We start from the raw sequence: 57,671 nt of genomic DNA, 5'->3' as shown, positions 1-57,671 counted from the left end.
CTCATCCAGAACAAATGCACCATTACCAACAAACTGTTTCGGGTCGCTCCAAGGCTTAGCACTCTTTTCCACCGTCTCTCTGTGTACTGGCATCATTGAGGTATGCCCCGTCATAGCCACAAAATAAGGGACTTTGCTATCCAATTCAAAACGCAGCGTATATTTGTCTAGAGCGGTGACACCTAAATCTTCAACTGGCTTTTTCCCTTCAGAAATATCACCAATATTTTTGATGCTTGTCATCTTGAGATACCAGGCATTAGGCGAAGCCAATTGTGGATTGACTGCACGTCTCAAGGCATAAACGAAATCATCCGCCGTCACCGGATCGCCGTTGGACCATTTAGCATTGTTGCGAAGGTGGAAAATAAAGGTTTGGTTATCTTCTGTTTCCCACGATTCCGCTACGCCAGGAATGATGTTGCCGTCTCTATCCTGAATCACCAGACCTTCAAATAAATCCCGAAGTATGTGCATTTCTGGCATGCCTTCCGCTTTAGCCGGATCTAAGGTCGCAGCTTCAGCATCATTGGCTCGAACCAAATATTGCTCAGCAGCAAGTTGAATGCCGTCTGGTAGTGAATCTGCAAGCACAGTAGCAGACAAAAATGGAGTGAAAAGAGAAGAAATGAGTAATGTCGTCGAATGTTTTTTTAAATCCATATCGTTTGAGTTCTCCTAACATGTCTTTTGAAGCAAATGCCACAATTAACAATACAACCGTTGACGAAGTGAAACAGTTCGGTTTATCTAAGTAATTAAAATAATATTACTCCATCTATCAGGAGATTATGGTGAGTCTAATTCCAAGAACGGAAAGAGCTGCATTTTTAATTACGCCACAAACCTACGGAATATCGGTTCTTGGCGCACCTTTGCTTTACTTCCCAGCTCAGGTAGAAAACGAATCTCGCGGCTTAATATTAGCAGGTACACACGGAGATGAAACGGCTTCGATTATTGGTTTGTCATGCGCTCTAAGGACACTGCCCTTAAACAGTTTACGTCATGATGTAGTATTATCAATGAATCCTGATGGCAACCAACTTGGCACAAGAGCAAACGCCAACCAAGTCGATCTCAACCGCGCCTTCCCGACCCATAACTGGACTGAGCACGGCACCGTGTATCGTTGGAGCTCTCATACGCCAGTACGAGATGTCAAAGTGAAAACGGGCAAAGCAGAACAACTTGAACCAGAAGTGGCAGCACTGATAAATCTTATCGAAGAGCGACGACCTAAGTTTGTCGTCTCTTTCCACGAACCACTCGCCTTTGTTGATGACCCCCACCATTCTGAGCTGGCAAAGTGGCTAGGTAAACAATTCGATTTACCTTTGGTCGAGGATGTGGATTACGAAACCCCAGGTTCCTTTGGCACATGGTGCAGCGAACAAGAACTACCTTGTATTACTCTCGAACTGCCTGCCGTATCTTCTGATTTGACAATAGAGCAGTACCTTCCCGCTATCATTGCCTTGTTACAGCACGAACCTGTATTTTAATTTTTATAAGCGGCATCGGGAGTCGCGTTGTTTATTCAGAGTAGCGCTACTTAGTAGAAAGGAGTCGGCCAGTTTACACTGTAAAGTGAGAATTGTTGGCCTAGTTAGCCAATTGAATTCATTACTGTGTTTCTACTTGAGAGGTTAAAGATAGCAGAAACGCAGTCTCGATGACTTTGAGTATCTATCACATAGCCGGAGAACGAGTGCCGTTAAACGCTATCGTTAGCTGTTACACATTCTTCTTCAAGATTCGCAGATACTTTGATTTCATATTGGTTGAATCGGAATGAGCAAGCACCGTGAGTACGTTTAGTTGTCACCTGTTCATTATTAAATTGAACCATAACTCGCGAATAAACGCGTCCTTTCGCTTCGACAATGTTCTCCTCTAACGCAACTTCAAACGAACTCTCAGCTAACTCAAGTTTCGCTTTTACTTTTTCAAGTAATAAATTGTTTTCCTTTTTGAGGTTTTCAATTTCTATCAAAGCCGTTTCACTGCGCTCTGCTTTTGGTCGTTTTTTAAATTCAAGCTCTTTGCGAATCACGTTCATCGTTTCGTCTTGTGCACGCTTATATTGCTCTTTTAGTAGAGAGATACGTTCCTTAAACGATGCGTAACTGGTAAAAGCTGCGACCTTTGTTAACGTATCTCCCTCTACACCGAGTTGTAAGCACAAGATCTTTTTCGCTACGTTAGCATTACCACCACTTAGCGTGCCGTTCTTTTCGGTAGCATCAAGTACAGTAAGATTTCTTCCACAAACAATCTCGTTGTTCATGCTATGCACGGCCAGTTCAATATCTTCTGCCGCAAACAAATTACAATACTGCGCATAACTCGCTCTTATAGAGCCTTTGGTTTTAACCTGACAGCTTCTTGGTTGTCCATCACTTACTGTATGGCCAATAATGCCCTTTCCAACTTGAATATCGTCTTGAGCTTGAACATGAGCGGATTCAATAAAACCACCAACAATAATTGAGCCGGTAGCCTGTACAATCATTCCAGATTCAATGTTCCCGCCAATAATCACATTCCCTTTGAACCTAACGTGCCCAGTGTTCACGCCAACGTTTTTAAGATAAAGAGCATTATCGACTTCGATCGTTCGGTTCTTGATGAGTGGAGTACCGGAAGTAGATGCAATCAAAAGATTAGGGTCATTCTGACTTATTTGGGTACCTTTGCCTGGTTTGATAGGTATGTCTTTCCCTGCTTGAGCTGGAATCATACGTCCTTGAACGGTGAAGCCCGGCGTTCCTTTTGTGGCCGGCGTACGACGCATGACTTCGTCACCAACATTCACTGATATCGTTTCACCGAGGTTTCTCAAATCTATTTTGTCAGCGTTCGACTGTCCCTGCTTCGGTTTGAGAATACGCTTAGTAATATCTTTAACGAGAGGAGCAAAGACAGCGTCATGCCCTTTTATAGGTAGTTTGCCAACCGCTACTGGTTGTTTGAACATCTCACCTGACTTAAGCTGACGACTCACTAGCAGCGCTTTTTTTAATGCGAGTTTGTTAATACCTTTTGTAACTCTGGCATCGGTGAGCGCTCGGACGATTTCCTCTCCTAGCAATCCCCTTCCACCGTAAGCGCCTGTGATAATTAAACTGACAAGCATGTCGTTGTTAGACAGCTCGACCTCTAGGCTTGCATTTTTTCTATAAGCAATCGCCATGCCTTCAAATGCTTCTTCGGTACGGACTTTTACGCTGTCAATAAACCGGCTGACCTGATCTTCATCAACATACAATGAGTCAGCATTCATCAAAGTAAGCTGTTCTAACAACGCACTTTTAGTAGGCTCACCAACAAGGTCCATATTTCCCAACAGACGGGCAATTACTCTTGTGTTGTCTTCAGACCATTCAAGACACAGCTTACACATATCCATACCACTTTGCTGTCTATCAACTCAGTCAGTCTAGCGAAAAACGATTCCTCAACAAACCGCGTGATTTTGAGAATCAGCGGCATGTCACTATCGGCGAGAGTGCAGACATACTCATGTATAAACAATCACTTCGATTGCGAATTACCATACCGTCATTTCTGTCTTGGTTTGAAATGCTATCTCAATTTCGTAAAGGAAAGTAAAAAGGGAATTTACAGTGTAAACTCCCTCTTTCATATCTTGATTATTTACAGTGTAAATTTATCCCTAACTGCGTTTACAGTGTAAATTGATTCCAAAGCCGTTGTACTTCCTTCCGAATTTCTTGTTCTACTTGTTTACGTCCTGTCAGACCAAACTGTTTGGCGCAGAACTCCCAGTCTTGATTTAGAAACAGTTTGCAGATGATCAAGTCTGAAACCGATGCTAACCCGTTATTCAGAAGCCACTGCTGTAGACAAACAAAAACCGATTCATAGCTCCCTCCTCCCAATGCATAATTTTGAATTAGAGTGGATTGGCTCGAGTGAAGCGGCGTACTCGATACGTGAGCTGCCATAACACACCTATATAACGCTGGCTCAAGTTTCGAGTAAATCTGAGAAGCACTCAAAAGAAGAAATTCTCGGCAAAGAATTTCCGCGTCCTCAATCCATGATTGCGGTTTATCTGCTAACTGCCTAGCCATCAACAAGGAGTAACATCCGCTTGCCGCGTCGCGCTTTGTTCCGAGACGAATCGGCTGATAACCTAAACTTTGCCAAAAATGGAAAAGCTCCTCAGTCAAACCAAAGCTGGTGGATAGATAAGAAACGTGGGCTGGTATCGACTGCTCAAGTTGATTCAGCATTTTCTGACCTACGCCTTTACGTTGTAACTCTGGATGAACAGCTATACGCATTATTCGAAGTGTAGCAAGCTTACCTACACCGGACATTCCCAATTGGTTAATGATAGTGACGGGTACCAAATGGCCAGGCGGACGACGTTTACCAAGTTGGATATCGGAGATCATGTTCTCGTCCAAACATCCCTCTGCGACGGTAAGCAATACTCCGACGAGGTGATTGTTTGACGTTGCGACATGGATAGAACTGCTTTCGTCTTTTAACAGGTGCAACAAGTCATTCGGTGATGTTTGATAATGGGCATTAACTAATAACGCAAAACACTCGCGTAGCAAGCCAGGATTAGACAACAGTGCTTGCTTGTCGACATGGTTTAATTGAACACTCTCAACCGAAACAGTAGGTGGATTATCAAGTTCAGCGTCTAACAAAAAGGCGTCATACAGCCATGACTCCAGCAAATCACTCTCACTCCAGCGTATTGGTTGCCGTAAATGACAGGTTTTCATTCCGGGTCTTTGCTCTTGTAGCCAGTCAACGAACTTAAGCGTAAACCCTCTTCCACAGCCTTCATAACCGTGAATCGTGCTGGAAAACACAAGGCGGTGATAATGCTCGGTTATCTGCTTCAACATTGGAACCGGAATTGCCGCCGCCTCATCGATTAACAGTAAGTCACACTCCGGAGTTGATGCCAGAAGTTCATCCGTTGCAATAAATTGGATGCTGCCCTGTCCTGCTTCAAATCTGTCCTTACTTGTCCTTGTACCACTGTTCAATACGCGCTGCGCGTGCTGAAAAACAGGCTCTACAGCTTTTAGTGAAGGTGCAGTAACTAATACTCGAAGCGCTTTTTGGGCTAATAAATTTGCGCATGCAATGCCAAGTGCACTACTTTTCCCTCGGCCTCGGTCTGCAGTTAAAACTAAAGGTCGCTTACGATGGCCTGTCACCACTTTTTCAACGGCAGCAACAGCCTGCTCTTGCTGAGTATACCGGAAAGTTTTTATGGCGGGATTTAGTTTGGGTAGCTCCGGTAATGCGCAATTCTGCTGGATAACAAGCAACTTTTTCCACTGAGACCTCATCCACTGTTCGGCATAGTTTGCAGACTCTTTCTCTCCTACAACGACAATAAGAATGCCGCCACCAACTAATGCACCCAGTGCAGCGGTAAAGCTATTGGCATCGAAGCTTTTACGCGCATCAAAAAGAAGGACATCACATTCTCGGCCAAGCAGCATATTTCCTTGCTTCGCAGAAACACAATAGGCATTTTCTAATGACCATTCACCAACACAAAACCAACGCAGGTCTTTCTGAGTTTGATAATACTCGGCAATAAGCGCATCTTGCCAAACGGAGTCGCCTTGTATAACAACGCCGATACGCTGAAAAGATTGATGCGCTTTATGTTGAAGTAGAGAAAGATACTCTGATTGCGTGTGCATGCTGTAGACCCAAGGTTAAACTCGCACCATGTTATCACAACTTGTTTTGAGTACTCTTCAGATACGAAAACATAGGTATAAAAAAACCGCCCGGAGGCGGTTCTTAATTCAATTTTCGTTACTGCAATTTGCTTTGTACGAAAGACAGAATTTCATCAATCAAGATATCATCGACCTTTTTCAGGTTAAGTGCCAAATTACTGCCTTTACGGCTGTAACTCACACGACCTTTTATTAAGTCGATTTTTTCAGTTTTCTGGGCCGGTTTTACCGGAACCAACTCAGTAATCCAGTGTTCCAGACTTTCAGTTACTTCTTTTGTAAGACGAGCAACACCCTGCGCAGTGCTGCGCTGCCACAAATAGCCTTCACTCGTACGGCATTTATCTAGCAAACCTTGCTGTTGATCTGGCGTTAAGTTGGAGAACTGCTTATGCAATTTCACAATCGTCGGACGACCCAAATCCCCAACATTTGGATAAGCTTGTAGCAATTCGAGTGGTAACGCAGCCGCTTTTAGCGCGCCACTCACTAGAGCTTCACTGCACTGGAACATTTTAGCCAGCGCTTTCTGATCTTCTACTTCACCATTGTCTAACTTTGCCTGCATCTCTTTACCTTTCTCGTAAAGTGATAGCGGTTTGTGGGCATTTGCTACGTCAGACAAAAACTTCGCATGGTTAGAATTGATGTCGTCGCCCACATAAACCAAGAAATCTTTTTCTGCTAGGATACAAGACTTACGGCGACGGCTACCATCTAATACCTCAATCTTGCCATCTTGCGTGCGACGACCCACTGCCGGGTATTGTTGACCACGCTCCTTTAACGTGACCAAAACATCCGATAGCGCATGCTCATTCAGGAAAGATTGTTCACGAGCGTTATCAGCAAAAACGGTCGTCTCAGATTCAACCTTATCGGCTGGTATACGAACTAATTCAAATTGAACCGTGCTCTCACCTGCTACCGCTAACTCAATGGTCTGTGCTTTTTCTTTTGCAGCCGTTTGCGCTTCCTGAGGGGTAGCGACACGGCGCTTATTCGTTTTACCAAATAATTTTGCGTTTAATTCAGATGTTTTCAAAGCCATTTACTTATTACCCCTGATTCAATGACGGCCAATTAGAGTGCAATACGCGCTCTAGTTCCAGTGCACTCTTATGAACTGCATCTTGAGCGGTTGCGAGTGTTTTCTTGCCCCCCTCAAAGTCACTAACAGTTAGGTCGAACACCGTACTATAGGTATCCGCACAGGTCTCAAATGCTCGACTGCGCGGAATTGTTGCCATCATAACTTGGTCACCAAGAAGATAGTTCATTTCAGTTAATACAGACACTTGCTTCTTGTTGTCATCTTCAAACATGGTAGGCATCAAGCGAACAAATTCCAGACCATTCCAATCTTCGGGGAACATTTCGTATACCGTCGGCAAATGCTGGAAGAAGTTTACTGTTGAAGCCCAGTCAAGACGTTTTGCCGCACATGGGATCAACAATGCATTAGAGGCATACATTGCGTTCCAAACCAACGGGTCAACGTGTGGACCAGTATCAATCATGATGACATCAAAGTCGTTAGCGATTTTGTCGATAAGCTGCTCTTTCAACAGACGAACGATGTCTAAAGATGGGTCTTCAGATAATGTTTGCCATGCTTCAGCGTTAAACATCGCGTCTTCTGGGAACGCAGAAATCGATTTCAAATTAGGATATTGAGTCGGCAGTAACACATTCTTGTGCAAAAATTGGCGGTCAATCTCTACCCCATCAGGTACGTTGCCTAACATAATATCGACAGCAGAATAGATGTTGTCATGTTCAGCAACGCTGATTTGTGGATTTAGGAACAGGCGTAGTGAGCCTTGTGGGTCCAAGTCAATCAAACAGATACGATAGCGTTTATCTAAGTTAAGCGCTAAACATGCCGCCAAATGAACGGCCGTCATCGATTTACCTGTGCCGCCCTTCTGGTTTTGTACGTTAATAATCCAAGGCTTATTGCCTGTATTTTTTTTACGCTCATGGAATTTAGGCACCTCTGCCGCGTCCATAAGCATATGCGCTTCTTCTAACGTAATGGAATAATGATTGGCATTATTCTTAGTGAACTGATGGCCAGCGGTTTCCATTTTACCAATAGCATCATCGAGTTTACGGCGCGTCAGCCCCGAGCGGGTCTCCATCATTGCCTTAGACATTGGAGGGAAGTAGTTATCACTTCTCTCTTCTAAAACAATCTCAATACGGTCAGCTTGAACCTGCTGTGTCAGCTCCGCTAACTCTTGAAGGTTTTCAATCGTTTTTTCTCTTTTCATGCCAAATTCCGTTGGAAGGATATCTGATTGCAATTGTACAGCAGTAGATACCAAAAACAACAAAAAGGTGCACAAACATTTTGAATAACAATCACATAAAAAAACATTAAAATCGACAGTTTCATGATTAATGGTAAAAAAACATATCAAATTTTAATCAAATATACTTAGAGAAAGGTGTTTCAACTCCATCACATTTGAAATGTTACATGGTCACTTATTTACATTGTAAATTGAAATTTATACGGAACGATTATATTAGCGGACTAAATTACGGATTATGTAAAATCAATTATCAACTAAAGGATGCGGTAAAAAATTTTATCTTTCACAGCACCTTGATCATGTATCCGAGTAAATTAATACGGATATCGAATAAACCAGCTGGAAGAATGATCAAGGAGATATCTTGATCATTCTTCCATGACAAAACTGAGATATGAAAGCATGATCAAGGAATAAAAGGGATAGGGCATGAGAAACAAAGTGTAATGGCAGTAGATCAATCTTTCGGAAATATGATCAAGCAATGCAGTTGCTCGGAAGCATGTAAAATTACTGCTACTTTACGGTTGAATGCAGATAGACTGGGACATCCGGGAAAGAAAGAGCGACAAAACGTCGGAACGATAAATTTGATACGATAGCATCGGTGGCTTATACCATCATGATCATGCTTCCACAATTTTCTTCTTAAGCTATATTTACCCATTGATAAACGGAATTTGGTGCCATTTTAACCACATGAATGATTTGCCACCAGAATTTAGCTTGTAACATACATTTCTATTTATCTTGATCATTGATCCGAAGGGAAATGACAAGGTAAAGTTTGATCAGCTAACACGATAATTTACACACCAGCCTCTGACTTCTGTGGATAACCTGTATAAACGTCATGATCATCGTTTCAATATCATTTTGATCATCTTTTCAGGAACTTAATGATCATGCTTGCGAAAGAATATGATCATGCTTTCACTAATATGTTGATCATAGTTTCGTTAACCACATGATCATAGTTCCAAAGGCACTAAAAAAAACATCTTTAATAACATGAACTTATGTCACACCTAGTGTCCAGATCATTAGATCATATAATCAATTAAGATCAGAATAATCAAAAAGATCAGTTATTTAAAAAACAAGATTTTTTCTTTATTTATGATCTGTTTTTCTTTATTCTGCGGAACAATAGCACAACTACGGCTAGTGTGATCTGGATCTAAAATGACGGCTGATGAAAAAATTCTGATTAAAGCACCAAGAAGCCATAAGGATGGCCATCTTTTTGAGGTACATGAATCTTCTGCAGATTGGGTAGAGCAGTACCAGCATTTCAAAGGGGTGACCAAAAGCATCTTAGAGTTGCTTAATCTGATCTCATTAAGAGGTTTCAGCAGCAAAGATGGACTCGTATCCACAACTGAAATTGTTGAAGCGACAGATGGTCAATTGACCCGTGCCGCGCTTCAGCAACGCTTGCGAGCAGCAGTAAACATCGGATTATTTACTCAAACCCCAGTTCGCTTTGAAGAAGGACTGGCTGGTAAAACCATGTTACACAAGTTCGTAAACCCAAATAAGCTCATTTCTGTTTTGGGTGCGACCAGCTTAGTCACTGAAAAAGTTCGCCAAAATGAAAAGCAAAAGCGTTCAAAAGCATTAGCGCAAACTCAGGTTAATAAGCGGTTGTTAAATGAACATGGCTTAAATACGCCACCGACAATGAAAGATGAAGCTGATCAGTTTGTCGTATCTCCGACGAACTGGGCAGGGATCATTGACCAAGCGCTTGCTCCACCTCGTACGCGAAAAAGTTATCAGAAATCTATGGTTTCGATCTCTGGCACCAAAGCAGTCATTGAAACTCGATCGTCTAAAAATATTATGACTGTGGATGATCTGATGACCTTGTTTGCACTGTTTACTTTAACCGTGCAATACCACGATCATCATAAAGATCAGTACCAACTCGATGCTGCACATGTACCAAACAAAACCCCGCTGTACATTACCGATATCCTATCGTTGCGTGGCAAAAAGGACAGTGGTCCGGCTCGTGATTCAATTCGTGACAGCATTGACCGAATCGAATTCACGGATTTCCAGTTGCACGAACTCACTGGTCGCTGGTTAAGCGAAAACATGCCTGAAGGTTTTAAAAGTGATCGATTCCGCTTCCTGGCGAGAACGATAACTGCTTCGGAAGAAGCGCCTGTAGAAGGCATTGATGGCGAAATTCGTATCAAGCCCAATTTGTATATTTTGGTTTGGGAACCATCATTTTACGAAGAGTTACTCACGCGGGACTATTTCTTCTTGTTCCCGCCTGAGATTCTTAAACAACATACTTTGGTATTCCAGCTGTATTCGTTCTTCCGTAGCCGGATGGTACGTCGTCATACCGATTGCATGTTGTTGAGCGAATTGAACCAAAAGTTAGCACGCAATATAGAATGGCGCCGTTTCTCTATGGATCTCATCCGTGAATTGAGACGATTATCTGATGGTAAAGGAACGGACGATCTTTTTGTGGTTAACTTGTGGGGTTATCATCTGACGATCGAAACAATGATCGAGAATGATAAAGCCACAGATTACCAGATAGACATCAAGTGCGATGTTGAAGAAGTCTTACGATACTCAAGAGCACGTACAACAAACGCAGGAAAGCGTAATATGGCTCCTACGCTGCCAAACCCACTTCGTAATGAGATGGTATCAAAACAACAGCTAGAAGAGCTCTCAGGCATCATTGACGGCGAATTTGAGCCTATTCAGCGTAAAGCACCGTCGCCTCGTGGTAATTTGGGGCGTCGGGTGAAGCAGAGGAAGCATCTGGTCGAGATCAACGCGGATGAAATCACCATTACTCTATCCAAGTACACGTCTCCAGAGGCTCTGGAACGCAGCATAGCCGCGCTATCCGCAATGACTGGCCATTCTTATGCTTCCATTAAGGAAGAATGCTCTGAGTACATTGACAAGCTTGATTGGCTGAGAGTAGAGGATGATCCTGTGCCTTACGAGACGCTGAGTAAAACTGTTGAGCTGTTTAATACTCAAAATGATATTAAGCATCTCACCATTGAACGTCTGATTGCTGGCCTGGCGGTTCGCCGTAAAGTCTGCAGACAAATCTTTGATGGGCATATGGACGAGATGGTATACCGAGCGCTTGACGAGATGGCGATTTAATAGCGCTCAGCAGGACGAGCTAGACCAGAACCATGTGACTCATTGATTTCAAATGTAATAATTTATTTCAATGATAGAAAACAGACTTAACTCTTACAAAGTGATGACATTAGGTGCTGATGTGAAGACTAAGCTCTATCTCGAATAGACAACCTTTTGTCCTTTCTGATGATTAATAGATAGGCTCATATATTGTTACATTCATTCTGAATAGACTTCGCGAGTTTCTCCTAAGGAAACTCGCTTTTTTTTGTCCAAATTTCAGCACCACTCTACCTACCTTGATCATCTTTCCGTTTCAATGAAGAGTCCCTTGATCATCTTTCCTATATTCATTCCAATGAAGTACATGCATTAAAGCAATGTGAGACTCGATCAAGCTCGTTGCCTGTTGCTGCCATTCGTTTTGATCGCGTTGCTGATTGCAGAATTCTAAAGCCAGTACGGTTAGATGTTGAAGTCGCTTCAAGCACCAATCTCTGATGAGTAAATCGGTCTCTGAACTGGTAGCCGCTTTTTCGAGTTTTTCGCTTGCGTAGAGTAGGGTGTGAAAGGCTCTTTGCCGGTTTGTATTCCTTGTGGACTGAAACACCCTAAGGCAACCATCAAGCCAGCATGCAATAGCCTTGCTTTGTTGATCCGTTAGCTTGGGACCAAATATCTCATCGGGTGCCAGATACAAGATCGTTTCTAATTGCTCTACTTGATCATGCTTTCCGTTCTCATACCAAATCGACATTTGATCTTGCCAGTTACTCAATTTCACTAGTTGACCTCATACCACCGATAATAAAGTGACCTTTCCTCTGCTTAAACTTAAAAATGCAGATCCGTTCGCGCATTACTTCCATGCTTAGAAAGAGTCTGGTTCATTTTTGACTTATTTAAAACATCGCGAAAATTTGAATAGCAGGTCACAACTTAGGGAAGAATAACAGCGCTAAGCTATACGATAAGCTTCGATTGTTGGAAGAAAATAGGGATTTGAGGGGGATTAAAATTTTCTGTAAAGAAGCAAAAATGAGAGCTGGATCAGCGTACTTTTCTTAGGGGTAATCATTCAAATTTAATCTTAAATTATGCCTTTGGCAAAGTTTAAGTGATGAATCTATTAATGAGTTAACGAAAGGTCGGGAAGGGTCACATTTCCCTATAGTTTTTCTTACCACGCCCCTTGGGGTTTGCTATAGATTACTCATCGAAAACATGGTGTGTTCGGAGGAAATATGTCCATTAATTCTATCGACCATGAAGAGATGAGTAACATCGCTCACAAATGGGAATTACCTGAAGAAGAAACCGTTGTGCAGCCAGAGAAAACAATGAAATCAGCTGAAGCCAGAAGACGCATTGAAGCACTACGTGAAATCCGTGAAAGCGGTTTGACGATTGAAGAAGCTAAAGAACTGGGTTTGATTCACTGATTTGTTGCTTTAGGTATCGCAATGAACCAATAGGGTAGTCAAAAGGCTACCCTTTTCATTATTGCTTAGTGTCGGTTTCGTTTCCTTCTAACTTCTAGTAGAAGTGCTCAAGAGCTTCTCAAATTCGCTATTCATCTACATCAATCCTTTGACAACCTCATCTTGCGTTACTAAAAGATATATCAATAACGATATGCTTTTTGTTGATTATGGATTCCACGGAACAGGAGCGCATGTATGGTTGAGCAGATTCTTTTTTACGAACCGGATGAACCCCATGGATTTTTATCTAACTTCTGCTGGGCACCGATAACTGTATTTGATCAAGCTTGGGCCACCAGCGAGCATTATTATCAAGCACAGAAATTCTCTGATATTGCGATACAGCGTCAAATTCAGCGCGCTACGACTCCGGATGAAGCGTTCTTACTCAGCCGTAAATATGCGCATTTGGTCCGCAACGATTGGGATGAAATAAAGCTATCCGTCATGGCTTTTGTCGTGCGGGAAAAATTCCTACAAAATCCCAAGTTGGCAAACCAGTTAATCAAAACTGGTGATGCAAGCCTTACGGAACATTCCCACAAAGATGAATTCTGGGGCGATGGGGGAGACGGAAAAGGTCAGAATCATCTGGGGGCCATCTTGATGCAGGTACGTGAAGAGCTAAAGATTAATGAGCCTGATAATCTTTAGTTCTCGATAAAGATCCCAGGCACTGCCATCGTCAAAGAGTTTGCAGGCCAGATTTAAGTGGATAAATAGTACTAGAGATATTTTTTGATGATTTTATCAATTTCTCCTGATGTTTTTAGATCTGAGAGTCGTTTATTGATAAAGGCTTGCACATCCGGGTTCATCTTAGACGAGAAAGCGAGGTAGATGGGGTAGTCCGGAATGACTGTGTTGAAAGACTGGATTTGGTATTCCTCTAATGGCAAGTCCAGGCGCTTCAAGTTGTACATAACGCGCGATTCCATTTCAACAAATGCGGTATCTTTAGGTGTTCTTTGCACGACTCGGTAAGCCGCACCGTAATCTTTAACGCGCATCTCGTTCACCGTGCCATTTTCAAAATACGGTATTAAATCAGGGTAATCAAAACCGAGTAACAGTACGATCGAACGACCGCGAATGTCCTGGATGTTACTGAACATAAAAGGTGCTTTGTTACTGGATACCAATACATGTTTTACAGTGTAAATGGGTTCATTAGATAAATTTTCTGATTGGACTCTTCCCCAATTAGGGCTGCCATAAGTGATCCAGTTTGGAGCTCCGCCTGCTTCTAACACAGAAATCATGCGCTTAAATGGGTAGGTATGGTAGTTCACGATGTAATCTGAGCTGGCAAAAATAGTGCTGACAATATCCGTGACAATGCCTGAGTGCTTTTGTCCATTTTGCTCTATTTGAAATGGCCTGGCTTGGTCTGCGATGACGTAGTAATTCACCTCTTCAGCGGACGAAAATGCGCTTAACGCCATGAAACTAAAAACCAATCCACGCAACAGTACGTTCATTTTACCCTCGATTAATGTTTGCTCGTGACTATATTTAGAGTAGCGCAAGTTTATTGGAGCGAATCCAGATGGAGACAGAAGAGAAGACTCAACGTCGGTTCAGTATCGGAAAACAGCTTATGTTGGCCGTACTAATGCTGAGTTTAATCTTTACGATGATTATCTCCTCCATAAGCTTATATCGTGGATTCAACGAAGATCTGGCGCATCTGGACACTGACCTGATGCAGGTTGAATCGAGTTACCTTTCTAGCTTTTCCGCCAGCTTATGGGTGGAAGACAGAGAGTTATTACTCACTCAGGCTCATGGTGCAATGAGATTACCTTCGGTTGATTATCTGCGCATCGCGACAAAGGACGAAGTCATTGTCGAACTCGGAAAAAAGCTTTCAGAGAGAGTTGTCGAACGCAGTTGGCCAATGCAATATCAAGTCGGAGGGAAGACCTATGATCTCGCTGAGCTTGTTGTACAGGCTGACATGAGAGTTATCTATCAGAATTTATGGCAAGAGTTTTTTTTCCTCGTTACAACAGAAGCGATCAAGATCTTAGTGTTAATTATAGGGGTATTGTTGGTTGCGTTTCGTTTGTTGGTTAGTCCATTGCAACTTTTATCGGGAGCGGTAAGTGATTTTCGTGGTGGTAATGCCCCAAGCCTAGTGAGCTTACCTAAACGTTGGTGTTTTGATGAAATCAGTGTCTTAGCAGAGAAATACAATCGAAGCGTAAAAAGAATACGTGATCACCAAGTCGAACTCGAAACCGAGCGTGATAAAGCGGAAGTTGCCAATCGTAAGAAAAGTGAATTTCTTGCCACGATGAGCCATGAAATACGAACGCCAATGAATGGTATAGTCGGAGCCACATCGTTGTTGAGAGACACCAGTCTGGATAAGTCGCAAAATGAGTTTGTAGAGATCATCGATAGTTCATCCCACTCGCTTATGACGATCATTGACGACATACTCGACTTCTCCAAAATTGAAGCGGGAAAAATTGAACTTGAATCGACCCCCTTCAATTTACGTCACCTGCTGGATAATGTGCTCTGCATGCATTCGATGAAAGCACAGCAAAAACATCTTCGGTTATTGAGCGAAATAGACCCTCAATTACCAATAGAAGTGAAAGGGGATGCTGGACGTTTAAAGCAAGTACTGAATAATTTGCTAAGCAATGCTACGAAGTTCACTGAGCATGGCTACATCAAGTTACAGGTTTCACTCGCGTATCAGGAAAATGATCTGGCGTACGCTTATTTCTCGGTCGTGGATACTGGCATTGGCATCGCTAAAGAAAACCACAAAACGGTGTTTGAGCGCTTTCAACAAGCGGATGGCAGTACTACACGAAAATATGGTGGAACGGGGTTAGGGCTCGCGATAGTAGCGCAGTTAGTCACTATAATGGGTGGCGAAGTCAGCTTAACCAGTGAGCTTGGCTTGGGGAGTCGTTTTGAATTCACCATTCCTCTTCGGGTGGTAAAAGAATCGGTATCCGCTAAACCTCAAAATGTTTTTGATTTTCCACAACTGGAAGGCATTGACGCGGAAGCAACATCAGAAGATATCCCACGAGTCCTTGTTGTTGAAGACACGAAGGTGAACCAGAAAGTCCTGCGAATCATGTTGGAAAAACTGGATGTACGAGTGAGTGTGGCGAGCAATGGAGAAGAGGCGGTTAGACTGTGTCATGAGCAGAGTTTTGACTTAATCTTTATGGACTGCCAAATGCCGGTAATGGATGGTTTCATTGCAACTCAGCTAATCCGTCAGATGACCGAGTGGGGGGGAAGTGTTCCAATCGTGGCGTTGAGTGCAAATGTGATGGAAGAAGACCAGCAACATTGTTTCGATGCTGGGATGGATAGTTTTGTTTCTAAGCCGGTAACTCAGGAACGATTGAAACAAATATTTGAACAATACCTGCCAAAAGCGTTGAAAATTGATGTTAGCCCGAAATCAGTAACTTGAAATTGATCAAGTTAAGTGCGTTTCTATTCTGCAATTTCAAGTCGGTATGCTATAGTGCGCGGCTAGTATTAAAAGTACCTTGAGGCTGTGAATGTCGTTTAATCTATCCCTATTGCCGCCTGACGAAAAAAACAAAATCGAGCTGGATAAGCAAGCATCGTTTTTGGTTTGGAAACTCAGGGAGGCCAAGTCTGGTCCTGAAGCAATAGAAGAGCAACTGTCTAAGATTAACGATGCTGATGAAAAAGCATTTTTCCAGCAATCGGTTGAAAAGTACAAGCGAGTAATGGGTGTCGCGTAACGCGAATCGTGGCTCTGGTGTAAATCATAGCGGCGAATGAAGTAACTTCCCCATTCCTCGGCAAAGCGAAAATTGAAAAGGTTTCGCTTTTTGCTAAAATCCTTCGCATTAAATTTGAATTTAGAGAGACATCCCGATGGGAAGAAGTTTTGAAGTGCGCAAAGCCTCTATGGCGAAAACTGCAGGCGCAAAAATTAAAGTTTATTCCAAATACGGTAAAGAAATTTACATGTGCGCGAAAAATGGTGGTACCGACCCAGACATGAACTTGTCTCTTCGCCACCTAATCGCGAAAGCGAAAAAAGATCAGGTGCCTGCGCACGTTATCGAAAAAGCACTAGACAAAGCGAGTGGCGGCGGCGGTGAAGATTACCAACCAGCACGTTACGAAGGCTTTGGTCCTGGTGGTACAAGCGTTATCGTTGACTGTCTGACAGATAACGGCAACCGTACTTTCCAAGATGTACGCCAATGCTTTGTTAAAGTAGGTGCGAAAATTGGTGTTGAAGGTTCTGTTTCTCACATGTTTGATCACCAAGCGGTATTCCAGTTCAAAGGCGATGATGATGAAGTCATTCTGGAAACGCTGATGATGGACGATGTCGACGTGACTGACGTTGAGCTAGAAGATGGTGTGATCACTGTATTCGCTCCTCATACAGAGTTCTTCAAAACTAAAACCGCTCTGAACAACGCATTCCCGGATCTTACTGTTGATGTGGAAGAAATCACTTTCGTTCCTCAAACTCCAACACCAGTAACGGGTGAAGATGCTGAGAAATTCCAGAAGTTCTTAGACCTTCTAGATGACTGTGACGACGTTCAACAGGTTTACCACAACGCAGAGCTATAATTTATAGCATTCGCAGTTGTATGAAAGGCTTCCCTCAGGAAGCCTTTTTTGATCGTGGTGATTTTTCAGTGTCACTGATTGAGAAACTAATGAGTCAGTAACTCACATGGAATGACTTAACTACCTAAAATTATCCACTGATGTGTGTCCTATCAGCCAACCAAGCATTGAGTTTCTGGGCTGAATCGATTAGAGCCATTTATCCGCGTTAAATCCCATTCATTCCGCAAAAAGACCATTGGTCGCATATCTTAGCAGGGGAGGGGGCCTTTGCTTAACCTGAAACCATCTAATCACGTTTTAATAAGGACAGCTACCATGATGGTTTTCAACTCGCACTTAGCGACAGGCTTCAAATTAGTCTTTACCTTATTTTCCGCTTTCGCACTGAGTAGTAGTTTAGCATTTGCCAACCCAACGGAATCATTACTGAATCGATTTAACCAAGCAGAGCAAGGCAATTCAGGTTTGGTAGATAGCGTTCATGACGAGCTATCTGAACTTCTTGAGGAACAAGGGGCTACGCCACTGACTCTGGTATACCTCGGTGTCACCGAAACGCTGCAAGGTCGTGAAGCGTTTATGCCGTGGAATAAGATGAAGTTCACAGAGCACGGCCTGACGACTATTCAAAAAGGGTTGGATTTAATGACCAACCAGCCAATACCTGTTCACGAGCAACAGCGATTACAAGGCCTGCCAGAATATCACTTAGCGACCGCGATGGCGGCGACAACTTACACCGCACTGCCAGATATGTTTAACCACTTCGAGCGTGGCTATGAGATGTACCTTTTTCTTCTGGATGAGCCGAGCTTTAGCCAACAACCGTTCGCAGCAACCGCATGGGTTTATCGTTATGCGATTGAAGCAGCGCTGCGTGCAGAAGATGTTGAACAAGCCAAAAAATGGTTCATGCAGATGGAGCAGCTTGGCGACAACAACCTAGAAACGCAAACGGCAAAAGCCTTGCTGGCGAAGCATTAAGGAGCCGCTATGATTATTTTCAATCAACTCAGCCGTGATTATCTCTTAGGCAACCAGACAGTTCATGCGCTGAGAGAGGTGTCTGGGAAAGTATTTGCCGGAGAGATGGTGGCGTTGTGTGGTCCTTCTGGTTCGGGTAAAAGCACGCTGCTGAATATTCTTGGCATGCTTGATACCTTGTACGGTGGGGAAGTGACATTTGAGGGAAACGCTTATCCTACCGGACAAATGCAGGCCGCTAAAATGCGCCGTGAAAAGCTCGGTTTTGTATTCCAGAAGTTCAATTTAGTGCCAGTGATGACAGCGTTGGAAAACGTTGCCTATCCGCTGCATCTCAACGGTTATTCCAAAGCTGAACAAACCAAACTTGCCAGCGAAATGCTTGAACACGTTGGTCTGGGCGAGTTCATTCACCATATGCCAGATAACTTGTCGGGTGGTCAGCAGCAACGTGTTGCTATCGCGCGTGCTTTGGTTCACAAACCGTCATTGGTGATTGCTGATGAACCAACCGCCAGTCTGGATAGCCAAACTGCCAATAAGGTGATCGACATTATGAAAGGACTAGGGCACGAAATGGGCACCACTTTCATTATCGCGACTCACGACCCGCGAATGGCATCACGCTGCGATCGTACCATTGAGTTGGTGGACGGAAAAATTACTCACGCGCATCTTGGTGCTGAGGAGGTTTCATGGGCAAGTTAATCCCAGCTTCGGTTCGTCTTGCGTGGCTGAACCTTCAACGTAACCGCCGCCGCAGCCTGCTTTCGATGCTGATTATCGCGATTGCTGTATTTGCGCTTACCAGTGCGGGCGGCTTTGGTCTCTACACTTATGACAGCTTGAAAGAGTCCACAGCGCGCGATACCGGGCATTTAACTCTTACAACGCCAGGTTATTTTACTAAAGAGGAAGAGATGCCCCTCAGTAACGGTCTGAGTCACTCTGACGATATTACTAAACAATTGATCGGGCTAAATGAAGTCAGAGGTGTGCAACCGCGTGTGGAGTTCAGTGGATTGATTTCCAATGGCACCAAGTCAGCCATTTTTATCGGTATCGGAGTGAATGAACGCGAGTTCGATATGAAAGGGCCGTTCCTGGATGTACGGGAAGGGCAGACATTGTCAAATATCCATTCTGCGCGGTATGACCCTATGGAGCCTGAAGTGATGCTGGGTCTGGATCTTGCCAATAACCTGAACCTAACTGTGGGCGACTGGATCACCTTACTGGCGACGACGACAGACGGGGCGCTAAACGCTTATGACTTTAAGGTTCGCGGCATCTACTCAACGGGTGTTCCAGAGTTAGATAAACGCCAACTGTATGTGAACATCGATAGTGCGCAGTCTTTGCTTGGATCAGACAAAGTCAGCACGTTATCGGTCTTTCTGTTCGATACCAATTTGACAGCCAAAGTAGAGATGCAAGTGGCGATGATCCTTGCAAATCAAAAGCAGCACTTCGGTAACCAAAACGTTGAAATCACGCCATGGCAGGAACGCGCATTCTTTTATCTCAAAGTGAAGGGCTTGTATGACCGTATCTTCGGCATCATGGGGGCGGTAATGGCTCTAGTGGTCTTTGTCGCGCTGTTTAACACCATGACTATGTCCGTCACTGAGCGCACGCGTGAAATAGGCACTTTATCTGCGTTAGGTAGTTACCCGCATGAAATCATTGCCAGTTTTTTAAGAGAGGCGGGGCTGCTTGCTGTGATTGGAAGTGTAATTGGTGCGTTATTTACCGCCTTGGTTACGGTTTTGCTCATGGTGGTTGACGTGCAGATGCCGCCACCGCCCGGACGTACGGACGGATATCCGCTCACGATTTACTTTTCTTGGGAGCTGGTTGTAGTTGCAGGGGGCGTAGTACTGATTATTTGTCTGGTTGCGGCGCTTTTCTCAGCACGCAAAGGGGTGAACAAGCCTATTACGGAGGCACTGATTTATGTTTAACTTCAAACAGATATTGCTACTGGCTCTTTTGGTCATGAGCGGTGCCGCCATGGCGAATGGTCAAGCGTTGGATAGACAGCAAGTGGAACAATTAATAGAAAAAGCTGACGGTTACCGCTTGCAGGATCAATCTTCCAAAGTGGTCTCTTTGGTTCGCTTGTACCAAGATCAAGCGTTGGATAAGACCCGCCTATACCACGTTTACACTCGTCCAAACCGAGAGTCTCTGGTGGTGTTTAAATCGGCCGTCGAAGCGGGGCAAAAAATGTTGATGATGGGCGATAACTACTGGCTGCAAATGCCCAAAAGTCGCCGCCCGATCCGTATTACACCAATGCAAAAGTTACTGGGTGAAGCTTCAATTGGGGATATCTCAACGCTCACCTGGAGCCAGGATTATCAAGGTGAGTGGAAATCGACCGAAACCCTCTCTGTGAACGGTAAGAGCATTCCAGCTTACCATGTCGTCCTGAACGCAAAAACGGCAGGCGCGAGTTATCAGAAAATTGATTTATGGTTAGCAAAGCACGATGCGTTTCCAATCCAAGCTGATCTTTATTTACGTTCAGGCAAACTCGCTAAGCAAGCTCGATACAGCCGAGCGAAGAAAAATGGAAGAGATTATGTCAGCGAGATGACCTTGCTAGATAGTATTCAACCAAGCAAAAAAACCGTGATTGAGTATCAAGAGATCTTGTCATGGCAGCTGGATGACAAGTTCTACAGTCCCAGCTATTTACCAAAAGCGAATACCTCACAATTGTAGGTCGTTGCAAGGAACCAATATGAGATGCCACACGGCTTACATTGCGAGCCTTTTCGCCTGGGCTTTCGTTTCTCCCGTTTCTGCGAACAACGAACTGAGTTTTGAATGGGATTGGGCACTAAGCTACGAGACAGCTAAGCAACGCGATACCAATTTTATTGTTGCGCAAGTTGACTCTCACGCTTCGCTCGATGCACTGCTCGACGTACAAATGAACTACCAAAATATCAGCGGATTGTTCACGCTCTATAGTCAAGGTCTGTATTTGAATGAGAAAGGCAATAGCGAGTGGGGGAGTGAGGCCAACAATCAACTCTTAGTCCGAGAACTGGCTTGGCAGGGCGAATGGCAAGTCAGCGATACTACTCTCGATGTTAGCTTGGGTAAATTGCGTGTCGATTGGGGAGTAGGGTACGGCTATCGTCTTTTGGATTTGTTCAAACCCTACCGACAAAATCCAGTTGGCTTGGTTGCAGAAGAAGGAGCGGGTGTGTTTTCTATTTCGCACTACGACATAGCCGGTGAATGGACGTTGATCGCCACGGACTCTGGTTGGGGGCAACAAGACCGAAGCGCGTTAGATAAAGCGGCAGAACAGCAAGGCTTTGGCGTGCGTAGATATGCGCTGGTGGACGATACGGAATACCAGTGGATTGGTTATTACGACGATGTGAGACGTGGCTTACTCGGAGCCAGTGCGATTACCGTTTGGGACGAGTCCATTGCCATGCACAGTTCGCTGCTGTGGCAAAAGCAGAGTGTCGGTTATCAAATTCGTGATCAGCTTGATCAACCTGTTTCTGTTGAGAAGCAAGGCAGTGCATTTCAAGCTCTGGTTGGACTGAACTGGGCCAACCAAGGTGGACACAATGTGATCGCCGAATACTGGTATGACAGCCGTGCGTGGTCTAAAAGTGAATGGAGCAAAGCGATAAGCCGTGGCGAAGTACTCTTGCAATCGCCTGCTACCAGGCCAATAGCAAGCAGTTACGCGCAAGGTTTTCAACACGCCAATATCGTTCAACATAACCTGATGTTGCATTGGCGCTGGGATATTGAAGCCTGGTCGGTGTGGCGCGGAGAGGTAAGCATGGGATGGTTAAGCGATGTGATGCCAACGCTCGATGTGATGCTCTCACCTCAAGATGGCGGTGTCATTGTGACGCAATGGGTCAATTATCAATGGATTGATAGTGGCGATCAAAGCGTAGAACTGGAAGTCGCTGCACGCTTTTTATCCGGAGACGACCAATCTGCTTACGCTCAAATCAACGATAAGTATATGATTGTATTTAACGTCAAAGGGAGGTTCTAAATGTTTTCAGCGAAGTTAATGGATAAAGGTGGGTGGCTACGAAGTTTGGTGGAGACCTCTCTATTCTGCTTCTTTATTGCCGTAATGACGCTTTTTGTATGGGGCGGCCCGTTATACATTCATTTGCTGGTTAGCTTTGGCTTTGGCTATTCGGCCATTTTCTTCTCGTGGCTGATCGACAAACTCTTCCCGACCATCCCGCGTATGATGGAAATTTCCCTATCTCTCAGTGCATGCTTGTTGTTTGGTGTGACGAATGCGCAGTTTTGGCTAGGCGACTATTTCGGTATATCAGGCATGCTGTCTGTCGGTTTGATGGGATTATTGTTCAGTGCAATGTGCTATTTCTATTTTCACTCTCGAGAGAAACAGGCTATCGCCCAGCGTGAATTAGAAACGATCAAGCGCGAGAAAGCTGAACAAGAACGCGCGTTAGTACTTAGCCAACTGAAACAGATGCAAAGCCAGATTGAGCCGCATTTCTTGTTTAATACGTTGGCGAACATCAGCGCACTCATGTCACAAGATGTTGATAAAGCCAAACAGATGCTGGAGCAGTTAACCGCGTTATTGAGAGCAACACTGAAAAATTCACGTGAAGAACGCACCACCATTGAAAATGAAATTGCGTTGATTGATGCGTATCTCGCGATTCAACAAATTCGCTTAGGTGATCGCTTGAGTTACTCCATTGAGGTGGAAGAGGGATTAGGGCAAATAGAACTGCCCCCAATGATGCTGCAACCGTTGGTGGAGAACGCCATTATTCACGGTATCGAACCGAAGCGAGAAGGGGGAGAAGTGAATCTGCGGATCAAATGCGAACATCAGTTGCTTCAGGTTGAAGTCAGAGACTCGGGGGTTGGTCTGAATCATGTAAGTCAACATTGTGGATCGGGTATAGGGTTGAGCAACTTAAAGCAGCGGGTTGATGCTCTCTATTCAGGAAAAGGTCTGGTGTTGATCAGTGAGCCTGTTGAGGGTGGTGTTAGTGTCCGTTTAAGTTGGCCAATAGAGTTGTAATTACAATCAAGGAAGTAGGAAATGAAGACGGGAACTACCGCTATTATTGCCGACGATGAGCCGTTGTTAAGACGTCATTTGGATAAAAGTCTTGCCGAAGTGTGGCCGGAACTGGAAGTGATCGCTAAAGTTGCCGATGGTGAGCAGGCTTGGAACGCCATACAAGAAACACAGCCTGATATTGCCTTTCTTGACATTCGTATGCCCATTTTAGACGGGGTGACTCTGGCGAAAAAAATCAATCGTATGGTGAATCCACCTTTGATTGTCTTTGTTACCGCATACGATGATTACGCTATTAAAGCGTTTGAACAAAACGCGGCAGATTACTTACTCAAACCTATCTCTGATGCTCGTTTGCAAACCACTTGTGAGCGAGTTAAAACTCGCATTGCCAAGCGAGGACAAGATAACCGCAATATGCATATGAACAGTTTGTTAGAGCAGCTTCAGCAATTGTCAGCCCCCCAAACGCCACAATACCTGCATTGGATTAAAGCGACTCAGGGAGAAGATATTCATCTGATTGCCACTTCTGATGTGCTCTATTTCAAGTCGGAAGAGAAATACGTTTCCGTCTATGTGCAGCAAGGGCAAGGAGCGGTTCATGAATATTTGATCCGCACATCGTTAAAAGAGTTGGTTCAGCAGCTTAATCCCGAACAGTTTTGGCAAGTCCATCGCTCAACATTGGTTCAGGTTTGCAAAATTAATAAGGTAAATAAAGACTTTGCAGGACGAATGTTTGTCCATATCGGCGATAAGAAACTGGCGGTAAGCCGTGCCTCCCAAAGTTTATTTAAAGGAATGTAACCTTTATACCCAAACAACGCTCTGAAGCCTGCACTTTGAAGTCGCTTGGGTATAATTAGTTAGACACTGATTATTATTTACACTGTAAACCCGGTCGTTATTTCATCAAACATATACCTAAATACGCTTTGTGAGATTACGGCGCATCTTGGTGTCTGACAGGCTTATTCACTTACCGTTACTTTTTCGATAATGATGGGTTCACAAGGTACGTCATCATGGCCGAGTTTAGAGGTAGTCTTCACTTTGGCGATACGATTCACTACATCCATACCTGCCGTAACTTTGCCAAATACAGCGTAGCCCCAGCCTAGGTTTGTGGTAGCTGTGTGGTCGAGAAAGTCGTTATCTTCCAAGTTGATGAAGAATTGTGCCGTTGCGGAATGTGGTGCATCCGTACGAGCCATAGCGATTGTACCGATGGTGTTTTTTAAACCGCGATTTGCTTCATTCGCAATTGGAGCACGAGTTGGTTTCTCGGTCATATCCTCAGTGTGACCGCCACCTTGAATCATAAAACCGTCAATGACACGATGGAAAATCGTTTCGGCATAAAAACCGTCTTCACAGTATTTCTTAAAGTTTCTTGAGCTTACTGGTGCTCTTTCGGTATTCAGTTCTATTTTAATATCACCGAAATTAGTGGTCATAATAATCATGAGGCTTTCTCAAATGGATTCTGTTCGTCAGGAATTATATCCCAAGTGATTCTAAGATGCGTATCAGCGTGAGCACTGATCGGTACTACAACGAGATCTACCTGTCAGCCAGTAAGATATACGATATCTGTTGTTAGCAAATCTTAGATATAACCAGTCGGCAACAGGTTTAATTAGAGACCAGCGCAATGGCGCATAGAGCCATCCTCGACCTACAAGTTGCCAGGCGCGATAAGTGACGTCTAAGCCAAGGAGCAATGTTCCATTGTCGTCTATCGCATGAAGTATGGTGTTGGCATGTGCTGCATCGATTTGTGGATAATGCAAAAAGTCGTCACTATAGATATCGACAGTACGGATATGTTGATGTGTATCTTGCTGCTTTAATGCCCTCATCTCTTTGGCGCAAAGCGGACAAGTACCATCAAAAAATATGGTGAGTTTTGTCATGGCTGCTCCTTACTTTCTTCAGCAAGACTAGTTTTAGCTCAGTGTTTTATACGTTGTTTTAATGACTTTGATTTTATCCAAATTTACGTATTTATTTGCAGTGGTAGAACGATAGCTAGTAATTAATTATTAGCGTAAAAATCATAGATACGATGAATGCCATTGAAATTAAGAAAAATGTTGGCGATATGCTATACTACGGCCTCGCTGCAGCGAATACTTTTTGGCATTTGCTTGAGAGTTCCCTTGGATTCGGCTCGTTTAAATCATCTTGAGTCAGAGTGAATATACTACGATAGGGACAAGCAACCCCCAGTTGTTTAACTGCGATCTCAGCACTTTATCGGCTACAGCGACAAGTTACTTGGTTCAATAGAGATTGGAATATTCTGCTTAATTTTGGGAGCCCACAGTGGCTCAGAATGCTCCGTTTGTAAATTTCTCACAACCCGACACCCAGCGATTGATGACTACTTAGCTAATGTAAACGCTTATGAATGAGCGTTACTGGCTATTTTTCCGTTTTGGATCTGGCTCTATGCGAAGCGGTTACTCAGTGTAATGAAAGTCTTCAATTGTGTTACGGGCGTATTTGGCTTGATCGCTTGGATTATTGCGGAAAATGCAGTGAGAAAATTGGCTGTAGAACCAGGGTTAAATTAACTCTCAATCATTATGGAGGATGAAGAGAACAACAAATAAGAGACGATATGAATCATATAATATCTGTAGGGGCCTTGGAGTCCTTCATGGTTGCGATCAGCGTACTTTTCCTAGGGCATTTTGTTAATGCGAGACTTCCAGTTTTAAAGAAGTTCAATATACCCGAACCGATTGTAGGTGGTTTGATCGTCGCCTGCGTCATTACCACTCTTCATTTTAACGGCATCGACTTAGAGTTCGATCTTCCTTTACAAAACACCTTCATGCTGATGTTTTTCTCAACGGTTGGTTTAGCGGCCAATTACACTCAGTTAATGAAGGGCGGCGCTAAGGTTTTTGTCTTCCTGGCCGTCGCTTCGTTCTACATTATCATTCAAAACGGTGTGGGCGTCTCTCTGGCAGCAGCATTGGGTTTAGAGCCATTAATGGGACTTATCGCTGGCTCGATTACGCTGTCTGGTGGTCATGGCACGGGTGCGGCTTGGTCACAAACCTTCCAGGATGTGTACGGGCTCAATAACGTATTGGAAATCGCGATGGCGTCGGCCACTTTTGGCTTGATCATCGGTGGTATTATCGGTAGTCCGATGGCTGAGCGTCTGGTGGACAAACATGGTATTGAATCTGAATATGGTCGAAGTGCGAAGACGCATGAAAAGTTCCCAGAATTAGTGACCTATAACGAATACGAAGAAGACAAAGTTACTGCGAAAAAAGTTGTGGAGAAGCTATTCTTCCTGCTTATTTGTGTGACCGGCGCAAAGTACTTAGAACAATGGGTGAGTACATTCGAAATCTCATGGTTGATGATTCCCGATTTTGTTTATGCGTTGTTTATTGGTGTGATTGTTACCAACTTCCTGGAAGTGACTAAGATTCGTAAGTTGGATGCAGAAACCGTCGATATGTTAGGTACAGTTTCTTTATCACTATTTCTGGCGATGGCACTAATGAGCCTTAAATTATGGAATATTTTCGACTTAGCGATTCCATTCTTGGTCATTCTTGCGGTGCAGTCGGTCGTACTCGCCATTTTTACTTATTATGTAACGTTCAAGATAATGGGCAGCAATTATGATGCGGCGGTTATTGCTGGTGGTCACTGCGGCTTTGGTTTAGGTGCAACCCCAACAGCAGTAATGAACATGGGCTCTATTGTTAACCGCTACGGACCTTCACCTCAGGCATTTATGGTCGTGCCGATTGTCGGTGCTTTCTTTATTGATATTGTTAACTTACTCATCCTGCAAGGTTATATCTCTTTCCTTGGCTAGGTAGAAAAATGATTAATGGTTAAAAACAAAAATGGTCACAACGCGCGTTGTGACCATTTTTTAACTCTGATGCGACTTTAAACGTTTACTGAATCGTACGGCTGAACTGCAGGTTGGTTATCCATGCCAAGACCCCGATAGCGGTATAGATGACAATATTCGACCAGCCAGCATCTTGCATCGCCTCTAATGGATTAGGTGCAATGATTGCGTGGAACGGTAAGTAGAATATGTCAGAGAAAAACTGATCCACTCCGTAAAAACCAAACATCACGATCGGCATCCAGCGCAGTGCATAAATTGCAAGAAAGAGGATTACCAGAGGTGAGGTTACTTTTTGCGAAATGGCCATAATAGTCAGAGCCAGTGGTAACAATAAAAATGCAGCCAAGCCCATTCGCAACAAAAACTCTCCCCAATGTAATAGTACGTATCCCAAAGAAGTATGGTGATACAAAAAGCCCAGTTGGTGGTCGGTGTAAATGTTCAGCAGCCACAACATCAGATCCGCGATAACGACTAATACAGAGCACACCAAGGGTATCACTAACAAACCAAAGGCTAATTTCACTAAGTGAGTTTGAATGTCACTGACAGGCATACTGCGCCAAAACATAATACTGCCTTCTGAACGCTCTTTACGCAGTGTTCTTGGAAAATATTGGGTTCCTAACAAAATCGACAGCAGACCTGCACCGCCAGCAATCAATGTACTTAACTCATCTCCGATCTCTTTGTGGATGTTACTTGCATCTTTACCCAAGTTCATTTGGACAAAGAAATTGTGTGAAAGATTCGAATTGGTCATGATGCTGATAAACAATAATGTTCCGCATACAAACATAAAAAATGGCACGCGTGATACCAGTGGGTTTTCCCACCACTCTCTTTGTAACATCGTAAATACAGAACGCATTACGCAGCCCCCTTTTGCAGCGCGAGAAATAGGTCGGCAAGCGTTACGCCGTGAATGTCACCCATCCCTTCGACTTGCGATGCATATCGTGAAGAGAGCAACCATCTGGTGGTGCCAAGCCCTTTTTGCGATGAGAGAGGGTGCATGGCTTCAATTTTCAGACGATGGTCATCACTGGCATCAAGTATGAAGTAATTGTCATGGATCGTATCGATGGATGCCTGCAGTACCGAATGACCATGTTTAAGAATAAGTACATCCGTCAATAAGTGCTCTATCTCGGAGACTTCATGGCTGGCGATGATGAGAATGCGTTCGCCATCATGGAACCACTCCAGCAGATGACGATAGAAAGTATCTCGATAGACTAAATCCAGCCCCAGTGTTGGTTCATCCAGAATTAGTATTTGTGTATTGGTCGCGATCACTATCGCCAAATGCAATTGGACTTTCATTCCTTTTGATAGGGCTTTGATACGAGAGCGTGATTGAATATCAGTTTGACGAAGGATGGCATCGGCTCTCTGACGGTTAAAGCCTGAATGAACACCTTCGGTATAGGTCAGTAGTTGTTCCACCGTCATCCAGTCTGGCAATACGTTAACATCCGAAATGTATGACAAGTTCTGCATGATCTTATGACGCTGCATTATCGGTTCGTAACCGTTGATACGAATCGTTCCGTGATAATTGTGCGCACCGAGCATAGCGTTAAGAAGCGTAGACTTACCCGCACCATTGTGGCCGAGCAGACCGAGAACCTGTCCTGGATGTAAGTCAAAGCTGATATCGTGTAGTGTCTCTCCTTGTTTACTGTATTGTTTGGAGACATGTTTTACACTGACTACTGCGTTCATTGGTCACCTTTGATATGAAGTGTGAGATGCTGGATAAGTTCTTCGAGCGGTATATCCAGTCGTTTTAACGTGTCGGCGATCTGAGGAATTTGTTCTTCACGAAAACGTACTTTTTCAGTTTCTAATATTTGCTGTTTTGCTCCTGGTGTGACGAACATACCTTGACCGAGCCTCTTTTCCACGAAGCCTTGATCTACCAAAACCTGGTAGCCCTTCATGACGGTGATGTGATTGATTTTCATGTCCGCAGCCACACTGCGCACAGAGGGTAACGCATCGCCTTCTTTCCATATCCCTTGTAGTATTTGTTGGGTGAGCAGCTCAGCCAGCTGACGAAAAATCGGCTGGCGATCATGCCAATCAGTCATGATAAAGCCCTTTCGGCTGAATTGGTGTTATATATAGGTATAACAGCTCACTGTTAGGATAGAAAGGCTTGGATATGAGACAACATCGATGAGACGTTTTTTGTTGGCTCGAGTGGCTATATGTCATGGAACTTAAGTCAGTAAAATCAATATGTTAATATGTAGACGTTAAAGTGACTTCGAGATGTAAGATTCTGAACATGATCACTTGAATCTGAGTATCACTCAGCATTATTCCATCACCGCAGCCGGAGGCTAGAAGTATGTCTGAAAAAATATCGACGTCGGCATTAGCAAAAATGCGCAACATTGAAGCCAAGCAGTTGTTTGCTGATCTTAAGCGAGCGGGTTATATATCACGACAGGACGATAAATGGATTCTCACCGAAGAGGGCACCAAATTTGGTGGAGAGTACGTGGAGCATGCTAAATATGGTCAATTTATTGTTTGGCCTACTACTCTTCACATTGAGCTTAGCTCGAATTCTGGTACGACATTAAGTGCGACGCAGCTGGGTGAGAAACTCAATTTGAACCCTAAGCGAATCAATCAACTGCTGAGTGAACTAGGCTGGATCAATAAGTCGGATAATGGCTGGGACGTTACTGAAGCTGGGATTCGTGCTGGTGGCCAGCAAAGGACAGATAAAGAATCACAGCATACTTTTGTTGTCTGGCATCAAGTAGTACTCAGGAACAAGCGATTAAAGCAGTCAGTTGTAGAGTTTTTAGGTCAGGATGCGGAGTCCCATTCAACGGATAGGTCTTATTCGAGTTTTCGTCAAAAATTTGAAGCCAAACACCGTACATTAGATGGGCACTTTGTTCGCTCCAAAGTTGAATTGTTGATTGATAACTGGCTATATTTAGCCGGAATTATTCATGCGTATGAGCGCCAACTACCCATTGAGCAAGATGTTACCAGCGATTTTTATTTGCCTACAGGTAAGGTGTATTTGCAATTCTGGGGAAGTGATCACGGAGAAATCAGCCAGACAGATCGAGAGGCGATTCGAGCAGTCTATACGCAACATCATTTCAATTTTATTGAAGTTGACTCAAGTGAGCTCGACAAGCTGGACGAGGTGCTACCACAGCGATTACGTCAGTTTGGTATTAAAGCCTATTAAGTGTGCATCAATGAGAAACGAAAAACCCGTGATGACACACGGGTTTTATTTTTGGAACGTTCAGCTAAGTTTGCTATCTGGGTATTAGAAACCTTTGATATTTTCCGCTTCTAGCTCAGAGAAGTACTTCACTGTTTTCACTTTTAGCTCTTGTTGAGAAGGTTCGTCACACACAATCACTGCTTTAGGGTGCAACTGAAGTGCAGAGACTGTCCATAAGTGATTGACGCAACCTTCTACTGCAGCTTCAAGAGCAAGTGCTTTGTTATGACCTGTTACCAGAATCATGATTTCTTCTGCATCCAGAAGCGTTCCAACACCGATAGTCAGCGCGTATTTAGGAACTTGGTTGATGTCGCCATCAAAGAAGCGAGAGTTCGCGATACGGGTGTCTTCTGTCAGAGTCTTGATGCGAGTACGAGAAGACAGAGAAGACGCTGGCTCGTTGAAGGCGATGTGGCCATCGTTACCTACGCCGCCCATGAACAGGTTAATCTTGCCATAAGACTTGATCTTATCTTCGTAGCGTTTGCATTCAGCATCATGATCGTCAGTATTGCCGTTCAGCAAGTTAATGTTTTCTTCTTGGATATCAATGTGATTGAAGAAGTTGTTGTACATGAATGAACGGTATGACTCAGGGTGATTTGCTGGGATACCGATGTATTCATCCATGTTGAAAGTCACAACATGTTTGAAGCTCACTTTTTCAGCTTGGTAAAGCTCTATCAATGCGTTGTAAGTAGCTAGAGGAGTGCCACCAGTAGGTAGACCCAGAACGAATGGACGCTCAGCGGTAGGCTTAAAATCGTTGATACGCTTAGCGATGTGAGCTGCTGCCCACTTACCTACTTGTGCTGCTTGAGTTAACGGGATAAGTCTCATTTTTTGCCCCTAGTAATTGGAATGTAAGATGTTCTGAAACATTAATTCGCATTATAAAATAAGTTATCTGGAACTGCTATTGTTTTAGGTCAAAAATTTGCTTTTTCTTTAGCCAATGTTGCTTTAAGCAACGATTTTGGTGCGTTTTGAGTCTTTGAAATCTCTTTTAGAGCTCTATTGGTCTTCATATATTAGACGCTCTATATGTAAATTTCATATCTGAAATTAAGTTTTGAATCACTTCCTATCAACTTATGTTGCTCGTCTTTAGCAAGATAATTTTTAAGACGTGGCGATATTTTGATTTCAGATAACCTTGGATATGGCACGCTGCATATTCCTTATCCATAATTAAGGCGTGTGTAGTGGAGAGGAATTCGCTATGAAAAATGAATTGGATGCAAGCAAAGTGTTATCGGCATATGAGAATGTAATGAATAACGGCACGCCAACCGAGTTTGGTAAGATCTACGAAGGGGTAGAAGCGTTTTCTGATTATGACGGTTATAACGTATTTTTGAGAGGCAATGGCGTTGAGTTAAAGGTCGGTTTTCATAACACCTATCATCTTGAATACGACCAGGAGCACTTGAAAGAGAGTTTCTTGAAGAAGATTGCGATGCTTGCTAAATAAATCAGCACATTTTGAGGTATTAAAAAAGCCCTCGGGAGAACGCCACCCTTGGGCTTTAGGAGAAGAAATCTTCTTAAACGTCTATCTGACATCGCCAAATAAACGCCTGTTCGAGATTTGACGCTTAGTTATTTGTTAATTAATCGTCTTCAACCAAACTTTCTTCCGCGAAGTCTTCCGATGCTTCAGGCTTGTTGCGTCCGTTTAGCGTATGGAAGCGCTTGCGACCACGAGCAAGTTGGGTGTACTTTAACCAAGTACGCTCGATTTTTGATTTTGCTTTGCCTGGGTGTTCTAACACCTTAACGAAGTGTTTCTCTTCGCTGTTTTCTGGTGTCAACTCTCCTGACTCTAGGCCAAGCATTGTATCCCCATAAATTGTTAGGATTTCCTCTTCTGCAAGAGTAAAATCACCAGACTTTGCAAATCCGCGTGGGAATTTTACGTTGTCGTAAAATCGTTTTTTGCCATGACGGAATTCAGTGTCAGACATGTCAACAGCCTCTGTAACCGTTATTGATTAATGTAGTGAACTAAGGCGAAAATTAGGCGCAAAGCTAACAAAAGAAAAACAAATTTTTTTTATCGTCATGATTTTAATTAGTTGTTAATCTGGTTTGAAATCAACCAGGAGATGGTTTATGGATGTAAAGGTCTTTCGAACATTTTTAGAGCTGGCAAGGGTTCGTCACTTCGGACGTGCAGCAGAGAATTTGTATATTACCCAAGCCGCAGTAAGTGCTCGCATCAAGCAACTGGAAAGTTATTTCGATACTCAATTGTTTATTCGTGATCGAAATAACATTAAGTTGACTTCGGCTGGTGAGCGTTTGATTAGTTATGCCGAGGTGATGGTTACCACATTACAACAAGCGAAGCTGGAATTGTCGCTTGAAGATGGGAAAGGACTGCAGCTTACTCTAGGTGGTACCCCTAATATTTGGGATGCTTATCTACAGAATTGTTTAAGCGTTGTAACAGACTCTTTTGGTGGCTACGGCTTTATGGCCGAAGTCATGGGGCGCGAAATGCTCAGCCGTAGTCTGTTGGAACGTACACTGGACATGGCATTTGCTTTCGATCAGATTAAAGCCGATGAGCTTAACTGCAAAAAAGTTGCCGATGTTGTTCTGGTGCTGGTATCAACCGAGCCAGATTCGCTAGATACGGTATTTGATAATAAATACGTTTATGTGGATTGGGGAACCCGTTTTGCCTCGGAGCACACAGAGCGGCACCCTAAGATCTCGGCACCATACTTACGAACTTCCACTGCCCGTATTGCTTTGGATTTCATTTTAGAGAAAGGTGGGGCTGCCTACTTACCCGTTTCTCTAGTAGAGCCATTTATTGCGAGTGGACAGCTCTACAAGGTATCTGGCGTGGAAGACTGGTACCGTCCTATTTATTTGAGTTATCGTAAAGCCAGTTCGTCTGTAGATGCCATTAAACAGGTTGAAGAGATTGTAAAGGGCGTCGACCCCCTCACTGCTTATAGCCTGCAGCAAATTGGGTCTGGAAAGTCTGAAGAGTAACTCACGATTGGTGTTATTCACTCCAGCGCAAAATGCCCTGACAATTTAAATTGTCAGGGCATTTTCGTATTTATGGTAAATAGATAGTTATGGCAAATCGAATATCAAGGCTACCGCTAGTTCATTCGTGCTGTTGCAAAAAGTCACCATAGTTTGCTTCTCTATTTTCGCCCCATCTCCTTCAACGAGTACAGAACTGTCGGCATGCAGCTCGCCTTTTACCTGATGGACATAAACGTTTCTGTCTGGACTCACATCGAAAACCAGTTCGCTATTGGGCTCCAAAACTAGCTGATATAAACGCATATCCTGCTTGATTTGCAGCGTGCCATGTTCACCGTTGGGCGTTGCGATTGCTGTTAACCCGGGATTACGGCCAAAATCTTTTTGCTGATAGCCCGGTTGATTACCAAACGTGTTTGGCTGAATCCAAATCTGCAAAAAGCGCAGTGAATCCGTGGCTGAAGCGTTATACTCGCTGTGGTAAATGCCTTTACCTGCAGACATGAGCTGAAACTCTCCAGCTGGCAATGTTTTCACGTTGCCCTCACTGTCTTTATGAGCGATCACGCCTTCTAGTACGTAGCTGATGATCTCCATATCACGGTGGCCGTGAGTATCAAAGCCAGCGTCAGGTGAAACGATGTCATCATTGATCACACGCAGCTCAGAGAAACCCATATGTTTTGGATCGTAATAACTGCCAAAAGAAAAGGTGTGTTTGCTGTCTAGCCAACCAAAGTTCGCTCGGCCTCTGTCCTGAGCGTGTCTTACAGTGATCATCAACGTATCCTCAGCTTGTTAGATTAAGAAAGCTTTTTGTTCAATAAGTTATCGAGAGCAATTTTGCCAGAACCAGACAAAATCAGTGAGGCACTTGCTGCCAACAACGCCAATCCGAATTCGTATCCGTTATTCGCCAAGAACAAGCCGTTTTCAAAGTGAACTGAGAAAATGGCGACAAGCATTGCGAAAGACAGGACCGTAGCCGCTGGTCGAGTCAGTAGACCAAGCAGAATAAATAAACCGCCGAAGAACTCTCCGCTACCCGCTAGAAACGCCATCAATACGCCAGGTTCAAGTCCAATTGATGCCATCCATTGACCAGTACCTTCCAAGCCATAACCGCCGAACCAGCCAAATAGTTTTTGCGAGCCATGAGCCATGAAAATAATGCCGAAAGGAATGCGTAGTGCTAGCGTGCTGTAGCCTGCTTTTGATGTGGTGATTTTTTGTAGTAGTGCTTTCATAATTCTGTCCCATACGATGTTTTAATGAGTAGGGTATTGTTTATCCCCTTGCTGTTAATAACAGTTTAAGCTCAGTAAACGAGGTAAGAAATCGGGGATACTTGATGTTCTAGTTCAATAAATTCGAATGATGTGATTTTATTATTTTAAATCAAAGTATTGATTATTTTAATTTAAGTTTAAACGTGTATGAAAATGGATTATTTAACCTAACTAGGTCACTTTTTTCGAATCTTCCGGAGACAAAAAAGAAGGGCAGGAGTCGTGGGGTTAGGTGATAGTAACTTACACAAAAAAATAGAGCACAGGGGTCGGTGCTCTATTGATCTCAAAAAATCAGGGAGGAAGGCTTGTTCGGAAACAAGAGTTAAAGATTCATCAAACTCTCCAGCGACTCCTCTACATTATTGTAGTGATAGGTTCGGATGTTTACTCCGTCTGTCGTGTTGATTTGAATTTCTGAAATCTCGTTATTTGAATCTCGCTCAATTAATCCTATCGAGTGATCAACGGATTTACTCGTAATAACCTTTTGGTTTCTAAGCACAATTACGCAAGTATGTAAGTCCATGCCAATTCCCTTCTAGCCGACGTTGTTGTGATGTTCTGGAGTTAACTTTAGTGGAGAAATACACTAATGCCAACAAATCTCAATATTGAGTTCCGAAAATGGCTAATCTTCTTTTAAGCCGCTTTCTATAATGAAGATATAGCGAACTGAGCATACTACTGCTCAGTAAGACTGTGCAAGCAAGGACTGCATCATGTTAATACATCCTTATACTTCATTGACGTTTGAACAGTGCCAGAAGGCGCGTATGTCTCGTGATAGTCGTTTTGATGGTCGGTTCTATATCGCTGTGAAAACAACGGGAATTTTCTGTCGACCAATTTGTCCGGCCACTTTGCCTAAAGAAGAAAATGTTGAGTACTTTACTGATAAGACTCAGGCGATAAAGGCAGGTTATCGTCCTTGTTTACGTTGCCGGCCAGATAGCGCACCAGGCTCTTGGGCGTGGAAAGGTGTGGAAACCACATTTCAGCGTGCTATTACAATGATTGATAAAGGGGAACTGCATCATCATTCAGTTTGCGAACTCGCTGAGCGCATCGGGATTTCAGATCGATATTTGAGAATGCTGTTCGAACAGTATTTGGGTATGTCTCCAAAACGATACGCTCAATATCAGCAGTTGATGTTTGCTAAACAGTTGCTGCACTCGAGTTCTATGTCCGTAACGGAGGTAGGCTTTGCTGCTGGTTTTAACAGTACACGTCGTTTTAATGATGCTTTTCAAAAGGTACTCAAGTTGACACCATCTCAAGTAAGACGAAGAGAATTTGATAAATCCGAAACTAACCACATTTCGCTGCCTTATCGTGGCGATTTAAACTGGCGACATATGCTGGATTTTTATCGTTTGAGAGCGATAGAGGGTTTGGAAATCGTAACGGAAAAAAGTTACTCACGTGCAGTTTGTATTAACGGGAGTAGTGCGTGGTTTAAAGCGACCAAAGGTGAAAATAACTTAGAACTCGAATTTGAAATTGAAGATGTATCTAAACTCCAGAATCTTGTCACTGGTGTTCGCCGTATGTTCGATCTTGATGCTGATATCTGCACGGTCGAACGTCACTTAAACTATGTTGCTCCTGGGATTGTTAACCAGAAAGGGATTCGTATTCCGGGAGTATGGAGCACATGGGAAGCGGGAGTGCGAGCGATATTAGGACAGCAAGTTTCAGTTAAAGCGGCGATTGGACAGCTCAATTTGTTAGTCGATAAACTCACTGGAGAGGGAGAGACTCGTTACTTTCCAGAACCAAGTGACATAGCGAATACGGATGTGAGCTTTTTGCGAATGCCTCAAAGTCGAAAAGATACACTGGTTACTTTTGCGCAATTTATGGTGCAAAATCCGGCGGCAGAACCGCATCAGTGGCTCAAGATAAAAGGCATTGGCCCTTGGACGGTAAGCTATGCTCATCTTCGCGGAGAGTCGCAACCCGACTGCTTTCTGCATAACGATTTAGTGGTAAAAAAAGCCGTGCAGCGTTACCCATCACTTAATAGTCATACGGCTTCACCATGGGGAAGTTATGCGACTTTTCATTTATGGAATCAATCATGAAAACGATCTACACCGAAATGCCAAGCCCTCTAGGCATGGTGACTATTCAAGCAAACTCTGATGGACTTTTGGGGATCTGGTTTGAAACCTGTACAACGAAACCGGATGATCTTGGAGTGCGCGACGATCATCATCCAATTTTGACCCAGACGGAGATACAGCTTGGAGAGTATTTCTCTGGAATAAGAAATGAATTTGAGCTGCCGTTAGCGGCGACAGGAACAGAGTTTCAAAATCAGGTTTGGAATGCTCTAACAACCATTCCGTATGGGGAAACATGGAGCTATCAGGATCTTGCTGATGCGATAGGTAGCCCTAAAGCTGCTCGAGCAGTCGGTATGGCTAATGGAAAAAATCCCATTTCTATCGTTGTACCCTGTCATCGCGTTATTGGTAAAAGCGGTAAACTGACAGGTTATGCCGGTGGAATAGAGCGCAAGCAACGTTTATTGGCTTTAGAACAAGGCAAACCACTTTAGTGAACTAACCTCCTAATTACCCAATGACATTCAAGGGAATTGAATGAGTTATAAAAAAGCCCCGGGACATTGTCTCGGGGCTTGATGTAATTGATGTGCTGATTCAAAAAACGGTTTTACGCTTCCTGTGGTTTAGGTTGGTAACGACCAGGCTTGTGGTTCATTGCCAGAATCAGGTTGATGGTAATCGCTCCCAACACTGAAAGAGCAATAAGGTAGATATCAACAACAAATAATGACATTGCAACGATAGAACAATCCAACGCCATTTGAACTTTACCTGCGCGGATTCCAAAACGTTCCTGTAAAAACAGTGCCAGAATATTGAAGCCCCCTAAGCTCATTTTGTGGCGGAAAATGACCAGCATTCCCATACCAATCAAACCACCTCCCAACAGGGATGCGTACATTGGATCTATTCTGGAAATCTCAATCACATGGTGCAGATGGTCTACCGCGAAAGAGACAATGGTGACTGCAATAAAGGTGTTAATTGAAAAACGCCAACCCATGCGAGTGATAGACAGGATATAAAATGGAAGATTGAGAACAAAAAAGATTTGACCAAAACTATAATCACTCACCTTGGTGAGGAAAATAGCCAGACCAGCAGTACCGCCTGTCAGTAGCCCAACTTTGCTGAAAACAATCACCCCCAGCGACACCAACGCACTACCTAGCGTCAGAGCCAAGAGGTTCTCTCTAAAGCTATGATCTTTATCCATAAAATTTTTTCCTTGGTTTAAACCCTCCCAGACAATGGGTTATCTGGACTAGGGGAAACGGTCACCAAAATGGTGGTCCAAAAATCGTTTAATATAACCTGACGGCATTTTGGGCAGGATTCAGAGCGTTGCCACTGACTATTGGTTAAGGAAAACTGCGCCTTTGATTTGCGAGTGATTTCCAAGTCATTCACGTTGAACCCAGCGTGCCGGGGTTATTTGCGCATAAAATGTCTTTAAAAGTGACCAATGTCGAGTTTTCAACAAAGATTAAGCTTGTGTTAATGTGTTTAACATAATGTACACGTTGTAAAGTTGAGCAAAAACGTCAAAAGGAAATGTGATGATCAAACGAGTTGGAGATACTGAAATCAAATCAGTGCACACACTGTCCTGCCATTGTGGAGGAGTGGTAATAGAACTTACGCTGCCAAACGGTATCGAAAAACCAAGGCGATGTGACTGCTCGATGTGCCGTCGTCGTGGTGCGATCGCAGCCTCAGTAGCTCTAAATGGTGTTCGAATTGTTAAAGGAGAAGAAAAACTCAAGCTTTATCAATTTAACACACATACAGCTAAGCACTATTTCTGCAGTGAATGTGGTATCTATACCCATCATCAACGTCGTTCAAACCCGAATGAGTACGGGTATAACGTGGGGTGTCTGGAAGGTGTTAACCCCTATGAATTGGGTGATATTGAAGTGATGGATGGTGTAAACCATCCATCAGATAGATAATACCAATCGTAGTAAATAACTGGTCATTCTAGCTTGTTAAAATACTCGATAACTGCGTTACAATTTTTTTGTAGAATAACTACTTACCGAAAAATTCTGCCTTGTTCTCATGCATTTTTCCTACGCTATTTCTGATCACTTACTTACTGTGATTGGTATAACCCTAGTTAAACAAGCTACTATTTATCCATACGTGCGCAGCGATGCTGGAGGCATAACCAAGGGCAATCACAGGTGTCCACTTCAAGTGGCCAAAGAAAGTGTATTGACCACGTGCTGCGCCCATCAGTGCGACGCCCGCAGCTGAGCCAATCGAGAGTAAGCTACCACCAACACCAGCGGTAAGAGAGACTAATAGCCAGTTACCGACAGACATACTAGGTTCCATCGTTAATACCGCAAACATTACCGGAATGTTATCCACTATCGCGGAAAGTAGCCCGACCACCACGTTGGCCCAAAGTGGATTCCATTCTGTGTACATCGCGTTAGAAGCCAGATCCAAATATCCGAGCAAGCTTAAGCCTCCGACACACATCACTACGCCGTAGAAGAAAAGCAAGGTATCCCATTCCGCTCTGGATATACGGTTGAATACGTCAAATGGGACCACAGAGCCAATACGCTTTAACGCTTGTTCATCTCCATTGGCAATCGCGATAGCTGTTTTCTTAGCTAAAGACTGTTTGAGTGTTTGGCGTAAGAAGTAGCCAAAAAATTGTAAGTAGGCTAAGCCCATCATCATCCCCACCACAGGCGGGAAGTGCAGTACCGCATGGAAAGAGACCGCAGTGGCAATGGTCAGAATAAATAACAGTACAATACGTTTTGCCCCGCGTTTGAGTTCTACCTCTTCGTGCAAAGTATTGGGTTTGGTACTTGGTACAAAACGCGACATAAAGAACGCTGGAACCAAATAGTTAATCAAAGATGGAACAAATAGTGGTATGAACTCTGAGAATCGGACATGTCCTGCCTGCCAAACCATTAGCGTCGTGATATCACCAAAAGGGCTGAATGCTCCGCCTGCGTTGGCCGCTATAACGATATTGATACAGGCAAGATTAACGAATTTTGGATTATCACCAGAAACTTTCATCACGACAGCGCACATCAATAGCGCGGTAGTTAAGTTGTCTGCTACGGGAGAAATGATGAATGCGAGAAAGCCAGTCAGCCAAAATAACTTTTTAAAACAGAAACCTTTTCCCACCATCCACGCTTGCAGAGCATCAAAGAGCCTGCGTTCTTCCATCGCGTTAATATAGGTCATCGCAACTAACAGAAACAGCAACAACTCCGCATATTCCAGCAGGTTGTGCTCCAGAGCTGCCTTAGCAACATCAGGTTGATTGTGCTGAGAAAACGTGTATCCAATCAGAATCCAAATTAAACCAGCGGCGAGCAACACTGGCTTCGATTTTCTCATCTTCAAATACTCTTCCAGCATAACCAGAGCATAAGCGATGGTAAAAAGAATGAGCGCGCTATAGCCGACGGCCGTATTGACGAGATTGAGATCACTGGTTGCTGCAGCAAAGCTGTAGCCGGGGAATAACAAACAGCAGAAAGCCACGATTAGATAGGTTGGCATAGACATTTCTCCCTTGTCTTGTTGGAGAAATATTAGCCATAAATTAAGGGGTTAGTTGTGAGAAAGCTCGAATTAACGATAGGTGCTGACGTATAAGCTGTGCCACTATTTCTTTAGTGACACAATCCCCGCCACGCCACATATAATTGCAGCTGCATACAAACCGTAAGTTAACCAATGGCTTATTTCTAAAAAAGGAGTAAGTCCTTGAGGTGCCCACATACAGCCTCCGTTAATGAGCAATGTGTAATGTCAGGCCAATCTAAATTAAATGAACGATGTTTTTTGTGAGTAATGGCAAATTCCAGGGGATTAGAGTGCCAAATTTTGGTCAGTGAGAGTTCTCTCTCACTTTTGATTAGCTTGCTCTCACCTTAAAGTGTTAGAGCAAGCTATGATTGGAGCTTAACCGATTTAGCGGAGTAATAGTTTCCTCAGTGGAGATGCTTCAATCCCTTTCACTAACAGCAAGGTAGCGATGAGCGTAGTTGAATAGATAAAGATATCTTTGACTAAGTTCTGCAGCTCAAAATAACCAGCCACATTCATAACCATGATCATGACAAGCAGATGCGCGACATAGATGCCTAAGATGCTTGATGAGCATTTGAACAGCCAAGGTATGTTGCCGAAATTTGGATGAACCAATAGCCACATGAAAATCGCTAGTGACCAGATTACGGTACCAAACAAGAAATCATGACTGTTAAACGCAACGTTGTGCTGCATCAACCAATACGCCTCGCCAAAATGCAGTCCCATACCGAGTATCATCAGTAACATGGTGTTATTACGAGAGCAACGCCATGCTTTCTCCCTGATTAGATAGCCCAGCAACACCAATAATGTGCTGAAGAAAGGGCCGTTGCGAGTGAAAAAGGGAGATGGGAGGTCAGTTAATGTGGCATAGCTTCCCGCTAAAACGCCATACGCGTAAAGTAATAATGCGATGGGTAGTAGTAGTTGAGACATTCTGAGCCTTACCAAAAAAGCGATCAGTGCCACGGCTATAACGAGTGCAGGAAGGAACCATAAATGTACCAGTCCTCCCTCTAGCAGAGAGTTTACAGGGGATAACATCAGGTAATCCCAATAGCCTTGTCGCTCGGCTAAGTAACCTGCTTCTGAGACCATTTGCCATTGAAATGGTACCACTAAGCAAATCACACTCCATATGACCCAGATCCTCAATAAGGGTTTGGCATAATTTGTAAGTGTTTTGGTTGGACTAGTGCTCAGTTTTGGTTGAATCAAATAACCTGATATGAGGAAAAATAGAGGGACGGCAAATCGCGCCAGTTGATTGATTATATAACCTACCCAAGGCACGTCATCCCATTGCCAATAAGTGAGAGCCATTTGGCAGTGAAGACCCACGATCGCAAGCATAGCGATAACTCGGGCAAATTCTAAACTGGCTATTCTATTGTCTGTCGCCATAAGTTGCTTACCTAAAAAATTAAACGGTTATTCCTATCTGTACCCAAAGGACTTCAAGATATGAATTCAACGGGTTGTCTTTACTGCAAGCCAAGACCTTCTTTCAAGTCAACCTTCTTGAAAGTATCTGGGTATGTGAAAGTAGCAGTTGGTGATTGACTTTATGCGTAAAGAAATCAAGTCCTGGTTGGTTGGTAATAAGTAATTTCTCAAATTAGGAGCCAGTTCAAACTTCTTATTGCGCTATTCATTACTCAGTTCAATTCAACTCGCCAGATACTTGCTTTTGTCGATAATTGGTTAGACCAGAACACTAAATCTTGCATAAAAGAACGATCGTGCTAAAAATATTGCTATGAAAAAAGGAAAAGTAACTAAAGAGTTTATTCTGCAGAGAGCGTTTGAGATTGCCAGTGAAGACGGGTTAGATAGCCTTACCATTGGTGAGCTGGCGAAGCAGTGTGGAATGTCAAAAAGTGGTCTGTTTGCCCATTTTAACTCCAAGTTGAACTTGCAGTTGTCAGTACTGGAGTTCGCGAATCAGGTGTTCACATCGCGGGTGATTTCTCCTGTACGCGAGTTGGGAGACGATAACATCGAACGTAAAATTCGCGGGTTATTAGATTCCTGGATGACTTGGAATCACTCTTTTCAGGGAAGTTGCATGTTTCTTGACGCGTGGAACGATACTGCGGCGGATGATTGCCCGCTGCAAGCTGGATTGAGAAAGTCGATTAACTCCTGGCTGAACTATTTAGAAATACAAATTGCAAAAGGTAAACAAAACCGGGAGTTTTCAAACGAGTTAGACACGAATCAAGCGACGTTTGATTTATATGGACAATACCTAAGCGCACATGTGTTTTACTCGATAAAAGGTGAGTCCGAGAGCCAGCGATTGTTCTGGCAAGGTATCGATAACTTGTTTGCTCGGTGGAAGAGTTAGTTATTCTTATTTGAGTAGCTGAGAACATTAAAATATTAATAAAGAGCGACTGTGTTCGCTCTTTATTATCAGCATAAAAAGCACGACCGTTCTATTTTTGTGAATGCTGATAAAAAAGGAAAAGATCATGAGCGATAAAATTTACTTTAACACCTCGCAGCGTTTTAGCGTTAAACGTAGTCTGGTCAATATCAGTACCCGTCTGCACCACACACTGGCACCATCACATGCCAAAAAAACGGCAAGACAGCTGCTTCTTACCCCAGTGCGAACTAAGCCTAAAAACGCCGAGCCAACAGGTCTAGTAAAAAGGGAAATCCACGGCTTTGCCGGAGTCATTAAAACTTATTCGTTAGGCACGGGGCCTATCTGGATTCTGACTCACGGTTGGTCAGGTACGGCGAGCCAGTTTTTTCCTTTAATGGAGCACATTGCAGCAAAAGGTTTTACAGCACTGGCTTATGATCATCCTGCACACGGCGAAAGCGAAGGGCAGTATGGACACATTCCGGGTTTTATTCGCGGTCTGGAAGATGTGTTGGATTCAGTTGACGAGATTGCTGGCGTGATAGGACACAGCATGGGAACAGCTTCAGCGCTTGAATGCCGACACAGCAAACTGGAGAACAAGCCGTTGTTGCTTATCGCTCCCGTACTTAACTATGTCGAAAATTTGTTCAGCAGTATTGCTCGCTCGGGCTATTCCATGAAACTGTTCAAGGCGGTGGTATCAGAGGTGGAAGCTCAGTTTGGCTACCCGTTGCAGTCCATTGATCCGTTAAAACGTCTTTCTGAGCGGGAGTCGGTGACGATTATTGTTCATGATGAACAAGACAAGTTCACCAAACACAGTATTTCTGCGCAAGCGGCTGACGATATCGACCGAGTTGAATTGGTCACAACTCAGGGACAAGGTCACGGTCGAGTAATGAAATGTGAGCAAGTGTTCCAAAGCTTTGATCGTTTAATTTCACTCAGCGAATAGCCTATTTTCCAGAGTTAAAGAAAAAAGAAGGACAGACGAAGCTGTCCTTCTTAACCTCAAGCAGATGAGGTGCGTGAGTTGATAGGTGGGATGTTTAGTTACAGTTCGCGGTACCTACTTCTTTCCAAACGCCCCATTGACCCGATTTAGTTGGATCATCGCCTTGCGTCCACCATTTGGCTTCCCAAGTGCTACCAGCGTGAGTGACTTGGTTGCCACCTGTGTAGACTGCACTGGCATCCCAAGCGTTGTCGCAAGTTCCCGGAATATCTGTCGTGTGCTGAGCAACAACGACCGTCACACTTGCTGTAGAAGTTGCCTGACCATCACTGACACTGACAGAGAAGCTTAAGCTTGTATCTTGAGAGTACTCAGCTGCAGTAAAGGTCACTTTCGCGCCGCTTACAGTCGCATTGAGACCTTGAGGTAAGTTCCAGTTGAAGGTTAGTGTATCGTTGTCTGCATCGTTTGACGCTGATGCATCGATAACGACAACGTCACCTGCGTTTGCTGTAGCGGGAGCGGTGACCTGAACTACTGGTGCAGTATTCTCCGGTTCGATAACGCCAGCTGGTTTTACGGTGACGACAACAAGATCAGTAGCTGTCGCACCTTCGTTATCCGTTACCGTGAGTTTGAACGTCAATTGTTCTTCTTTGGCTACTTCAGCAACATCGAAGCTTGCATTCACGCTGTTTGCTCCGCTAAGGGTTACCGCGGTACCAGAGACTTGTTCCCAAACGTAGCTTGCGATCGTACCGTCAGAGTCGGTTGATTGACTGCCATCCAGTGCTACGGTTGCAGGCCCTGTTACAGATTGGTCTGTGCCAGCAACTGCTGTTGGAGTGCGGTTTGGCTGTTCAATAACAGCACCAGACATACCTTCGTGCATTGCATTTAAGATATCGCCATTATCAGCGTCAATTTCCCAAGAGAACAGACCTGCAAGCCCAAGTGTCTTAGCATAGTTACCTTTTGCTAATACAGAGCGGTGGTCGTCAAAAGTGATCAGTTCACCCGTTGAACGGTTCCACACCCACGGTGCCTCTGCCAGATCATCGTAGCCGTATTCAAAGCCGTTGATACCAGTGCCATTAGCACCTAGCATGAATGATTTGATGCCTTTGTAATCAATCACGCCCGCTTCCCAAACGCCTTGCGCTGTACTGCCTTTTAGTTTGCCTGTCGCAGTACCCGTCATCGGGTCATTTGGATCGGTAAGGGTGGCTGGTGTCACACCTTCCCAACCTCGGCCGTACATGGCAGTACCAACCACGAGCTTATTCGCAGGCACACCTTGTGCAAGAAGAAGTTGGATACCGTTGTCTGCCGTGTATGCTGGGCCTTTGAATTGTTCACCGTTTTCGTCTACGCCGCTTCCGTCACATTGGCCAGGGCGCATGAACGAACCACAGTAAAGTGCAGTTTGGTGACCAGGTACGTTGTTCCAGCCGCCGTAGAAGTCATAGGTCATCGCGAAAATGTAGTTCATGTACTGAACGGCATCTGCGTAATTAACATCTTCGATCTTGTCGTAACCTACACCGATGGCTGAAGTCAGTTCGTAAGTACGGCCGGTTTCCGCTTCTAACTCATCCAGCATTGCACGCAGTTCGCGCATTAGAGCAACGTAAGTAGGACCATCGTTCACTGGGTCGCCTCTATCTGCAGCAGCACCGCCGCCACCAGGGAATTCCCAGTCTATGTCGACACCATCATAGAATTTCCATGTTTTCAGGAAGTTCTTAACGGAAGCAACGAAAGTATCGCGATTTGCTTTGTCGACGAAATCGAAAAATGGGTCAGATAGGGTCCAGCCACCGATCGAAGGGATGATTTTTAGATCTGGGTTACGCTGTTTCAATGCCATCAGCATTGCGTAGTTACCCTTGATAGGCGTGCTGTATTCATGACCTGCCTGAGGGAAACTCTTTTGGTATGCCGCCCAAGGGTCATGAATAACCACTTCATAATCAGGTACGCCATTACAGGCTGTTTGCAGCGCATTGAAGCTGTTCCCACCGACAGATTTTACTGATTCATTCGGACCACAAATTGGGATAAAGCCGTAAAGGATGTGGGTCAAGTTGTCAGCTGGAATGTTATCGACCGTGTAGTTACGACCGTAAATACCCCATTCAACAAAGTAACTACCCATGACCACGCTTGGATCGGTACTGTAAGATTTGTTGTTTGGATCAACATTCATCGTAAGCGGTTTTAAGTGAGAGCCATCGGTATCAGCAATGGTAATTTCTGCTGGAGCACTTTTCGCACAGCCAGTTTCGTCACACGCTTCAATTTCCATTTGATACAAACCGCCCTGAGCGTAATCGAATTGGGCAGTAGTTTGGCTACCTGTAATCGAGCCTGTTGCTACTTTGATACCGTCAAAATAGATGTTGTAAGTGTTGCCAGTCGAACCACTCCATTGGTTGAACTTTAAGGTAATTTTCGCTTGGTCATGGTACTTAACCATGCTGTGGTAACCGGATGTGGTTTCCATAGCCAGTTCAATTTTAGAAAACTGAAGGTTATTGGAACCATATAGATCAATACTTGGTGTTGTCGGAGCCGCGACAGTCGCTCCTGATAGTGCTAAGGCAACCCCAGCTGCACATAGGTTAAATCGAATCATAACTTCTCTCTCAATCCTTGGATTCATGTTCTATCACAAACATAATCTGCTCTCGCATCAAGGATTGGGGCCATGTGCAAAAGCATCCCATTTAGCATTTCAGAGAGTTTTTTTTCGTCAAAAAAAATTAAAACGGTTTTCGAGTCACTTGAGAGAAGTTAAATAAAATGCGCACCTTGTTGCACGTGAAATGCCACATTGAGTCAATAATATAGAAATATTCTGCAGGATTGAATTTTATTGTTTACGCAGTCGTTGAGGCGTTTAAATGCGACGAGAATCTAATTATGTGTTTATTAATAAATTAGTATGGATGAGTGTTGTTAGTGAAGTCAGGTGACTCACCTTAGCCACGATTGAAATGTTCACTCAATACTGCTGTGCGCAATTGTGGAGACAGATGATAGCCCGAGAAACAGATAGGCGGTTTATGCGCAGTAAATAATCAAATTCTGCGACATCCCGTGTCCGTTGAGATGCCGGGCTACGAATCTATTTATCAACAATGTTTATTCTTAGCGATTTATAGGCTTGAGTCGTGAAGAAAAACAGGGTAAAACAGAGCAGATTTTTAATGAGGGAACTGATAATGAGTATCAAGGAAAACAGCTATTTTGCAGGCGGCGTAAAGTCACTAGGTTTTAGTCAAAACGAACAGGAATTAAGTGTCGGTGTGATGCTTCCTGGAGAATACACGTTTGGCACTCAAGCTCCAGAGCGTATGACCGTTGTGAAAGGTGCTCTTCTAGTGAAACGTGTGGGCGAAGCTGACTGGACAACGTTCAGCAGTGGTGAGTCGTTTGACGTAGAAGGTAATTCCTCGTTTGAGTTACAAGTGAAAGACGCGACTGCTTACTTGTGTGAATATCTATAAGCACGAATATGAACAGTGAATGAAAGCCACCTTCGGGTGGTTTTTATTTATGTAGTCAGCTAAGAGTTTGTCCATTTCAAACTAAGTTCCTGGATCCCCTCAGAGATACGATGCCTGTCGTAGTTTCGCTAGTGATAAACTCCGAAATTTTACCTAGAACAGCATAAGAGCATCGTACAGGGTATATAATCATTACGTGTACTCATCAACCCAAGGAGGAAGTGATGTCAGTACAACGTAAGCACACCGATCTCCCTCCTCGCTACGAGGCCGCTGATTTCACCACTGAGCAAAGACACCGTTTTACAGCGGTTGCGAATGCGGCACAAAAAAGGCGCGACTTTTATAAAAGTGCGTTAGAAAAAGTTCGGCTGGAAAAGTTGAGGCAGCAAGATTGCAAACCAATGGTTACACCACAACAAGATAAGCTTAGCCGAACAAGCCAAGTGCTCTGGTTGTTGGTTATGTTAGTTATTGGTTTATGGTTAATGTATATGTTCGCCTAAATGACAGATTCCGAATTCGCCTGAGTGATATCCACTATGGGCGTGGCTGGACGCTAAATCTATCTGCCTGAACACAGTATTCAAAATACGCATATTGATTTTCAATTGAGATGTAAATGTCTTTAGCACTTGAGCACCGACGTCATGGCCGTAATTGCAGTTGAAGTCGTCGAGATCAAGATACACAAGCGCTGGTACTCTATTTTTATATGAATGATTAATGCCATCTCATCACTCTGTCTGATTTACCTTTCTTCCTATTGATTGGATTCCATCTCAATCGTCAATTTATAAATATTGTTAATGAGTTTGGTTGTTCTGAGATTTATTTCCTTTAGTTCGACTAAATTTTGTTGCTGTTGTGACCTGTAAACGCATAGAATTCGCTCACAACCTCAATTCTTGATTAGATTCAAGATCTAATGAATTTTTCTTTAAACTGCCTCACATATTTTTGTGAGGCAGTTTTTAATTGTGTGAAGGTGCACCAATGCCTAAAGACCAAAACATCAACCAACGTATGTCTATTGTGACATTAGCTTGGCCGATACTTGTGGAAATTTTGCTACGGACGGCTTTAGGAACCAGTGACGTGTTCATGCTGAGTGGTTACTCTGACCAAGCCGTATCTGCGGTTGGGGTAATCACCCAATTGACATTTTTTCTCATCATTGTCTCAACGTTTGTCAGTAGCGGAACGGGTATATTAATTGCTCAATATAACGGTGCTGGTCGAGAAAAAGATTCAGTCTATGTTGGCGTTGCCAGTGTTGTGCTGTCCGTAATCATTGGCGTTTTACTTAGCGTGATAGCGGTTATCGGAGCGATTGTTTTTTTACCTTATTATGGCCTTGAGGGGCTGGTGGAACAGTACGCGCGAAATTATCTGTTGATCAGCGGTGCGATGACGTTCAACGTAACGATTGGTATTGTGCTAACCACCATCCTGCGTAGTCATGGTTATTCGCGCTCGCCTATGTTTGTCAACCTGATTAGTGGCATTTTCAATATCATCGGTAACTACATTGCTTTGTATCAGCCATTCGGTTTGCCTGTCTATGGTGTCGAGGGCGTGGCGGTTGCTACGGTCGTAAGCCAAATTATCGGCACTTTGATGCTCGTGGTAATTTTGGCGCGAAGTAGCATTGAGCTACCTATGTCGACCATGAAGCAAGTACCTGCTGAGATTTACAAAAAAATTCTAAAAATCGGCGGTATGAATGCTGGTGAAGTGTTGTCTTACAACGTTGCACAAATCTGTATCGTCTATTTTGTGGTGCAAATGGGGACGGCATCGTTGGCGGCATTTACTTATGCTCAGAATATTGCACGTTTCTCTTTTGCGTTTGCACTGGCGATTGGACAAGCTGCGCAGATTCAAACGGGGTATTACATCGGTAAGGGCTGGGTGACCAGCATTCTTAAACGTATTCAGATTTACTTCTTGGTTGGCTTTGTGTCTTCTACTGTTGCGACGGCCGCCATCTACGTTTATAGGGAAGAAATTCTGCGCTTGTTTACTGACCAGTCAGAAATACTCGCTCTAGCGGGCTCACTAGTTCTGGGCTCGATCCTGTTGGAAGCTGGACGTGTATTTAACCTGATCTTCATTGCTGGCTTAAAAGGTGCAGGTGACATCAAGTTCCCGGTACAAATGGGGATTGTGAGCATGTGGGGCTTAGGCGTGTTGTTCTCTTACGTTCTTGGTATTCACATGGGCTACGGCGTAATCGGTGCCTGGATGGCAATTGCTTTAGATGAATGGGTTCGTGGCATCATCATGGCGAGACGCTGGCGCTCACAAGTGTGGACTAAGTTTAAAGTAAGTTAGTTCAGTGAGACATTCTCTATAGAGGCGAAAGAGCGTCGTCGGGAATCTTCGGGTTCATCTAAATGTAAAAAGGCACTGAAATCAGTGCCTTTTTGTTATCTATATACTGGATTGTCTGGCTTAAAACTCACAGTCTGCATGGAAGCTCATCCGTTCTTTGCTGTAAGGATGGTCCAGCTCCAGCATTTCAGCATGCAGGTGCAAGCGATTCGCCTTCTCGCCATACAGGCCATCACCGACCATTGGCATGTTCAAACCTAGGTGATGAGCACTGTGGACACGCAGTTGGTGTGTTCGCCCAGTTTTTGGATACATGTACACCTTGCTACGTTCGTTTTTCACTTCAATCAACTGCCAGTATGTCTCAGCAGCTTTACCATGTTCAAAGCAGACCAATTGACGTGGACGATCCTCGGGGTCGCCACGCAATGGCAAAGATATTTCACCTTCAGGCCCATTAATCTCACCTTCCAACAGCGCCATGTAGCGCTTTTGTACGCCACGTGTAATGAACTGTTTCTGTAAGCTCTTGTTGGCGCGTTTGGTTAACGCAAAGACCAAAATACCTGATGTCGCCATGTCTAAGCGATGAATAACAAAAGGTCCCTCAGCATCAGGGAATATAGCCTGAAGCCTTGTGTATGCCGAATCTTTGATGGTTTTACCCGGAACGGATAGCAAACCAGATGGTTTATTGACCACCACCATGGCTTCGTCCTGAAATAGAATTTCCAGCTCTTTGTCTTCTGCCCAGTTTTCAGCAAGTGGGTTTGGCTCGACGTTCATACCTTGCAGCATGTGCCCCAAGATTGGCTGGCATTTGCTGTTGCATGATGGGTAGAACTTTTTATGCTGGCGCACTTCGGACTTTGGCGATTCACCCCACCAGAACTCCGCAAGAGCCAGCGGCTTAAAGCCGTGTTTAAATGCGTATTGGAGCAGTTTTGGTGCCGCACATTCCCCGGCACCGGCTGGTGGCACAGGATTGGTGGTCTCGGCGAATATGTCTACTAAATCGCACTCTTTACCCAGAATATTGAGAAAGCGATATTGCCTGTGTAGTTTGTGTTGCAGGGCATTAGATAGCGTTCTACGGTGCTCTTTAAGCTCCGACAATTGGAGCTTCAGAGCGGTTAAACGTTGCTCTTTCACAGCCAATTTATCATCCCACGCCATCTTGAGATATTTGAGTGTGTTTTTCTCCGTCACACTTTGCTTACCCAAATCGTCTAATAAGCGATTTAGTTCACCGGGACTCAGCGTTTGTTCGCCTTGTTGTCTCTGCTGTTTGCGTTTGGCGCGACCTTCTATCATCAATTGGCGATGTGCTTGCTCTTCTTGCTGATACGCCGAGCGATAAGCTTGAATCTCTGCTTTTAGAGCTGAGATCTCTGGGTTTTCTGCAAGTTGTTTGTACTCGGCATTGACGGCATTGATGGCGTCGGTTTCTGCGCGAAAAAAGCCTTCGTCTGTCAGCATATCGTACACTGGAGGAACAAACTCCGGCAGCAAGTTTTGATCAGCGATTTTGCCCGAGAAAGCACTTAGATAACCAAGCTCGCCTTGTAAATTCTGCACCAACAGTACTCCGAACATTTTACCGCGTCCTGCTTGATCGCCATCAAAACCGAAGTCATGGTCAAAGTCAGTTTGCGTGATTAAGTGCTGTTGTAATTGTTCAGCAGCGAGTACGCAAAGGGGATGCGGCGTGTAATAGAACGGAAACGTAAACTGCTCTGGTAACTCATAACCAGAAATATCAGCAGTAAAACGAGTAAAACAAGGTTCAGGCGAGTGCATGGTGTGTATCCGCGCGAGTAAAAAATCGAGCGAGGATTGTACATGTTTGACTCAGGATTACCATGTTGATATCGAACTTGGTCATCGCTCTTTCAGTACCAGATTAGAGATAACTTCACGTAAGGCTTATAACAATTGTTGCAATACGTTTTGCCATTGCTCTGGTTTACCGTAATAAGCCGAGTGAGGTAACCGCAGGTAATTCCCATTTTTTTCCGCAATTAATGTTGGGAAACCGCCAACGCGAAGCTGGTTCATTAACTGTTGGCTGACGCGTATCTCATTCGTTAATGCTTCTTGCGTTTGCTGCACCTGATTATCCCAGTCAACGACGTCCAGTTCGAGTGTTTCAGCAATGGATTTAAGTGTCGACGATTCATTTACTTTTAGTCCGGACTGGTAATGTGAATACTGAATTGCTTTAAGCATCACCCAAGGATTTCGTCCCTGTTTTTCGGCGATTAAGATGGCTTGTGTAGGCAAATAGGAATCGAGAAGAAAATCATTATCTTGCTTTACGCGTTGCATATATGCATGGCCAAATACCGCGCCAGTCTCTGCGGCGATACGCTCATCACTGCTAATAATATGCTGGCGAAATTCAGATCCAATCATTTGTCTGTTTAGCATACCACCAGGGTGAAACACGACGTTAAATTGTGGAGACTCTACCATTGGCTCGATCAGTTGTGATGCGCCATAGCACCAACCACACATAGGGTCGTAAAAGTAGTGAATGGTTACCATGATATTTCTCCTCAAGAATGTAATCACTAAGTAAGTCAGTTTAGTTTGGAATCAGAGTCGATGTTATGAAATTGATACGATCGAAAAAATACACAATAATGTGCATCACTGTTTCTTATTTCGAGCAAATGTATGGATAAAGTAACGGCGGCTAAAGTTTTTATTGATGTGGTGTATTCCGGTAGTTTTACAGCGACGGCTGAGCGTCTGGATATGTCCAGACCCATGGTGACGCGCTATGTAGAAGCGATGGAAAACTGGCTTCAGACCCGACTGTTGCATCGCACGACTCGTAAAGTCTCCCTCACGAGCGCCGGAGAACGCAGTGTGCCGCAAATTGAACGTTGGCTGAAACTGGCAGACTCAATGACGTCAAACATTGCATCTGATGGTGAGTTGACGGGCAATATCCGACTTGCTTCAAGTACATCTTTTGGATTTTCTCAGTTGATTCCTGCTGTAAACAGCTTTATGCAGATGCACCCTAAAGTTCATATCGACATGGACTTGCAAGATACGGTCAGTGACCTTACTGAACAACGTGTTGATCTGGCGATCAGAATTGCGTCTAATCCAGATCCTTCACTGATTGGAAAGCCTATTGCAGTATGTGAATCGGTGCTGGTGGCATCACCAGATTATCTTACCAAGCACAAGCTGATATCCCACCCAAGAGATTTAACTGACCATGATTGTCTAGGCTATAAAAACTTTGAGCGACGCGTTTGGCATTTATCCCAAGAAGAGCGGTTTGAATCGGTCAGCATTCATTGTCGGTTAACGTGTAATGAAGCGACTGCATTGCTGCATGGCACTCTACATGGGATGGGGGTTGCTTTACTGCCAACGTATTTAACGACAAAGTATGTGAACTCAGGTCAGCTTGAACTTGTGCTACCGGACTGGAAACCGAGCCAACTGAACATTTATGCGCTGTACTCATCTCGTAAACATTTATCTCCAGCAGTCAGAGCGTTTATCGATCATAGTGAGAACTACTTTAAGCGACACCCTTGGTAGTTCAAAAGTCTGCTTGTTAAAGCATAAAGCAACTCGACTTGAGATTCACTCAAGATCCTGTACCTTAAAGGTAACCAAGTTTTTCTACACCAGTTAGAGTTTCATGTCATGTCACTAGCCAGCATTAAATTTATCGCCTCCGATATGGACGGCACTTTACTCGATCAGTACGGTCGGTTAGATCCTGAATTTTTTGATCTGTTTTTACGATTAGAAGAAAAAGGCATTTTGTTTTCGGCAGCTTCTGGTCGCCAGTATTATAGCTTGCGTGACACTTTTGCCCCGATTCAAGACCGTATTCTGTATGTAGCTGAGAACGGCACTTTGGTCATACACAATAACAAAGAGCTTTATAGCTGTACGATTCCTAAAGCAGAAGTCGCTGAGATCATCAAAGTGGCTCGTACAATTGACGGCGCGAATATTGTTCTGTGTGGTAAGCGCTCGGCATACATCGAAACGGAAGATCAAAAATCGCTGGAAGAATTTCAAAAGTACTACCATCGCTGTGAAAGCGTTGTCGATTTGCTTGAGGTTGAGGACGAGTTCATTAAAGTCGCGATCTGTCACTTTGAAGGTTCGGAAGAACTGGTGTTCCCGAGCATGGATACCCAGTTTGGTGAATCGCATAAAGTCGTGGTGAGCGCCAAAATTTGGTTAGATATAATGAATGCACAAGCGTCAAAAGGTGCGGCTATTCAGCATCTTCAACAAATTATGAACTTTACACCCGCTGAGACCATGACATTTGGCGACTATCTGAATGATCTGGAAATGCTGCAGGTGAGTGAGCACTCTTATGCGGTCGCAAACGCTCATGAAGAGATTAAGAAAATCGCTCGTTTCTCGGCACCAAGTAATCAAGAGGCCGGCGTGCTAACCGTGCTGAAGAAACTGATTTCTGACTAGTCATCGAGTAGGGCGGATTTGATTGTTTTCTAATGTAAAGCAAAGCCCCGCAATGTAAGTGCGGGGCTTTGCTTTTTTATTCTATATAAGCGCGGCTTAGCGTTGAAATTTCATTTTGTACATGCGCTTATCGGCGATGTTGATAAGAAAATCCACATTGTTGCTATCCGTTGGATACTGCGCTATTCCGATACTGGTGGAGAGTGAGGCGGCGTTATTGTTTTTTAACACTGGCGTATCGAATATAGCATTGATATGACATTTTATATCTTCGTCACTGATGTTTTTGCCTTGAACTACGATTGCAAATTCGTCACCGCCCATACGATATGCAGAAAAGCAGTTAATCTCCATCGTCATCAGTCTATCGGCTACAGTGCGTAAAACTTTGTCGCCCGCCAGATGTCCATGAGTATCATTAATCTCTTTAAACCCGTTTAAATCGAGGATACACAGTGAAAAAGGGACTCTATTGAGAGTGTTTTTTCTTAGTGTCACAAATAGCGCATTTCGGTTGCCTAGTCGTGTTAGTGGATCGCTGAGCGCCAGTTTTCTATGAAAACGAGATTCACGATAAAAGAAGTAAATCAGAGACAGCGCGGAAAGAACAAACGTAGCAAACAGCGTGTACTGCGCTTGCACGAGTCGTTGTGTTTCACCTTTTTGTGCTTCATAGACTTTGCTGGTGAGACGGAAATTTTGGTTCACGAAATCAACCAGATCTAAGTACAGTGTTTGGGTTAAACGATAAAACTGGCCAGCAGCCTGACTATTGCCCGTTTTGGCTTCAACAAGAAGAGGCTCTAACTCTTTGAAATGTTCAAATAACTCGACAAAATATTGCTGGATATTGTTGCGAGAGAAGAAAGCGTAAGCGTCATCACTATTGATAAGTAGATCAAATCGACTCCAGGCGAGTTCATATTGCAGCTCAGCCCCGTCAATATTTAAGACGTTTTCATCTAGTCGGCGTGCTTCACTAACCAGTTCAGAGAGCTCCTTAGAAAGCTGAAACAAAAACCATGTAGCCTGCTTCTGCTCATTCGTGAAATTCTGCGCTAATGTGCGGGTTTGTTGGAGTAGCATGACGTTAGCAAGCAATAAAGAGACCGCGAAAACCAACAATAGTAGTTTACTTATTGTGGAATTTTGCCACTTTTTGGTTTTCATCGGGTTAGCTTCAGATAACTTCATTATTCTTTAACTAATTTAAACTCATTAACTTGCCATACCATTTGAGCATGATATTGCGTACGGTTCAGCTCTGGATACAGGTTCAGCGGGTATATTACCCAATATGGGCCTTTATCCCTGATTTTTATGTAATGTTTGTCTTTTTTATAGGCCAGTATCGGTTGGTAACGAAGGATGTCTTGGCGAGTGACTGGAGCGTGGTAATTGTTTAAGCCACTGATATCGATTTGCTCTGGGACGTCACCATATACGTGAGTCAGCAGTGTGCTGAGCTTTACGCCAGTAAATTCAGCCATACCTTTATCCCATGGCAAGTCGGCACTGTAAGTTGTTTCAGGCAAAGATTGAATGTCTTCTAACTTCAGGGTAATCGTAACCTGTGTAGGGCTGCTAAAAGTAACGTTATTTGCGGAAATAAATGGCGCAAAAAGCAGCAAGCTTAAAACGAGTATCTTTTTCATTCTGTTCATTTTGGGATATTATTCTTTTATTGAGCTAGAACAAAAGGTGCTAGCAATGGCTTATTTATGGTTATGATGGTTTTGAGTAAATAGACGATGTTGCAAACATATATCGTGTTTGAAAAGTAACCGTACGTTTACTTTACGTCAAGACTATTAAGTAACTTCTTATATAAATGGCGCCATAAAGATAAAGATAGCGAGTCTTTCCATACAATAGAAGCCTATTTTAGGCATTTATTATTAATCAATATAATTATCACTTAATAACATTCTGTCGCGAATTAACATTTTTAAATATTTTTGATTTTTTAAAATATTCTTTTGTTTGTGAATAAGTATTCAAAAAATAAAGCCACCTGAGTCGGCTGTCTTTTATACAGAAGTCCCTCACATGATGTGAGGGATTTTTTTTGAACTAAATTCTTGCTCCACGATCAGATCTTTAACGGACTTAGTTGAGGATTCCTGAGATGATAAAAAGCAATAATGATTGGGCTGAAGAACAATTTGGGCATGCTAAACTGGGAGACCCAAGAAGAACGGCTAGACTCGTAAAAATGGCTTCAGACTTAGCGCAACATCCAGGTAAATCGGTAGTAAAATCATCCCCCTCACCAGCAAGCATGGAAGGAGCTTATCGATTTATTCGCAACGATAATGTTTCGTCAGGCGATATTGCCGAAGCCGGTTTTAATGCAACAGCTAATCAAGTTCACCATTACCCCCTCCTTCTCGCTATAGAAGATACAACCACCTTAAGCTACAAGCATCGCTCTATTCGAGCTGATTTAGGGCATGTGAACCAAGGTAACCGTTATCGTGGTCTGCTTGCTCATAGTATTTTGTTGTTTGCTCCTGAAACTCTTGACGTTGTTGGTCTGATTGAACAACAGAGATGGACGAGAGACATCAAGACTCGCGGTATCCGTTCCCAGCACCTCAAGCGACCTTATGAAGAAAAAGAAGGTTATAAGTGGGAAAGAGCTTCTCGTAATATGGCAGCTCGTTTAGGAGATGCCATGACCAACGTGATATCGGTTTGCGATCGTGAAGCTGACATCTACGACTATCTCATTTATAAAATGGCAAACCAGCAACGTTTTGTTGTGCGGTCAATGATGAGTCGCCACATAGAAGAAGGGCCAGATAAGCTTTATCAATTTGCCTCTGAACTTAAAAGTGTTAAACAACGACAAATCCAGATAGCTCAAAGAGGTGGTCGTAAATCTCGTGAAGTCATACTGGATGTGAAATATGCGGCGGTGACATTGACGCCCCCCTCGAATAAAACAGGTGAATCTATTTCCCTGAATTATGTGGGTTGCTCTGAGGCCGGAGATGAAGACAAGAAACTGAACTGGCACATTCTGACGAATGAACCCGTAAACAGTGCGGAAGAGGCGTTAAAAATCATCTCCTACTACGAGAAGCGTTGGCTCATTGAGGAATATCACAAGGTCTGGAAAAGTGAAGGGACCGGAGTTGAAGAGCTTCGAGTACAGAGTAAAGATAACTTAGATAGATTAGCGACCATTTATGCTTTTTTAGCCGTAAGGATCTTCCAGTTGAAATTTGCCAATGAGCAAGTTGAAGATATTAGTTGTGAAAAAATCTTGTCCCCAAGAGCCTGGAAGTTACTTTGGGTGAAAAGAATAAAGACGCGACTTCCAGAGGAAATACCAACTGCAAAATGGGCTTATGAACATCTCGCACGACTTGGCGGTTGGAAAGACAGTAAAAGAAATGGAAGAGCGTCAGTTAAAACGCTCTGGGAAGGATGGCTAAAACTACAAGCCATCCTTGAAGGCTACGAACTCGCTCTGTCTCTTGAACAGGACTTGTGATCAAGAGACAG

54 protein-coding genes and 1 pseudogene (1 of these 55 running past the window's edge) are annotated in these 57,671 nt (G+C 43.8%); 29 read left to right on the top strand and 26 right to left on the bottom strand.

What is annotated here, in order from left to right; genetic code table 11:
- Positions 1 to 663, bottom strand: the 5' portion of a protein-coding gene (locus WJM94_RS21270; protein ID WP_444496170.1) for a peptide ABC transporter substrate-binding protein. It extends 963 nt beyond the left edge of the window; only the first 663 of its 1,626 coding nucleotides appear in the window; it begins with the start codon at positions 661 to 663; the stop codon falls past the left edge of the window.
- Between the two features lie 131 nt (positions 664 to 794).
- Between WJM94_RS21270 and mpaA the strand changes: the two genes are divergently transcribed.
- Positions 795 to 1,505, top strand: a complete 711-nt coding sequence (gene mpaA / locus WJM94_RS21265) for a murein tripeptide amidase MpaA (RefSeq protein ID WP_444496183.1) — start codon at positions 795 to 797, stop codon at positions 1,503 to 1,505.
- Between the two features lie 212 nt (positions 1,506 to 1,717).
- Here mpaA and WJM94_RS21260 read toward each other — a convergent pair whose 3' ends face one another.
- The 4 genes from WJM94_RS21260 to WJM94_RS21245 all read right to left on the bottom strand — a co-directional run bounded on the left by WJM94_RS21260 (position 1,718) and on the right by WJM94_RS21245 (position 8,029).
- The gene (locus tag WJM94_RS21260; protein WP_444496182.1) at positions 1,718 to 3,406 is read right to left on the bottom strand and encodes a DUF342 domain-containing protein; all 1,689 of its coding nucleotides are present in this window, start codon (positions 3,404 to 3,406) and stop codon (positions 1,718 to 1,720) included.
- Between the two features lie 283 nt (positions 3,407 to 3,689).
- Positions 3,690 to 5,711 (bottom strand): tRNA(Met) cytidine acetyltransferase TmcA, encoded by a 2,022-nt coding sequence (locus WJM94_RS21255; protein WP_444496169.1) that lies wholly within the window; start codon positions 5,709 to 5,711, stop codon positions 3,690 to 3,692.
- A 118-nt stretch (positions 5,712 to 5,829) separates the two neighbouring features.
- Complete coding sequence (locus WJM94_RS21250; RefSeq protein WP_444496168.1) at positions 5,830 to 6,804, bottom strand: ParB/RepB/Spo0J family partition protein; 975 nt, start codon at positions 6,802 to 6,804, stop codon at positions 5,830 to 5,832.
- A gap of 7 nt (positions 6,805 to 6,811) precedes the next feature.
- Complete coding sequence (locus tag WJM94_RS21245; protein ID WP_444496167.1) at positions 6,812 to 8,029, bottom strand: ParA family protein; 1,218 nt, start codon at positions 8,027 to 8,029, stop codon at positions 6,812 to 6,814.
- 1,230 nt (positions 8,030 to 9,259) lie between these two features.
- On the opposite strand from WJM94_RS21245, the gene WJM94_RS21240 reads away from it, so the two are divergent.
- On the top strand, positions 9,260 to 11,230 hold the full coding sequence (locus tag WJM94_RS21240) for a replication initiator protein RctB domain-containing protein (protein ID WP_444496166.1): 1,971 nt from the start codon (positions 9,260 to 9,262) through the stop codon (positions 11,228 to 11,230).
- Positions 11,231 to 11,528: 298 nt separating this feature from the next.
- Here the strand turns inward: WJM94_RS21240 and WJM94_RS21235 are convergent, their stop codons facing one another.
- Positions 11,529 to 11,996, bottom strand: coding sequence for a transcriptional regulator (locus tag WJM94_RS21235; protein WP_444496165.1), 468 nt, complete (start codon positions 11,994 to 11,996; stop codon positions 11,529 to 11,531).
- Between the two features lie 460 nt (positions 11,997 to 12,456).
- On the opposite strand from WJM94_RS21235, the gene WJM94_RS21230 reads away from it, so the two are divergent.
- A complete protein-coding gene (locus WJM94_RS21230; protein ID WP_444496164.1) occupies positions 12,457 to 12,654 on the top strand; it encodes a hypothetical protein in 198 nt (65 codons plus the stop codon).
- A gap of 237 nt (positions 12,655 to 12,891) precedes the next feature.
- A pseudogene (locus tag WJM94_RS21225) lies at positions 12,892 to 13,347 on the top strand (NADAR family protein); the annotation flags it as partial.
- 74 nt (positions 13,348 to 13,421) lie between these two features.
- Here the strand turns inward: WJM94_RS21225 and WJM94_RS21220 are convergent.
- Positions 13,422 to 14,177, bottom strand: a complete 756-nt coding sequence (locus WJM94_RS21220) for a substrate-binding periplasmic protein (RefSeq protein WP_444496163.1) — start codon at positions 14,175 to 14,177, stop codon at positions 13,422 to 13,424.
- Positions 14,178 to 14,245: 68 nt separating this feature from the next.
- On the opposite strand from WJM94_RS21220, the gene WJM94_RS21215 reads away from it, so the two are divergent.
- The 10 genes from WJM94_RS21215 to WJM94_RS21170 all read left to right on the top strand — a co-directional run bounded on the left by WJM94_RS21215 (position 14,246) and on the right by WJM94_RS21170 (position 24,172).
- Entirely contained in the window at positions 14,246 to 16,150 is a 1,905-nt protein-coding gene (locus WJM94_RS21215) for an ATP-binding protein (protein ID WP_444496162.1), read from the top strand.
- Between the two features lie 91 nt (positions 16,151 to 16,241).
- Positions 16,242 to 16,451 carry a DUF3283 family protein gene (locus tag WJM94_RS21210; protein ID WP_005374484.1) on the top strand — a complete coding sequence of 70 codons (210 nt, stop codon included), beginning with the start codon at positions 16,242 to 16,244 and terminating at the stop codon, positions 16,449 to 16,451.
- Positions 16,452 to 16,587: 136 nt separating this feature from the next.
- Positions 16,588 to 17,304, top strand: coding sequence for a YebC/PmpR family DNA-binding transcriptional regulator (locus WJM94_RS21205; protein ID WP_444496161.1), 717 nt, complete (start codon positions 16,588 to 16,590; stop codon positions 17,302 to 17,304).
- 318 nt (positions 17,305 to 17,622) lie between these two features.
- On the top strand, positions 17,623 to 18,291 hold the full coding sequence (locus WJM94_RS21200; protein WP_444496160.1) for a hypothetical protein: 669 nt from the start codon (positions 17,623 to 17,625) through the stop codon (positions 18,289 to 18,291).
- Between the two features lie 9 nt (positions 18,292 to 18,300).
- Positions 18,301 to 18,999 carry an ABC transporter ATP-binding protein gene (locus WJM94_RS21195; RefSeq protein ID WP_444496159.1) on the top strand — a complete coding sequence of 233 codons (699 nt, stop codon included), beginning with the start codon at positions 18,301 to 18,303 and terminating at the stop codon, positions 18,997 to 18,999.
- Positions 18,987 to 20,255, top strand: a complete 1,269-nt coding sequence (locus WJM94_RS21190) for an ABC transporter permease (RefSeq protein WP_444496158.1) — start codon at positions 18,987 to 18,989, stop codon at positions 20,253 to 20,255. The genes WJM94_RS21195 and WJM94_RS21190 overlap by 13 nt, the downstream gene beginning before the upstream one ends.
- On the top strand, positions 20,248 to 21,021 hold the full coding sequence (locus WJM94_RS21185; RefSeq protein ID WP_444496157.1) for an outer membrane lipoprotein-sorting protein: 774 nt from the start codon (positions 20,248 to 20,250) through the stop codon (positions 21,019 to 21,021). The genes WJM94_RS21190 and WJM94_RS21185 overlap by 8 nt, the downstream gene beginning before the upstream one ends.
- 19 nt (positions 21,022 to 21,040) lie before the next feature.
- Complete coding sequence (locus WJM94_RS21180) at positions 21,041 to 22,336, top strand: hypothetical protein (RefSeq protein WP_444496156.1); 1,296 nt, start codon at positions 21,041 to 21,043, stop codon at positions 22,334 to 22,336.
- Positions 22,337 to 23,359 (top strand): sensor histidine kinase, encoded by a 1,023-nt coding sequence (locus tag WJM94_RS21175; protein ID WP_444496155.1) that lies wholly within the window; start codon positions 22,337 to 22,339, stop codon positions 23,357 to 23,359.
- Between the two features lie 21 nt (positions 23,360 to 23,380).
- Positions 23,381 to 24,172, top strand: coding sequence for a LytR/AlgR family response regulator transcription factor (locus WJM94_RS21170; protein ID WP_444496154.1), 792 nt, complete (start codon positions 23,381 to 23,383; stop codon positions 24,170 to 24,172).
- A gap of 164 nt (positions 24,173 to 24,336) precedes the next feature.
- Here WJM94_RS21170 and WJM94_RS21165 read toward each other — a convergent pair whose 3' ends face one another.
- A complete protein-coding gene (locus WJM94_RS21165; protein WP_444496153.1) occupies positions 24,337 to 24,831 on the bottom strand; it encodes a peptidylprolyl isomerase in 495 nt (164 codons plus the stop codon).
- A gap of 63 nt (positions 24,832 to 24,894) precedes the next feature.
- A complete protein-coding gene (locus tag WJM94_RS21160) occupies positions 24,895 to 25,281 on the bottom strand; it encodes a thiol-disulfide oxidoreductase DCC family protein (protein WP_444496152.1) in 387 nt (128 codons plus the stop codon).
- 710 nt (positions 25,282 to 25,991) lie between these two features.
- Between WJM94_RS21160 and gltS the strand changes: the two genes are divergently transcribed.
- Positions 25,992 to 27,218: a sodium/glutamate symporter gene (gene gltS / locus WJM94_RS21155; RefSeq protein WP_444496151.1), complete on the top strand. Its 1,227-nt coding sequence runs from the start codon at positions 25,992 to 25,994 to the stop codon at positions 27,216 to 27,218.
- A gap of 85 nt (positions 27,219 to 27,303) precedes the next feature.
- On the opposite strand, the gene WJM94_RS21150 is transcribed toward gltS, so the two are convergent.
- Genes WJM94_RS21150 through WJM94_RS21140 form a run of 3 tightly spaced genes read right to left on the bottom strand, consistent with a single transcriptional unit; the run spans position 27,304 to position 29,359 of the window.
- Entirely contained in the window at positions 27,304 to 28,134 is an 831-nt protein-coding gene (locus WJM94_RS21150) for a hypothetical protein (RefSeq protein WP_444496150.1), read from the bottom strand.
- Positions 28,134 to 28,991 carry an ABC transporter ATP-binding protein gene (locus tag WJM94_RS21145; RefSeq protein WP_444496149.1) on the bottom strand — a complete coding sequence of 286 codons (858 nt, stop codon included), beginning with the start codon at positions 28,989 to 28,991 and terminating at the stop codon, positions 28,134 to 28,136. Before WJM94_RS21145 ends, WJM94_RS21150 begins: the two co-directional genes overlap by 1 nt.
- Positions 28,988 to 29,359 carry a GntR family transcriptional regulator gene (locus WJM94_RS21140; RefSeq protein WP_444496148.1) on the bottom strand — a complete coding sequence of 124 codons (372 nt, stop codon included), beginning with the start codon at positions 29,357 to 29,359 and terminating at the stop codon, positions 28,988 to 28,990. The genes WJM94_RS21145 and WJM94_RS21140 overlap by 4 nt, the downstream gene beginning before the upstream one ends.
- 263 nt (positions 29,360 to 29,622) lie before the next feature.
- On the opposite strand from WJM94_RS21140, the gene WJM94_RS21135 reads away from it, so the two are divergent.
- Positions 29,623 to 30,489 (top strand): glycerol kinase, encoded by an 867-nt coding sequence (locus tag WJM94_RS21135; protein ID WP_444496147.1) that lies wholly within the window; start codon positions 29,623 to 29,625, stop codon positions 30,487 to 30,489.
- Positions 30,490 to 30,573: 84 nt separating this feature from the next.
- Here the strand turns inward: WJM94_RS21135 and nagB are convergent, their stop codons facing one another.
- Positions 30,574 to 31,374, bottom strand: a complete 801-nt coding sequence (gene nagB / locus WJM94_RS21130; protein WP_444496146.1) for a glucosamine-6-phosphate deaminase — start codon at positions 31,372 to 31,374, stop codon at positions 30,574 to 30,576.
- A 382-nt stretch (positions 31,375 to 31,756) separates the two neighbouring features.
- Here nagB and WJM94_RS21125 point away from each other — a divergent pair, with 382 nt between their 5' ends.
- Complete coding sequence (locus WJM94_RS21125) at positions 31,757 to 32,008, top strand: DUF3081 domain-containing protein (protein WP_444496145.1); 252 nt, start codon at positions 31,757 to 31,759, stop codon at positions 32,006 to 32,008.
- Between the two features lie 139 nt (positions 32,009 to 32,147).
- Here WJM94_RS21125 and WJM94_RS21120 read toward each other — a convergent pair whose 3' ends face one another.
- Positions 32,148 to 32,501: a DUF413 domain-containing protein gene (locus tag WJM94_RS21120; protein ID WP_444496144.1), complete on the bottom strand. Its 354-nt coding sequence runs from the start codon at positions 32,499 to 32,501 to the stop codon at positions 32,148 to 32,150.
- A gap of 148 nt (positions 32,502 to 32,649) precedes the next feature.
- Here WJM94_RS21120 and WJM94_RS21115 point away from each other — a divergent pair, with 148 nt between their 5' ends.
- Positions 32,650 to 33,543, top strand: a complete 894-nt coding sequence (locus WJM94_RS21115; protein WP_444496143.1) for a LysR family transcriptional regulator — start codon at positions 32,650 to 32,652, stop codon at positions 33,541 to 33,543.
- A gap of 87 nt (positions 33,544 to 33,630) precedes the next feature.
- Here WJM94_RS21115 and WJM94_RS21110 read toward each other — a convergent pair whose 3' ends face one another.
- The 3 genes from WJM94_RS21110 to WJM94_RS21100 form a co-directional block, all read right to left on the bottom strand.
- Positions 33,631 to 34,326: a pirin family protein gene (locus WJM94_RS21110; protein WP_444496142.1), complete on the bottom strand. Its 696-nt coding sequence runs from the start codon at positions 34,324 to 34,326 to the stop codon at positions 33,631 to 33,633.
- Positions 34,327 to 34,349: 23 nt separating this feature from the next.
- Positions 34,350 to 34,793, bottom strand: a complete 444-nt coding sequence (locus tag WJM94_RS21105; RefSeq protein WP_444496141.1) for a DoxX family protein — start codon at positions 34,791 to 34,793, stop codon at positions 34,350 to 34,352.
- Positions 34,794 to 35,160: 367 nt separating this feature from the next.
- Positions 35,161 to 35,364, bottom strand: a complete 204-nt coding sequence (locus WJM94_RS21100) for a hypothetical protein (protein ID WP_444496140.1) — start codon at positions 35,362 to 35,364, stop codon at positions 35,161 to 35,163.
- A 193-nt stretch (positions 35,365 to 35,557) separates the two neighbouring features.
- On the opposite strand from WJM94_RS21100, the gene WJM94_RS21095 reads away from it, so the two are divergent.
- Positions 35,558 to 36,925, top strand: a complete 1,368-nt coding sequence (locus WJM94_RS21095; RefSeq protein WP_444496139.1) for an AlkA N-terminal domain-containing protein — start codon at positions 35,558 to 35,560, stop codon at positions 36,923 to 36,925.
- Positions 36,922 to 37,404 (top strand): methylated-DNA--[protein]-cysteine S-methyltransferase, encoded by a 483-nt coding sequence (locus WJM94_RS21090; RefSeq protein ID WP_444496138.1) that lies wholly within the window; start codon positions 36,922 to 36,924, stop codon positions 37,402 to 37,404. The genes WJM94_RS21095 and WJM94_RS21090 overlap by 4 nt, the downstream gene beginning before the upstream one ends.
- A 116-nt stretch (positions 37,405 to 37,520) precedes the next feature.
- Here WJM94_RS21090 and WJM94_RS21085 read toward each other — a convergent pair whose 3' ends face one another.
- Positions 37,521 to 38,129, bottom strand: coding sequence for a YitT family protein (locus WJM94_RS21085; RefSeq protein WP_444496137.1), 609 nt, complete (start codon positions 38,127 to 38,129; stop codon positions 37,521 to 37,523).
- 343 nt (positions 38,130 to 38,472) lie between these two features.
- Between WJM94_RS21085 and WJM94_RS21080 the strand changes: the two genes are divergently transcribed.
- Positions 38,473 to 38,868, top strand: a complete 396-nt coding sequence (locus WJM94_RS21080; RefSeq protein ID WP_444496136.1) for a GFA family protein — start codon at positions 38,473 to 38,475, stop codon at positions 38,866 to 38,868.
- A gap of 163 nt (positions 38,869 to 39,031) precedes the next feature.
- Here the strand turns inward: WJM94_RS21080 and nhaD are convergent, their stop codons facing one another.
- Positions 39,032 to 40,462 (bottom strand): sodium:proton antiporter NhaD, encoded by a 1,431-nt coding sequence (gene nhaD / locus WJM94_RS21075; RefSeq protein ID WP_444496135.1) that lies wholly within the window; start codon positions 40,460 to 40,462, stop codon positions 39,032 to 39,034.
- A 414-nt stretch (positions 40,463 to 40,876) separates the two neighbouring features.
- Positions 40,877 to 41,902 carry an acyltransferase gene (locus WJM94_RS21070; RefSeq protein WP_444496134.1) on the bottom strand — a complete coding sequence of 342 codons (1,026 nt, stop codon included), beginning with the start codon at positions 41,900 to 41,902 and terminating at the stop codon, positions 40,877 to 40,879.
- Between the two features lie 355 nt (positions 41,903 to 42,257).
- Here WJM94_RS21070 and WJM94_RS21065 point away from each other — a divergent pair, with 355 nt between their 5' ends.
- Together WJM94_RS21065 and WJM94_RS21060 are read left to right on the top strand one after the other, a co-directional pair.
- Positions 42,258 to 42,848, top strand: coding sequence for a TetR/AcrR family transcriptional regulator (locus WJM94_RS21065; RefSeq protein WP_444496133.1), 591 nt, complete (start codon positions 42,258 to 42,260; stop codon positions 42,846 to 42,848).
- A 127-nt stretch (positions 42,849 to 42,975) separates the two neighbouring features.
- Positions 42,976 to 43,833: an alpha/beta hydrolase gene (locus tag WJM94_RS21060; protein ID WP_444496132.1), complete on the top strand. Its 858-nt coding sequence runs from the start codon at positions 42,976 to 42,978 to the stop codon at positions 43,831 to 43,833.
- 94 nt (positions 43,834 to 43,927) lie between these two features.
- Here the strand turns inward: WJM94_RS21060 and WJM94_RS21055 are convergent, their stop codons facing one another.
- A complete protein-coding gene (locus WJM94_RS21055) occupies positions 43,928 to 46,471 on the bottom strand; it encodes a glycosyl hydrolase family 18 protein (protein WP_444496131.1) in 2,544 nt (847 codons plus the stop codon).
- Positions 46,472 to 47,060: 589 nt separating this feature from the next.
- On the opposite strand from WJM94_RS21055, the gene ppnP reads away from it, so the two are divergent.
- Together ppnP and WJM94_RS21045 are read left to right on the top strand one after the other, a co-directional pair.
- Positions 47,061 to 47,345, top strand: a complete 285-nt coding sequence (gene ppnP, locus WJM94_RS21050; RefSeq protein ID WP_444496130.1) for a pyrimidine/purine nucleoside phosphorylase — start codon at positions 47,061 to 47,063, stop codon at positions 47,343 to 47,345.
- Between the two features lie 224 nt (positions 47,346 to 47,569).
- Positions 47,570 to 47,851 carry a hypothetical protein gene (locus tag WJM94_RS21045; protein WP_444496129.1) on the top strand — a complete coding sequence of 94 codons (282 nt, stop codon included), beginning with the start codon at positions 47,570 to 47,572 and terminating at the stop codon, positions 47,849 to 47,851.
- Here WJM94_RS21045 and WJM94_RS21040 read toward each other — a convergent pair.
- A complete protein-coding gene (locus tag WJM94_RS21040) occupies positions 47,831 to 48,073 on the bottom strand; it encodes a diguanylate cyclase domain-containing protein (protein ID WP_444496181.1) in 243 nt (80 codons plus the stop codon). The two genes, WJM94_RS21045 and WJM94_RS21040, sit on opposite strands and share 21 nt — an antisense overlap.
- 268 nt (positions 48,074 to 48,341) lie before the next feature.
- On the opposite strand from WJM94_RS21040, the gene WJM94_RS21035 reads away from it, so the two are divergent.
- Positions 48,342 to 49,682 carry an MATE family efflux transporter gene (locus tag WJM94_RS21035; RefSeq protein ID WP_444496128.1) on the top strand — a complete coding sequence of 447 codons (1,341 nt, stop codon included), beginning with the start codon at positions 48,342 to 48,344 and terminating at the stop codon, positions 49,680 to 49,682.
- A 120-nt stretch (positions 49,683 to 49,802) separates the two neighbouring features.
- Here WJM94_RS21035 and WJM94_RS21030 read toward each other — a convergent pair whose 3' ends face one another.
- Together WJM94_RS21030 and WJM94_RS21025 are read right to left on the bottom strand one after the other, a co-directional pair.
- Complete coding sequence (locus WJM94_RS21030; RefSeq protein ID WP_444496127.1) at positions 49,803 to 51,482, bottom strand: RluA family pseudouridine synthase; 1,680 nt, start codon at positions 51,480 to 51,482, stop codon at positions 49,803 to 49,805.
- A gap of 126 nt (positions 51,483 to 51,608) precedes the next feature.
- On the bottom strand, positions 51,609 to 52,229 hold the full coding sequence (locus WJM94_RS21025) for a DsbA family protein (protein ID WP_444496126.1): 621 nt from the start codon (positions 52,227 to 52,229) through the stop codon (positions 51,609 to 51,611).
- Positions 52,230 to 52,361: 132 nt separating this feature from the next.
- On the opposite strand from WJM94_RS21025, the gene WJM94_RS21020 reads away from it, so the two are divergent.
- Both WJM94_RS21020 and WJM94_RS21015 read left to right on the top strand, forming a co-directional pair.
- Positions 52,362 to 53,249, top strand: a complete 888-nt coding sequence (locus tag WJM94_RS21020; RefSeq protein ID WP_444496125.1) for a LysR family transcriptional regulator — start codon at positions 52,362 to 52,364, stop codon at positions 53,247 to 53,249.
- Between the two features lie 108 nt (positions 53,250 to 53,357).
- Positions 53,358 to 54,158, top strand: coding sequence for an HAD family hydrolase (locus WJM94_RS21015; protein WP_444496124.1), 801 nt, complete (start codon positions 53,358 to 53,360; stop codon positions 54,156 to 54,158).
- Between the two features lie 96 nt (positions 54,159 to 54,254).
- Here the strand turns inward: WJM94_RS21015 and WJM94_RS21010 are convergent, their stop codons facing one another.
- The gene (locus WJM94_RS21010; RefSeq protein WP_444496123.1) at positions 54,255 to 55,352 is read right to left on the bottom strand and encodes a GGDEF domain-containing protein; all 1,098 of its coding nucleotides are present in this window, start codon (positions 55,350 to 55,352) and stop codon (positions 54,255 to 54,257) included.
- The gene (locus WJM94_RS21005; protein WP_444496122.1) at positions 55,352 to 55,813 is read right to left on the bottom strand and encodes an oxidoreductase; all 462 of its coding nucleotides are present in this window, start codon (positions 55,811 to 55,813) and stop codon (positions 55,352 to 55,354) included. The genes WJM94_RS21010 and WJM94_RS21005 overlap by 1 nt, the downstream gene beginning before the upstream one ends.
- 473 nt (positions 55,814 to 56,286) lie before the next feature.
- On the opposite strand from WJM94_RS21005, the gene WJM94_RS21000 reads away from it, so the two are divergent.
- Positions 56,287 to 57,660 (top strand): IS4 family transposase, encoded by a 1,374-nt coding sequence (locus tag WJM94_RS21000; RefSeq protein WP_444495679.1) that lies wholly within the window; start codon positions 56,287 to 56,289, stop codon positions 57,658 to 57,660.
- Positions 57,661 to 57,671: the final 11 nt, after the last annotated feature.

This window comes from Vibrio sp. YIC-376, assembly GCF_052353105.1.
GTDB lineage: Bacteria > Pseudomonadota > Gammaproteobacteria > Enterobacterales > Vibrionaceae > Vibrio.
This window is presented reverse-complemented; position numbering and strand designations above follow the sequence as displayed.

Bases quoted from the DNA above. Each gene is read 5' to 3' on its own strand.
- WJM94_RS21260 (WP_444496182.1), bottom strand. From the start codon at position 3,406: ATGTGTAAGCTGTGTCTTGAATGGTCTGAAGACAACACAAGAGTAATT.
- WJM94_RS21255 (WP_444496169.1), bottom strand. From the start codon at position 5,711: ATGCACACGCAATCAGAGTATCTTTCTCTACTTCAACATAAAGCGCAT.
- WJM94_RS21250 (WP_444496168.1), bottom strand. From the start codon at position 6,804: ATGGCTTTGAAAACATCTGAATTAAACGCAAAATTATTTGGTAAAACG.
- WJM94_RS21245 (WP_444496167.1), bottom strand. From the start codon at position 8,029: ATGAAAAGAGAAAAAACGATTGAAAACCTTCAAGAGTTAGCGGAGCTG.
- WJM94_RS21240 (WP_444496166.1), top strand. From the start codon at position 9,260: ATGACGGCTGATGAAAAAATTCTGATTAAAGCACCAAGAAGCCATAAG.
- WJM94_RS21230 (WP_444496164.1), top strand. From the start codon at position 12,457: ATGTCCATTAATTCTATCGACCATGAAGAGATGAGTAACATCGCTCAC.
- WJM94_RS21220 (WP_444496163.1), bottom strand. From the start codon at position 14,177: ATGAACGTACTGTTGCGTGGATTGGTTTTTAGTTTCATGGCGTTAAGC.
- WJM94_RS21215 (WP_444496162.1), top strand. From the start codon at position 14,246: ATGGAGACAGAAGAGAAGACTCAACGTCGGTTCAGTATCGGAAAACAG.
- WJM94_RS21210 (WP_005374484.1), top strand. From the start codon at position 16,242: ATGTCGTTTAATCTATCCCTATTGCCGCCTGACGAAAAAAACAAAATC.
- WJM94_RS21205 (WP_444496161.1), top strand. From the start codon at position 16,588: ATGGGAAGAAGTTTTGAAGTGCGCAAAGCCTCTATGGCGAAAACTGCA.
- WJM94_RS21200 (WP_444496160.1), top strand. From the start codon at position 17,623: ATGATGGTTTTCAACTCGCACTTAGCGACAGGCTTCAAATTAGTCTTT.
- WJM94_RS21195 (WP_444496159.1), top strand. From the start codon at position 18,301: ATGATTATTTTCAATCAACTCAGCCGTGATTATCTCTTAGGCAACCAG.
- WJM94_RS21190 (WP_444496158.1), top strand. From the start codon at position 18,987: ATGGGCAAGTTAATCCCAGCTTCGGTTCGTCTTGCGTGGCTGAACCTT.
- WJM94_RS21185 (WP_444496157.1), top strand. From the start codon at position 20,248: ATGTTTAACTTCAAACAGATATTGCTACTGGCTCTTTTGGTCATGAGC.
- WJM94_RS21180 (WP_444496156.1), top strand. From the start codon at position 21,041: ATGAGATGCCACACGGCTTACATTGCGAGCCTTTTCGCCTGGGCTTTC.
- WJM94_RS21175 (WP_444496155.1), top strand. From the start codon at position 22,337: ATGTTTTCAGCGAAGTTAATGGATAAAGGTGGGTGGCTACGAAGTTTG.
- WJM94_RS21170 (WP_444496154.1), top strand. From the start codon at position 23,381: ATGAAGACGGGAACTACCGCTATTATTGCCGACGATGAGCCGTTGTTA.
- WJM94_RS21165 (WP_444496153.1), bottom strand. From the start codon at position 24,831: ATGATTATTATGACCACTAATTTCGGTGATATTAAAATAGAACTGAAT.
- WJM94_RS21160 (WP_444496152.1), bottom strand. From the start codon at position 25,281: ATGACAAAACTCACCATATTTTTTGATGGTACTTGTCCGCTTTGCGCC.
- gltS (WP_444496151.1), top strand. From the start codon at position 25,992: ATGAATCATATAATATCTGTAGGGGCCTTGGAGTCCTTCATGGTTGCG.
- WJM94_RS21150 (WP_444496150.1), bottom strand. From the start codon at position 28,134: ATGCGTTCTGTATTTACGATGTTACAAAGAGAGTGGTGGGAAAACCCA.
- WJM94_RS21145 (WP_444496149.1), bottom strand. From the start codon at position 28,991: ATGAACGCAGTAGTCAGTGTAAAACATGTCTCCAAACAATACAGTAAA.
- WJM94_RS21140 (WP_444496148.1), bottom strand. From the start codon at position 29,359: ATGACTGATTGGCATGATCGCCAGCCGATTTTTCGTCAGCTGGCTGAG.
- WJM94_RS21135 (WP_444496147.1), top strand. From the start codon at position 29,623: ATGTCTGAAAAAATATCGACGTCGGCATTAGCAAAAATGCGCAACATT.
- nagB (WP_444496146.1), bottom strand. From the start codon at position 31,374: ATGAGACTTATCCCGTTAACTCAAGCAGCACAAGTAGGTAAGTGGGCA.
- WJM94_RS21125 (WP_444496145.1), top strand. From the start codon at position 31,757: ATGAAAAATGAATTGGATGCAAGCAAAGTGTTATCGGCATATGAGAAT.
- WJM94_RS21120 (WP_444496144.1), bottom strand. From the start codon at position 32,501: ATGTCTGACACTGAATTCCGTCATGGCAAAAAACGATTTTACGACAAC.
- WJM94_RS21115 (WP_444496143.1), top strand. From the start codon at position 32,650: ATGGATGTAAAGGTCTTTCGAACATTTTTAGAGCTGGCAAGGGTTCGT.
- WJM94_RS21110 (WP_444496142.1), bottom strand. From the start codon at position 34,326: ATGATCACTGTAAGACACGCTCAGGACAGAGGCCGAGCGAACTTTGGT.
- WJM94_RS21105 (WP_444496141.1), bottom strand. From the start codon at position 34,793: ATGAAAGCACTACTACAAAAAATCACCACATCAAAAGCAGGCTACAGC.
- WJM94_RS21100 (WP_444496140.1), bottom strand. From the start codon at position 35,364: ATGGACTTACATACTTGCGTAATTGTGCTTAGAAACCAAAAGGTTATT.
- WJM94_RS21095 (WP_444496139.1), top strand. From the start codon at position 35,558: ATGTTAATACATCCTTATACTTCATTGACGTTTGAACAGTGCCAGAAG.
- WJM94_RS21090 (WP_444496138.1), top strand. From the start codon at position 36,922: ATGAAAACGATCTACACCGAAATGCCAAGCCCTCTAGGCATGGTGACT.
- WJM94_RS21085 (WP_444496137.1), bottom strand. From the start codon at position 38,129: ATGGATAAAGATCATAGCTTTAGAGAGAACCTCTTGGCTCTGACGCTA.
- WJM94_RS21080 (WP_444496136.1), top strand. From the start codon at position 38,473: ATGATCAAACGAGTTGGAGATACTGAAATCAAATCAGTGCACACACTG.
- nhaD (WP_444496135.1), bottom strand. From the start codon at position 40,462: ATGCCAACCTATCTAATCGTGGCTTTCTGCTGTTTGTTATTCCCCGGC.
- WJM94_RS21070 (WP_444496134.1), bottom strand. From the start codon at position 41,902: ATGGCGACAGACAATAGAATAGCCAGTTTAGAATTTGCCCGAGTTATC.
- WJM94_RS21065 (WP_444496133.1), top strand. From the start codon at position 42,258: ATGAAAAAAGGAAAAGTAACTAAAGAGTTTATTCTGCAGAGAGCGTTT.
- WJM94_RS21060 (WP_444496132.1), top strand. From the start codon at position 42,976: ATGAGCGATAAAATTTACTTTAACACCTCGCAGCGTTTTAGCGTTAAA.
- WJM94_RS21055 (WP_444496131.1), bottom strand. From the start codon at position 46,471: ATGATTCGATTTAACCTATGTGCAGCTGGGGTTGCCTTAGCACTATCA.
- ppnP (WP_444496130.1), top strand. From the start codon at position 47,061: ATGAGTATCAAGGAAAACAGCTATTTTGCAGGCGGCGTAAAGTCACTA.
- WJM94_RS21045 (WP_444496129.1), top strand. From the start codon at position 47,570: ATGTCAGTACAACGTAAGCACACCGATCTCCCTCCTCGCTACGAGGCC.
- WJM94_RS21035 (WP_444496128.1), top strand. From the start codon at position 48,342: ATGCCTAAAGACCAAAACATCAACCAACGTATGTCTATTGTGACATTA.
- WJM94_RS21030 (WP_444496127.1), bottom strand. From the start codon at position 51,482: ATGCACTCGCCTGAACCTTGTTTTACTCGTTTTACTGCTGATATTTCT.
- WJM94_RS21025 (WP_444496126.1), bottom strand. From the start codon at position 52,229: ATGGTAACCATTCACTACTTTTACGACCCTATGTGTGGTTGGTGCTAT.
- WJM94_RS21020 (WP_444496125.1), top strand. From the start codon at position 52,362: ATGGATAAAGTAACGGCGGCTAAAGTTTTTATTGATGTGGTGTATTCC.
- WJM94_RS21015 (WP_444496124.1), top strand. From the start codon at position 53,358: ATGTCACTAGCCAGCATTAAATTTATCGCCTCCGATATGGACGGCACT.
- WJM94_RS21010 (WP_444496123.1), bottom strand. From the start codon at position 55,352: ATGAAGTTATCTGAAGCTAACCCGATGAAAACCAAAAAGTGGCAAAAT.
- WJM94_RS21005 (WP_444496122.1), bottom strand. From the start codon at position 55,813: ATGAAAAAGATACTCGTTTTAAGCTTGCTGCTTTTTGCGCCATTTATT.
- WJM94_RS21000 (WP_444495679.1), top strand. From the start codon at position 56,287: ATGATAAAAAGCAATAATGATTGGGCTGAAGAACAATTTGGGCATGCT.